Origin of the sequence: Kaistia terrae, from assembly GCF_026344005.1 — a bacterium.
Classification (GTDB): Bacteria; Pseudomonadota; Alphaproteobacteria; order Rhizobiales; family Kaistiaceae; genus Kaistia; species Kaistia terrae.
The window spans coordinates 115,083-163,088 of the sequence record NZ_JAPKNH010000009.1 but is presented as its reverse complement, the minus strand read 5'-3'; the positions used below and the strand labels follow the sequence as shown (position 1 = coordinate 163,088).

Here is a 48,006-nt window from a genome sequence, read left to right as displayed (position 1 = left end):
AGACCATGGCGAGGCCGGCCTCATCGGCGGCGGCGATCACTTCGTCATCGCGCATGGAGCCGCCCGGCTGGATGATCGCAGTCGCGCCCGCTTCGGCGGCGGCCAGCAGACCGTCAGCAAACGGGAAGAAGGCGTCGGAAGCGACGACCGAACCCTTGGCCAGTGTTTCCGGCAGACCGGCGGTGCGAGCCGCATCCGCAGCCTTCTTGGCGGCGATGGTCGATGAGTCGACGCGGCTCATCTGCCCGGCGCCGACGCCGACCGTGGCGCCGTCCTTGACATAGACGATGGCGTTCGACTTGACGTGCTTGGCAACGCGAAACGCGAAGACCAGATCGTCGAGTTCGGCATCGCTCGGCACCCGCTTGGTCACGACCTTGAGGTCCGACTTTTCGATCCGGCCGGCGTCGCGATCCTGCACTAGAAGGCCGCCCGCGACCGTCTTGACCGTCATGCCCTTGGCCGAGACATCCGGCAGGCCGCCGGTGACGAGTAGGCGGAGGTTCTTCTTGGCGGCGACAATGGCGATCGCCTCGTCGGTGGCGTCCGGGGCGATGATCACCTCGGTGAAGATTTCGACGATCTTCTTCGCCGCTTCGGCGTCGAGCGTGCGGTTCAGCGCGACGATGCCGCCAAAGGCCGAAACCGGGTCACAGCGCAGAGCCTTGTCATAGGCTTCGGCCAGCGTCGCGCCGGTGGCAACGCCGCAGGGATTGGCATGCTTGATGATCGCGACGGCGGCCGTCTCGGCCGGATCAAACTCGGCCACCAGTTCAAACGCCGCGTCGGTATCGTTGATGTTGTTGTAGGAGAGCTGCTTGCCCTGCAGCTGCTTCGCCGTCGAAACGCCGGGGCGCACTTCGCCGGTGGTGTAGAAGGCCGCCTGCTGATGCGGGTTTTCGCCGTAGCGCATGATTTCACGCAGCGAACCGCCAAAGCTGCGCCAGGCAGGCGTCGGCTCTTCGAGCACGCGGGCAAACCAGTTCGATACGGCCGCATCATAAGCCGCCGTGCGGGCAAAAGCCTTGGCGGCGAGGCGCTTGCGGAAGGCGAGCGGGGTGGCGCCGTCATTCGCGTCGAGCGCTTCCAGCACCGAGGCATAATCGGCGGGATCGACGACGATCGAGACAAAGCCGTGGTTCTTGGCGGCGGCGCGCGTCATCGCAGGGCCGCCAATGTCGATGTTCTCGACGGCGGTGGCGTAATCCTCGGTGGAAGCGATGGTCTTCTCGAACGGATAGAGGTTCACCGCGACGAGATCGAAGCCCTCGATGCCGTGCTCCTTCATCTCGGCCGCATGAACCGGATCGTTGCGGATGCCGAGCAAACCGCCATGGATCATCGGGTGCAGCGTCTTGACCCGGCCGCCGAGGATTTCGGGGAAGCCGATGACGTCGGCGACATTGGTAGCCGGCAGGCCGCCGTCGATCAGCGCCTTGCAGGTCGAACCCGTGGCGACGAGGGCGACGCCACGTTCATGCAGGGCGCGGGCAAAGTCGATCAGGCCGGTGGAATCCGACACCGAAAAGAGCGCGCGCTTCATCGGAACGAGTTCGGGAAGGGCGACCTTTGACGGCGGTACGGCCATGGAGTCCTCGCGGGGTTCGAAGGTGAGGCCCGCGCGATAGCACGATTTTCCGCCGGATGCAGCCCGTTTACGCGCCGAGCGGCAGATCGTCGTCGTGATCGTCGTGATTGCGGACGTGGCCGCCCGGCTCGACGACGCGATGCAGAACCCACGGAATCGAGGCCTGATGCAGCGCCCGGCCGTAGATCACCATCTGATCGGTGCGTCGGCTGCCGCGAATATCGGAAAGGCGGATGCTTTCCTCGAGCAGCACTTCCAGATCCGGCGTCTCGAACTCCCAGGCCGAGCCATCCGGCAGAGCCAGGAAAACGGCATTGCCGTTCTTGATGCGCGTCGCCTCGACGGCGGGATGGAGATGGAAGCGCAGCGCGAAGGCGTCTCGACCGCTGCGCGCAATGGGGGTGCCGCTGGCCGTGGTGAAGGAATCGATGCCGTCGATGCGGTCGCCATAGGTCGAAAGCACCAGCTTGCGCTCATGCCTGATGCCGAAGCGCACGACATAGCCGTCATGAGCGGCCGTCAGCACCGTCTCGCCGCGATTGTCCTGACGCGAAACCTCGACGCGGGTCGGGCCCGAGAGGATCGCCTCGCCCAGCTTGTCGGCGAGGTAGGTGCCATGCAGGAAGCGGCAGGAGGACGAATCGTTGAGCGATACGGTCGAATGCGCCGCCGTGGTGCGCGCCATCCGGCGCAGCGCCGGAGCGCCCGGTCCCGGCACGCCGCAATTGATGATCATCGGCTGGCGGCCGGAGCTCATCTCGAAAGAGAGACAGCCTGCATGCGCTTCGAGCGACAGGCCGGGGCGCGGCGGCGGGCCGGTATCGACCAGCAGCACCGTGTCGCCGGCATCGAGGCGCTGATAGCCGGCATAGGGGGCATTCTTGCCCGGAGCGCCGCGCGCGTCGTCATAGGCAAGCACCGTGGCCAGCAGGCCGAGCTGCGTTTCGCCCATGCCGTTGAACTTGGCGAAAGAGCCGTCGCCAAGCCGGAAGAAGCGCAGCATCGGCATCATGCGGTCGATCGCGCCGAGCAGTATCGGCGTAGGCTGCTGGCCACGCGCGGTAAACGCCTGGCGCAACGGCAGCAGGTCGACGAGGATTTCAAGCACGGTGCCCGGGTTGCGGCCGACATGACCGCCATCCGGCAAGATCTGCTTCGCCAGTTCCTGATCGAGCCAGCGCGAGGCCTGTCGAACCAAGCGCGGCTGGTCGGAGAGCGACAGCCCGGCGGCGGAAAGCGCCATCATCACGCGCAGGCGCGGCAGGCCGGGTCGCACATCGCGCGCCACGCGGCGCAGATGACGGACCTGCTTGGTCAAGGAGCGCATGAAGCGGCGGTAGAAGCCATGGTCGCAGCCTTCCAGCACCAGCGGCGTCTGCGCCAGCCAGGACAGGATGCGCCGCGCCATGACATCGGGGTCACGCGCGACGGGATCATGGCTGTTCTGGAACCGGATCCACTCGTCGAGCAGAGCGCGCGCATTGGATCGCGAGACAGCGAGATCCGAGGCGCGCAGATGGCGCAGCCAGCCAAAGCTGTGCAGCCGCTCGGCCCAGGCGCGCGACGGCGCCTCGATCTCGAAGACGGAGAAGCCGGCGACATCGACGACTTCTCCGGCAAAGACGAAGCGGCCGGCATAGATATCGTTGGCGATGGTGGGGTCGGCGGTCCTGAGATCGGTCGGCGCGATCAGCAGCCGGTCAGGCACCTGGCCCAGATATTTCCAGCGATAGAGCGAGCTCGCGTGAAACGCATAGCGCGCTCGGCGCCATGCGGACGCGAGTGCGAAGCGGACGAGCCGACCCCGACCGGATCCTGCTCCGAACGCCATACTCTCTCGCTCCCTCATTGGCTGCTGAATGCGTAATGCCGCACCGTCGACGACTCGAAACGAATCAGCCGACGGGCGATTCGAGCAATCTAATTGCGGATTCGGTCAAATTGAAACCGTTTCCCGGCGCCTAGAGGCGCCGGAAGCGGGCGGCGAAGAAGCCGTCCAGGCCGGTAAGCCGAGGTTCGTCATTCGGCAGGTCGGACGGCAGGGTGCGCAGGAAGCCCTCGCGGCAGATCGCTTCGAGGCCACCGACCTCTTCCGGCCGGATCGGCTCCAAAACCAGCGGTAGGCTGGCCAGGGCAAGCGCAACCTGATCCTCGCCCTCGGCCCGCTCCAGCGAGCAGGTGCAATAGACCAGCGTTCCGCCCGAGACGAGCATCGAGGTCGCCCGCGCGATCAGCGACGATTGCAGGTTCGCCAGCGACTTGATGTCGGACGGGCGCTTCAGCACGGCGACGTCGGGGTGGCGGCGCATCGTGCCGGTCGCCGAACAGGGCGCATCGAGCAGGATGGCGTCAAACAGCCGACCCGGATCCCAGGTTTCGACATCCGCCGCGATGGTGCCGATCTGCAGCTTGAGGCGCGAGAGATTTTCGCGCACGCGCTGAAGGCGCGGCTCGGAGATGTCGACGGCCATCACCTTGGCGCCGGCAGCGGCGAGCTGCGCCGTCTTGCCGCCAGGGGCAGCACAGAGATCGGCGACGTCCTTGCCTTCGACATTGCCGAGCAGCTTGGCCGGCAGCGCCGCGGCCGCGTCCTGCACCCACCACTGGCCCTCGGCGAAGCCCGGCAGTGCGTCAATCGGTCCGTGCGCAATCAGGCGCACGCTGCCGGTCGGCAGCACGATGCCGCCGAGCTTCTCGGCCCAACCCTCGGGATCGGACTTGACCGACAGGTCGAGCGACGGCTCCAGCAGATGAGCGGCCGCGATCTTTGCCGTGGTCTCGGCGCCGTAATCCTTGACCCAGCGCTCATAGAGCCAGTCGGGGATGTTGAGTCGAACTTCGTCCTGCGAGGCGAGGATGGCGTCGCGCTGCTCGGTCAGGCGGCGGAGCACGGCGTTGACGAGGCCCTTGAAATGGCGCGCGTCGCGGTCGGCTTCGGCGGTTTCGACGGCAATCGAGACAGCAGCGTGGTCGGGCACATCCATGAACAGGATCTGCGCCGCGGCAACATGCAGGATCGCCGGCAGCGGGCCGGACTTGCGCGGCAGCGCCTTGTCGAGGAAGCGGCTGAGCGCATCGTCGATCTGGCCGCGACGGCGCAGTGCGATGCCGAGAATGGCGCGGGCAAGGCCGCGTTCGCGCGGATCGAGGGTTTCGAACGGGCCGTCGGTGGCATCGATGGCGCTGTCGAGCGGACGATGGTCGACGAGGACCGCCATCAGCGCGGTGGTCGCGGCGAGGCGGGCGGCGACGCCCGGCGCAAGGCGCGGCGCACGCGGCGCGTTACGGTTCGGACGGGTGCCGGCTGGCGTTGTCTTCTTGCTCAACCCCACGGCCCCCGGCCGGAGGATCCGTTGCCCGGATTGTTATTGCCCCAGGGGCTACCCGAGGCGCCGCGCGGCGCGGCCCTCGGACGGCTGAAGCCGCCCGGCAGGTCGACGCGGGCGTCGGAACGCGCGCCCCCGCCGGAGCCGCTGGAGCCACCAAGCTCCGCCTCCATTGCCATCAGGGCCGCAATCCGGTTTTCGGTGTCCGGATGTGTCGAGAAAAGATTGTCCATGCGCTGCCCGGATAGGGGATTGATAATGAAGAGATGAGCCGACGCCGGATTGGCCTCCGCAGTCTCGTTGGGGATCTGATGCGCCCCGCGGGCGATCTTGGCAAGCGCCGACGCCAACGCGCGCGGCGAACCGCAGATCTCGGCACCCATCCGGTCGGCTGCATATTCGCGCGTCCGGCTCACCGCCATCTGCACCAGCATGGCCGCCATCGGCGCGACGACCATCATGACGATCGTGCCGAGGATACCGATTCCGCCGCCACCTTCGCGATTGCGATTGCCGCCAAACAGGAAGGCGAAATTGGCCAGCATCGAGATCGCGCCGGCCAGGGTCGCGGTGATCGTCATCGTCAGGGTGTCGTGGTTTTTCACATGCGCCAGCTCATGCGCCATCACGCCGGCGATCTCGTCGCGGGAGAGCACCTGCAACAGGCCTGTCGACGCGGCAACGGCAGCGTTCTGCGGATTGCGGCCGGTGGCAAAGGCATTGGGCTGGGCGGAATCGATCACATAGACTTTCGGCATGGGCAGGTTCGCGCGCTGCGCCAGCTGCCGAACGATGCCGTAGTACTCCGGCGCGCTGCGTTCGTCGACCTCATGGGCGCCGTACATCGACAGCACCATCTTGTCGGAATTCCAGTAGCTGAACACGTTCATGCCGGCGGCGATCACGAAAGCGATCAGCATGCCGCTCGATCCGCCGATCAGAAAGCCGATGCCCATGAAGAGGGCGGTAAGGCCTGCGATCAGCATCGCCGTGCGCATGATGTTCATCATTGGCTCCAAGCATTGTGCCGAAGACAGTCGCAGGTCGATGCGTTGCATCGACCGCAAGGTTCGACCTTGTCAGTTTCGACCTATATGATGGGTGGGTGCAGGCCTGCCTGCAAGCCGAGGCGCATGCCGAAGGCGCGGAAAGCCGTCCTTTTGCGCCCTTTCAGCGTCCAATACGCGAGAACACGATGCCCGACGAAACCGCAGCCGCCCCATCCGCCCGACCGCTGAGCGATGCCGCGCGCCGCGCGCTGGACGAAGCGAAGGCCCGCCGCGCCGAGATCGACGCCGCTTCCCGGCGTCCGCGCGAGATCCTCGGCCGATCCGGGCCCGAGCCGATCCGCTACGGAGACTGGGAGAACAAGGGCATCGCCAGCGACTTTTGAGCGCGCCGGATCGGGGTGGGTCTTTGGAACACCCTTCTTCACCTCTCCCTGAGGGAGAGGTCGACGGCCGCAGGCCGGCGGGTGAGGGTTTACGACCTCACCGGATGGTTCCCTAAACCCTCTCCCGGCTCTGCGAGCCGACCTCTCCCTCAGTGAGAGGTTAAGAGTGGGATTCGACCCAGATGGATCTGGCCTAGCCGCCCAAGGCCCGGATCAGGAAGATTTGGCGTTGTAGCCGCGATACCAGTCGACGAAGCGGTCGATGCCCTCGTCGATCGATGTCTTCGGCTCGAAGCCAAAGGTCTCTGCCGCCAGGTCGATATTGGCGAAGGTCGTCTCCACATCGGCCTTGCGCATCGGCGCGAAGTTGATCTCGGCCTTGCGACCCGTCGCCCGCTCGATCGTCGCGATGAAATCCATCAGCGCCACAGGCTTGTTGTTGCCGAGGTTGAAGAGGCGGCTTTCCGCCCTTTCCGGCATCCGGTCCACCGCGCCGAGCACGCCGGCGACGATGTCGTCGATGAAGGTGAAATCGCGCTGCATGGCGCCGTTGTTGAAGACCGTGATCGGCCGGCCTTCGAGGATGGCGCTGGTAAACAGCCAGGGCGCCATGTCCGGCCGGCCCCAGGGGCCATAGACCGTGAAGAAGCGCAGGCCCGTCGACGCGACGCCCTGCACATTGGCATAGGAATGGGCGATCAACTCGCCTGCCCGCTTGGTCGCGGCATAGAGCGAGGCGGGCCGGTCGACACGGTCGGTCTCGCGGAACGGCACATCCTCGTTCAGCCCGTAAACCGACGAGGACGAGGCGTAGACGACGTGGCGCAGGCGCGGCAACCGAAGCGCTGCCTCGAACATCACCACCTGTCCGGAAACATTGGCATCGGCATAGGCGAGCGGGTTTTCGATCGAATAGGCGACGCCGGCCTGGGCGGCCAGATGCACCACCGTCTCGATGTCGGCATGGGTGGTGACAAGGCGTTCCATCGCCGCCATGTCGCTGACGCTGGCCTCGACGAATTCGAAATGTCGATGCGCCGTCAGTCGATCAAGCCGGGCGTGCTTCAGCGCCGGGTCATAATAGGGGTTCAGGTTGTCGACCCCGATCACGGCATCGCCGCGCTCCAAGGCCGCCTTCGCAACCTGGGAGCCGATGAATCCCGCCGCACCGGTGATGAGCATTTTCATGGATACCGACTTAGCTGATTTTCGACCGCCAACAAAGGCTCCGGCCCGCTTTTCGCGCGCTTTCGTTTCCTTCCGCGCGGCGATCCGCTATGACACGAAGAGCGCCGCCCCGGCGCGCAAGGAATGCTGGACGTCGGATGATTTCGCAGAAGGCCAAATACGCATTCAAGGCGCTGATCCACCTCGCCAAGCAACCCTATGGCGAGACGACGCAGATCGACGACATCGCTCGCCAAGCCGGCGTGCCGCGCAAGTTTCTCGAGCACATCCTGCTCGATCTGAAGCATCGCGGCATCATCGCCAGCCGGCGCGGGCGCGCGGGCGGCTATGTCATGATCAAGCAGCCCGGCGAGGTGACGATCGGCCAGGTCCTGCGCGCCATCGACGGACCGATCGCGCCGCTATCCTGCATTTCCCGCACCGCCTACCAGCCCTGTGCCGATTGCCCGGATGAGGCGGCCTGCGCCGTGCGGCGGATGTTTGCCGGCCCGTATGAAACGCAGCTCCAGGCCTTCGAGGCGACGACGCTGGCGGACGCGCTGGGCGAAAAGGCCGATCCGGGGGATCTGGACATATCTCGCGACATCGTTTCTGCTGAGGGGCATATCTAGGAAGGATTTTCTAGTTACCCCCGCGCAGAAGGCGTTCCTTGGTTTGAAATTGTCGAGCGCCTATGTCGAGATAGTGGGGTCATCGACCAAGGAGCCCATGATGGTCCGCCCGATATCCGCGATAGCAAGCCGTATACGCCCCGCGCTCGCCGCCTTGGCCGTGGGTGTCGCCATGGTCGTGACGCCGGCGCTGGCCGACGTCTCGCTGCTGAATGTCAGCTACGATCCGACGCGCGAACTCTACAAGGCCTACAACGCCGCCTTCGCCGCACATTGGAAGGCCGAGGGAGGCGAGACCGTCACCGTCCAGCAGTCGCATGGCGGCTCCGGCAAGCAAGCCCGCTCGGTGATCGACGGCCTGGACGCGGATGTCGTGACGCTGGCGCTGCAAGCCGATATTGACGCCATCGCCAAGGAAAGCGGCAAGATCAACCCGGACTGGCGCGGTCGCCTGGCGCATAATTCCTCGCCCTACACCTCGACGATCGTCTTCCTCGTCCGCAAGGGCAATCCGAAGGCGATCAACGATTGGGGCGACCTGATCAAGGACGGCGTCGAGGTCATCACGCCGAACCCGAAGACCTCCGGCGGCGCGCGCTGGAATTATCTGGCCGCCTGGGCCTATGCCAACAAGGCGTTCGGCAACGATCCGGCCAAGACCAAGGAATTCGTGTCCGAGCTGTTCAAGCATGTTCCGGTCCTCGATACCGGCGCCCGCGGCTCGACCACGACCTTTGCCCAGCGCGGCATTGGCGACGTGCTGCTCGCCTGGGAAAACGAGGCCTTCCTGGCGCTCGAAGAACTCGGCCCCGACAAGTTCGACATCATCGTGCCGCCGCTCTCGATCCTGGCCGAACCGCCGGTAGCGCTTGTCGATGCCAATGTCGACGCCAAGGGCACCCGCAAGGTCGCCCAGGCCTATCTCGATTATCTCTATTCGGCCGAGGGCCAGACGATCGCGGCGAAGAACTACTACCGCCCGTCCGAGCCGACGCTGGTCGACGCCGCGCTGCTGACGCGCTTCCCGAAGATCGACCTCGTGACCATCGACGACCCGCAGTTCGGCGGGTGGGCCAAGGCCCAGCCGGAACACTTCGGCGACGGCGGCATTTTCGACCAGATCTACAAGCCGAACTGAACGGAAAAAGATGGCCGCCACGACCATCGCCACGGTCAGGAAGTCGAGCGTCATCCCGGGCTTCGGGTTGGCGCTCGGCGTCACTTTGACCTATCTCAGCCTCATCGTCCTGATCCCGCTCGCCCTGCTCTTCTGGCGCTCGGCCAGCGGCGGGCCGGAAGAATTCATCCGCATCTCGACCGATCCGCGCACGATCGCCGCGCTGCGCCTTTCCTTCACGACGTCCTTCATCGCGGCGCTGGTCAATCTCGTCTTCGGCATGATCCTCGCCTGGATCCTGGTGCGCTACGAGTTTCCCGGCCGTCGCCTGATCGACGCGGTGATCGACCTGCCCTTCGCGCTTCCGACCGCCGTCGCCGGCATCGCGCTGACGACGCTCTACGCGCCGAATGGCTGGATCGGCGCCTGGCTGCAGCCCTTCGGCATCCGCATCGCCTATTCGCAGACCGGCATCATCATCGCGCTGATCTTCATCGGCCTGCCCTTCGTGGTGCGCAGCGTGCAGCCGGTGCTGGAAGACCTCAACCGCGAGGTCGAGGAAGTCGCGGCGACGCTCGGCGCCAATCGCCGCCAGACGGTGCGCCGCGTCGTCATGCCGGCGCTGATGCCGGCGCTGCTCACCGGCTTCGCGCTCGCCTTCGCGCGCGCCGTCGGCGAATACGGCTCGGTGATCTTCATCGCCGGCAACAGCCCCTACAAAACCGAGATCGCGCCGCTGCTGATTGTCATCAAGCTGGAGGAATTTTCCTATTCCGGCGCGACGACGATCGCCGTGCTGATGCTGATCGCGTCATTTTTGGTCCTGCTCGCGATCCATCTGATCCAGAGCTGGAGCCGGCGGAGATATGGCGATGTCTGACGGTGCCTTCACCACCGCCCGCCTGCATGGCGCTTCCGGAATTCACTTCCGGCCGGTGACCATGGAGCGCAAGCGCGTCCGGCTCGCGCTGATCCTGATCTCGCTGGCGTTCCTCGCCCTGTTTCTGGTCATGCCGGTGCTCGCCGTCTTCGTCGAGGCGTTTCGCGGCGGCTGGCCCGCCTTCGCGGAGGCGATTTTTGAGCCGGACGCCGCCGCCGCCATCCGGCTGACGCTGCTGGTCGCCGCGATCTCGGTGCCGTGCAACCTCGTTTTCGGCGTGGCGGCCTCCTGGGCGATCGCCAAGTTCGACTTCAGGGGCAAGGCGCTGCTGAACACGCTGATCGACCTGCCCTTCTCCGTGTCGCCGGTGATCGCGGGCCTGATCTATGTGCTGATGTTCGGCTCGCAGAGCCTGCTCGGCCCCTGGCTGAAGAGCGAGGGCATCCAGGTCATCTTCGCCGTGCCGGGCATCGTGCTGGCGACGATCTTCGTCACCTTTCCCTTCGTGGCGCGCGAACTGATCCCGCTGATGGAAGAACAGGGTCGCGGCGACGAGGAGGCGGCGCTGTCGCTCGGCGCCTCCGGCTTCCAGGTTTTTTTTCGCGTCACGCTGCCGAATGTAAAATGGGCGCTGCTCTACGGCGTCCTGCTCTGCAACGCACGCGCGATGGGTGAATTCGGCGCGGTTTCCGTGGTTTCCGGCCATATTCGCGGCCTGACAAACACCATGCCGCTGCATGTCGAAATTCTCTACAACGAGTATCAATTCGCGGCCGCCTTCGCCGTCGCGTCGCTGCTCGCGGTGCTTGCCCTCTTTACACTGGTCGTCAAGTCGGTCTTGGAATGGCGTTATGCCGACGAGATCGCCGCGACGCGCCGCCACTAAGGTAACTGAAATGAACGCGATCACTCCGATCGAGGCGGGCGTGTCTGTCGCCCTCGGCGCCCCCATCGACGTGACCATCGAGAACGTGCAGAAGGCCTTTGGCGATACGCCGGCGCTGCACGGCGTTTCGCTCGACGTCAAGGCAGGCGAACTGGTGGCGCTGCTGGGCCCGTCCGGCTCCGGCAAGACGACGCTGCTGCGCATCCTCGCCGGCCTCGATGCCCCGACCGCCGGCCGCGTGCTGTTCGGCGGCGACGACGCGCTGGGCCTTTCGGTGCAGCAGCGCAATGTCGGCTTCGTGTTCCAGCATTACGCGCTGTTCCGCCACATGACGGTGTTCCAGAACATCGCCTTCGGCCTGACGGTCCGCCCGCGCGGCGAACGGCCGCCCAAGGCCGAGATCCGCAAGCGCGTGCTGCATCTGCTCGACCTCGTCCAGCTCACCGGCCTCGACAAGCGCTATCCCTCGCAGCTCTCGGGCGGCCAGCGCCAGCGCGTCGCGCTCGCCCGCGCGCTGGCGATCGAGCCGCGCGTGCTGCTGCTCGACGAACCCTTCGGCGCCCTCGATGCGCAGGTCCGCAAGGATCTTCGCCGCTGGCTGCGCGAGATCCACGACCGCACCGGCCACACCACCTTCTTCGTCACGCACGACCAGGAAGAAGCGCTCGAGCTTGCCGACCGCGTCGTCGTGATGTCGAAGGGCCGGATCGAGCAGGTCGGCACGCCGGATGAAATCTATGACGCGCCGGCAAGCCCGTTCGTGTTCGAGTTCATCGGCGAATCCTCGTTCCTCCCGGTCACCGTCGTCGACGGCGCCGTGCAGCTTGATGGCCAGTCGCTCGATCTCGCAGCGCTCGGCTCGCCGCATGGCGAGGCGACGCTGGGCTTCCGCCCGCATGACGTCTCGATCGTCGAAGATGGCGGCCCCGCCATCACCGGCACAATCGTCACCGAGCGCCGGCATGGTGGCGCCCGCCGGCTCGAGCTTGAAGTGGGGACGGAGAAGCACCGCGTCGAGATCGACATGCCCGTCGACCACAGCCGTGCCCCAGGTGGACAGGTCACCTTCCGGCCGCATCGCTGGCGGCTTTTTCCGCGCTAGTTCTTCTGGCTAGGCCCGTCACCCGATTCCCGGCTGTTATCGCCGGTTGCAACGCTGTCGCGTCTTCCGTCGGATCCGCCTTCCGCCTAGTCTTGCCGTTAGGGCAGGACCGCCACGGTGGAGGAGACCGGGATGAAGCGATCGCGGGTCAATGAAATCATGCTGCAGGGGGACGAGTTCATCCGCTCCTTCGGCTATGTGCTGCCGCCCTTCGCCTATTGGGCGCCGGAAGAGCTTCGCGCCCGCAAGGTGCAGGCCAAGGGCATCGTCAACGCCCGGCTCGGCTGGGACATCACCGATTTCGGCGCCGGCGATTTCGATACGCTCGGCCTGTTCCTGTTCACGGTCCGCAACGGCAATCCGGCCGATCTCGCCATCGGACGCGGCCTGCTCTACGCCGAAAAGATCATGATCGCGCGCCAGGATCAGGTGACGCCGATGCATCGCCACGTCATCAAGGGCGAGGACATCATCAATCGCGGCGGCGGCACGCTGACGCTCGAACTCTTCGCTTCCGACGAAAACGGCCAGTTGGACCGCAAGGCGGACGTGACGATGATGACCGACGGTGTCCAGCGCCATCTGCCCGCCGGCGGCAAGCTGAAGCTGGAACCAGGCGAAAGCATCACGCTGAGACCCGGCCTCTGGCATTCCTTCTGGGGCGAAGGCGCCGACGTTCTGATCGGCGAGGTCTCGACCGTCAATGACGATCGAACCGACAACATCTTTGCCGATCCGGTCGGCCGCTTCGCCGAGATCGAGGAAGACGCCGCGCCTCTGCACCTGCTGGTGGCGGATTACGACCGCTGGCTGAGCGACTAGGGACATAGACCCGAGAGGTCAGACCGGTTAGGCGCCGAAAGCCGACGCCGCTTGTAGCGCTTGCGAATCGCATAAGCATGCGCTTATGTATCAGCATGATTGAGACCGCCATCTTCAAGGCCCTGGCCGATCCGACCCGTTGCGCCATCTTCGAAAAGCTGGCGGCTGGCGGCATGAATGCCAGTGCCCTGCGGCAAGGCATGGCGATCAGCCAGCCGGCCATGTCCCAGCACCTTTCGGTTCTGCGTAATGCGAAACTGGTGCGGGAACAGCGGCAGGGCCGCTTCGTGAACTACGAGGTCGATCCCGAGGGCCTGGCGCTCATCGCCGGATGGCTTGCAAGATATCGCGCCTACTGGCCCGAGCGCATCGACGCCTTGAAGCTATTGCTGAAGGACATGGACCCATGAGCGACATCGAGGCCAAGGCGCAGATGAAGACTCTGGTGCTCGAATACGAACTCGATGCGCCACCGGAAAAAGTCTGGCGGGCGATCAGCATCCCCGAGTTTCGCGAAAAATGGCTACCGGAGGGTAGCCTGGCCGATGCGGAGCCGGTCTCTTCGACCCCGGGCGAGGAAGTTCGCTATGGAATGCGGGACGCCGAACCGCCCTTCCTCGAAAGCGTGGTGACGTTTCAACTCCGTCCCAATGAAATGGGCGGCACCCGGTTGAGAATTGTCCACGGGTTGTCAGACGCTCGGCTGGAGCGTCGCCCGCAACGGGCCGCGAACAGCAATCGGTCCAGTCGCATGCTCGCGGCCTGACGCACCGGACTATCCAAGCCAATTTCGGAAGAAAAGGAATTCGCCCATGCGCGAAGCGATGCAACTCGTCCCTATGGTGGTCGAACAATCCAGCCGCGGCGAACGGTCCTTCGATATCTATTCCCGCCTTCTGCGCGAGCGGATCATCTTTCTGAATGGCGAGGTGAACGACACCGTGTCCGCCCTCGTCTGCGCGCAGCTGCTGTTCCTTGAGGCCGAGAACCCCAAGCGACCCATTCAGCTCTATATCAATTCCCCCGGTGGCGTGGTTACCAGCGGCCTCGCGATGTACGACACCATGCGTTACATCAAGGCGCCCGTGCACACCCTCTGCATGGGAACGGCCCGGTCGATGGGATCATTCCTGCTGATGGCCGGCCAGCCCGGCGAGCGCGCCGCATTGGCCAATGCGAGCCTGCATATCCACCAGCCATTGGGCGGCTTCCAGGGGCAGGCGTCGGACATGCTGATCCATGCCGAGGAAATCAAGCGAACGAAGCATCGCCTGACGCGGCTCTACGCCGAGCATTGCGGCCGAAGCTATGAAGCGTTCGAGCACGCGATGGATCGCGACCGCTTCCTGACCGCCGAGGAGGCGCTGGAGTGGGGGCTGATCGACCGTATTCTTGTAGAACGGGAAGACTCGGTGGAGAGAGTGCCATCCGCATGACGACGCTCTCGCAGGGGCCATAGCGAAGGTCACGCACGACATCGATGCCGCGCCGTCTCACCGCCTTCGGGTAAAACGAGAATGCGGCGACTGCGGAGGGCCGCAGCCGCCGCGAGAACCTCAGACGTCGAGGATCGGCTGGAAGCCGCCGAAGATCATGCGCTGGCCGTCGAACGGCATGGTGAACTCCATGCGCGGGTCGGCCATGACCTTCTCCCAGCCCTTTACGCGGGCTTCCTTGGAGGGCCATTCGATCCACGAATAGACCACCTTCTCGTCGTCGGTCGCCTTCACTGCGCGGCGGAAATCCGTGACCTTGCCGTCCGGCACGTCATCGTCCCAGCTTTCCACCACTCGCGTCGCGCCGTGTTCCCGGAGGATCGGCGCCGTTTTCGCCGCCATGGCGCGATAGGCTTCCTTGTTGGCGCTCGGCACCGCGATCAGCGTGCCATCGATGTAGCCCGTGGGCTCGTCGCCGCCCTTGTCGATCAGGATCGTCTCGAAGCCGCCATAGATCATCCGCTGGCCGTCGAAGGGCATCGACGTGCCCATCTCCTTCATCCGGGGATCGCTCATCATCTTCTGGTTTGCGGCGTCCCGCGTCGCGCGGTCCGGATATTCGCACCAGGAAAAGACGACGACCTCATCCGGCTTCGCCTGCACGGCGCCCTTGAAATCCGTGACCTTGCCATCCGGCACGTCATCGCCCCAGTTTTCCACCAGGCGCGTCACGCCAAACTCGTGAAACAGCGTCGCGGCCTTGGCGGCCATTTCGCGATAGGCCTCCTTGTTGGCGGCCGGCACTGCCACCACGAATCCCTCGATATAGGCCATGCTATCTCTCCTCCTGCGTTGCCGGGCGGGTTCCTTCCGTGTCCGGACTGAGGTGCTTCTCCCGCGCAAACCACGCACGCGACACCGGTGGACAACGGCCGCCCCCGTCATTCGTTCACTTGACAATTTAGGTTGATATCAACATAAAGAAGACATGTCAAATATCGACGTTGTGCCGTTCTCTACGACCCTGCATGTCCGCGATCATTGCCTGTGCCTGGCGGCGCAGCGGGCAGCCCGGGCGCTGGCGCGGCGTTTTGACGAAGCGCTGCGACCGGCGGGCCTGACGAGCGGCCAGTTTTCGCTGCTGATGTCGCTCAATCGCCCGCACCCACCCTCCATGGGCTCGGTGGCGGCGTTGCTGGCCATGGATCGAACGACGCTGACGGCCAACCTAAAGCCGCTGGAGCGGCAGGGCTTCCTGGTGACATCCGTCGATCCGGCCGACCGGCGCAGCCGCCTGCTGACGCTGACCGATGCGGGCCGCGCCGTGCTGGCCGCCGCCGTGCCGATCTGGCAGCGGACGCATGAGGAGGTCGAGGCGCCGCTCGGCGACGGCGAGGCCGATCGATTGCGGAGGGGCCTGCTGGCGCTGGCGTGAGGGGGAGACGCTGACGACCGCCGGCGCTATTGCCGGGCGATCTCTTCCACGCCGGCCTTGCCGCGCTTTCGGGCCAATTTCTGGCGCTTGAAAGCGACATCGACCGAGCCGACATTCATGCCGAGCATGGAAATGACGCCCTTGTTGACGATGGAATCGCGACCGGAGCGCCGGATCGTATCCTCGAAGTGCAGCTGCAGCTTGCTGCCGTTCTTGCCGCGCGTAATCAGATCGTAGGACATGCGGATGGCGTCGTCATCGACCCGCACCTTCGCAAGGCCGACGACATCCTCGCGGGTGCCGACATAGGTCTTGGGCCCGGTCTTGCGAAAACGCCAGGTGCGGCGGTCGAGCGCGCCATTGTCGAAGCGGAAGACCTGCTCCAGCACGAACTGGCCGCCGGTGCCGCGCCCCTTGGTGGTGACCACGAAACCGCGATCGACGCCTGCCAGCGTGCTCTTGAAGCGACCGACACCGGTGGCCTGGCCGCGAAAAGCCTCTTCCAGCGTCTGCCCTGCCTCGGTGGCGCTGGCCGAGCCAAGCCCGGCCGACCCGGCAACCAGCAATGCCAGCAGGACAACGAGAGGATATGCGATCTTCATGGGAAGGCCCCCGGCACGCGCCCTAGTTCCGCGCCAAGGACAGTGTAGCCCGACTTTTCCGGTTTCGTCAGCCCGGTGTACCAACCTGGGCGGCAGCGGCGCTTTCGGTCAGCACGGCATAGAGCGCAGACTGGTCGCCGGAAGCACGAAGCTTGTTGGCGAGCCCCGGTTCGCGCAGGAGGCGCGCGATGCGGGCGAGCGCCTTCAAATGGTCTGCGCCGGCATTTTCGGGCGCCAGCAGCAGGAAGATCAGATCCACCGGCTGGTCATCGAGCGATTCGAAATCGATCGGCTTGGGCAGCCGGGCAAACACGCCATGGATGCGGGTCAGGGCCGAGAGCTTGCCATGCGGGATCGCGACGCCGTTGCCGACGCCGGTCGAGCCCAGGCGCTCGCGCTGAAGCAGGGTGTCGAAAATCTGCCGTTCATCGAGGCCGGTCAGCTTCGCGGCCTTTTCGGCCAGTTCCTGAAGAGCCTGCTTTTTGCCATTGGCTTTCAGGGCCGGGACGATGGCGTCCTGGCTTATGATATCGCTGAGATCCATGGCTTGGTTCAAAAATGCCTCGGTTCTAACCATCGTTCCAAGACCCGCCGTTTCGGCGCACTCCCCGAGCGCGCCGAAAGATCCATTCCGAGTGTACGCGGAATCAACCGTTGACGGAATCCCTATTGCCGGCCTGCGCCGGGTCGATCCATCCAATATTACCGTCGCGACGGCGATAGACGATGTTCACGCCGCCATGCCCCGCATGTCGGAACACGACGACCTGCGATTCGGCCAGGTCCATCGCCATGACGGCGCCGGATACGGACATCGTCCGCAGCGACTTCGTTTCCTCGGCGATCACCATCGGCTTGTAATCGGCTTCCAGCTCTTCGTCTTCGTCGGGCGTCGCCGCCAGAACCGTATAATTCGCATCCATATCCTGCGCACCATTGCGAGGATAGTGGTCCTTCAACTTACGCTTGTAGCGGCGCAGCTGCTTTTCAATCCGTTCTGCCGCCTGGTCAAAGGTCGGGTAGATCTCGTGCCCACGGCCCTCGGCATGCAGGTCTGCCCCGCTGTCGAGATGCAAGGCGCAATCGACGCGATAGCCGGTACCATCACGTTCCAAGACGACGCGGCCCGAAAAGCCGCCTGCAAAATACTTGCCGATCGCGTCGCCGACGCGGCCCTCCACATGAGTGCGGTAAGCGTCGCCGATTTCGATATTCTTGCCGGAGATGCGCAGAGACATGGATTTCTCGTACCCCTTGGTCGTCGTTGCGGACCGAGGCTCGCTTCGCGCCTTGGCGTGAAGCAGCCCCGTCGGGCACGTCGCTTTCCGGCGTCACCAAGGCCTGCCTACGTCGAGCCGAACTCCTCTCGGCTCAGAGGCATCGGACCGCCATTGGCGCCGCGCCCTTCTAGTGACCGCATGCCGGGAAGTCAACAAATAGGCCCCGGCAGCAGCCACCATGTCATCAAGCTGGCCCTCCTTAGAGCCTAAGGCAAGGGCTGCCGCCTAAACTTTAAGTCGCGAGCAGGGCTTGCTTTTCGCGACGGCGCTGGACCGACGAGGGAATCCGCAGCGCTTCGCGGTACTTGGCGACGGTACGCCGCGCGATGTCGATTCCCGAGTCTCGCAGCATTTTGACAAGCGTATCGTCGGAAAGAACATCCTGGGGCGTTTCGGCGTCGATCAGCGCCTTGATGCGGTGACGAACCGCCTCGGCCGAATGCGCCTCGCCGCCCTCGGACGAGGCAATCGAGGCGGTAAAGAAATATTTGAGCTCGAACACGCCGCGCGGCGTCGCCATGTACTTGTTCGAGGTAACCCGCGACACGGTCGACTCGTGCATCGAGATCGCCTCGGCGACGGTCTTCAGGTTCAGCGGCCGCAAATGCGCCACGCCATGCGCCAAAAAGGCGTCCTGCTGGCGGACGATCTCGGTCGCCACCTTCAGGATGGTCTTCGCCCGCTGGTCGAGGCTCTTCACCAGCCAGTTGGCGGTCTGCAGGCACTCGCTCAGATAGGTGCGATCCTCGCCCTTCGATTGCCGCGCGACGTTGGAATAATAGCTCTGGTTGACAAGCACGCGCGGCAGCGTGTCGGTGTTCAGCTCGATGCGCCAGCTGCCGTCCGGCGCGGCGCGCACGACGACATCCGGCACGACGGGATGGATCGGCACCGAGCCGAAGGCGCTGCCCGGCCTCGGATTTAGGGCGCGGATCTCGCGCAGCATCTCCGCCAGATCCTCGTCATCGACGCCGCAAAGCCGCTTCAGCGCCGCCATGTCGCGGCGCGCGACGAGATCGAGATGGGCAAGCAGCGTGGCCATGGCGGGGTCGTAGCGGCCACGCTCGCGCAACTGGATAGCCAGGCAATCGGCGAGATCGCGGGCACAGACGCCCGTCGGCTCGAACCCCTGCAGGATCCCCAGCACATGCTCGACCCGCGCCAGCGGTGCGCCCAGCCGCGCCGCGACGGCATCCAGGCTGCCGCGCATGTATCCGGCCTCGTCCACCTCGTCGATCAGCGCCTGGCCGATCAACCGCAAGACCGGATCGGTGACGGCCAGACCCAGCTGGTCGCCGAGCAGGCCGGCCAGCGACTTCTCCTCGGCCACGAAGGCTTCGAGATTGTAATCGTCGCTACTGACGGCATGGCGGTCGGAAGGCATCGCCCAGGGATCGACCGGCGGCATCGCCGCGCCCTCGCCCGCCGCGGCGCCGTGATCGTCGGGAAACACATTGGCAAGGTCGGTATCAAGCCGTTCGGCGATCGCGTCGGGCGAAACCTCCAGCCGCGTCTCCAGCCAGTCGGGCCGCTCCTCGGCGAGATCGCCGGCGACGTCGCGGTCCTCGGCCGCATCCGAGGCGCCCTCCGCCGGAAGCGCGATGCCGGCGGTATCGTCGCGCTCGTCGCGCTCGAGCAGCGGGTTGCGCTCAAGCTCGGCGTCGACATAGGCAACCAGATCGAGATTGGACAGCTGGAGCAGCTTGATGGCTTGCATCAGCTGCGGCGTCATCACCAGGGACTGGCTCTGCCGGAGCAGGAGTTTTTGAGAAAGAGCCATGCTTCGGCAGCGAATCCCGGCGTGTGGTCCAAGGCTTTTTTCGCCTCAGGCCCGCAAGGCTACCCGCCCGATGGCCCAAGACTTGCTTGGTTCGCCCCTTGGTATCGCAAGCGGCGTCGCCGTCAAAGCGTAAATTGCTCTCCGAGATAGAGACGCCGCACCTCGGGGCTGGCGACGATATCGTCCGGCCGGCCCTCCATCAGCACCTCACCGGCGTGAATGATATAGGCGCGGTCGATCAGACCGAGCGTTTCGCGCACATTATGGTCGGTGATCAGCACGCCGATGCCGCGCTGGGTCAGGTGGCGGACCAGCACCTGGATGTCGCCGACAGCGATCGGATCGATGCCGGCGAACGGCTCGTCGAGCAGCATGAAGGCGGGTCGGCTGGCGAGGGCGCGCGCGATTTCGCAGCGCCGCCGCTCGCCGCCGGAAAGCGCGATGGCCGGCGATTTGCGCAGATGGCTGATGTGGAACTCGGCCAGCAGCGAATCGAGCTCTTCCTCGCGCTTGTGGCGGTCGGGTTCGACGACTTCCAGCACGGCCTTGATGTTCTGCTCGACCGTCATGCCGCGAAAGATCGAGGTTTCCTGCGGCAGATAGCCGATGCCGAGACGGGCTCGGCGATACATCGGCATGTGGGTGACGTCATTGCCGTCCAGCTCGATGCGGCCGTGATCGGCCTGCACCAGTCCGGTGATCATGTAGAAGATCGTCGTCTTGCCGGCGCCGTTGGGTCCGAGCAGGCCGACCGCCTCGCCCCGCGCCACGGCAAGGCTTGCCGAATTGACGACGCGACGGCGGCGATAGCTCTTGCCGATGCCGTGCGCGACGAGCCAGCCGGGGCCGCCGGCATCCTTGGCATAACGGGTCACTTGCGGCTCGTCGGCTCGCGCTGCGGCGAGATCCGCCGCTACCGACCCCCGGCTCTTGAAAAGGCTCGACAAAATGACCGGCGCTCCGTTCGATGCCCCGGCGCTGCCGGCTGCGGTTATCATCGGGAATCCGGCGGAGGTTCCTTGCGGAAATCCGGATGGGTCCCAGGGGCGTCGGTTCGACGCCCCGTTGCTTGCCATGAGCGCCCGAGGACGCCGTTTTGGCTGGCTTAGGGCTTGCTGCCCGGCGCCGCGCCCGGCGTGAAGATACCGCGAATGCGGGCGCCCGGCTTCTGGTCGACGCGGGCGCGGCCCGTCGTCATGTCCCAGGTCAGCTTGTTGCCGGTGATGACGTTGGGGCCCTGGCTCAACACGACATTGCCCGAAAGCGTCACCAGCTTGCCGACCATGTCGACGACGGCGGTGTCGCCGGTCGCCGTCTGCTCGCCGGAATTGACATAGACCTTGCCGCTCGCCTCGATGCGCGTGAACGAGCCGGCGCCGGGCAGGCTGCCTTCCAGCGACGGATCGGCCGCGGCAGGCTTTGCAGCGGCGGGCTTGGCGTCCGCAGGCTTGGCATCCGCAGGCTTGGCATCCGCAGGCTTGGCGTCTTTCCCGTCGGCGCCGGCGGCCGGGGTCTTGGAGCCGGCCGAATAGATCGAGATCTTGCCGGCCTTCAGCACGCTGTCGCCGCGCGTGACGGTGACGTTGCCGGTGAAGGTCGAAATCCGCTGACCGTCCTTTTCCGCCACATCGAGCGAATCGGCCTCGACATTGACCGGGCCCTTCTGGCCGGTCTGGAAGCCCTTGAACAGATCAGCGGAGGATTGCGCGCGCACCTCGACGGCCCCGAGGACCATCGGCAGGAAGGCGAGCGCAACGAGCAGGCGGTGGGACAATCTTGTCATTCGATCACCGAAGGTGCGGCGGGCTGCGGGGAAGACGAGTCGGCTGGGGCAGAGTATGTCACCTTTACCCCATTCCTGAACATAACGCGCTTGCCGCGATCCAGCACTTCAACGCTGTTGGCCTGGATACGACTGCCCTGGGCCGTGAAATCGATCGGCTTGCCGGAGCGCATGGTGCCAGCCTTCATGTCGATATCGGCATCCTGCAGCGTTCCGGCGATGCCGGTCGAGGTCGAGAGCTGGATCGCCTTGTCAAGGAACAGGCGCTGCTTGTCGGCATAGTAGGTGCCGGTCGTCGCCACCACCTTGGCCGTGCCGCCACTATCGTCCATGCCGATCGTGGCGCCGATATCCTGCAGGGTAACGACCTTGGTGTCCTTCAGCGACTGCTCGGCCCGGTTGGCCTTCAACTCATAGGCGCGGCCATTGTTGGTGAAGCCCGAGACATGCGGGTTCTCCATCACCACGGCGTTGTTGGTCACGTCGATCGAACCGAAGGAAACGCCTTCCGGCAGCTGCGGCACAAAATAGGTGAAGACGAAGAAGAGGCCGGCCGCGAAAACGGCTACCGTGGGCAGGGCGAATTTGAGGAAGCGGACGAAGCGGCTGTGGCGCATGGCCGCGCGATAGCGCACATCGACGCCGCCACGCGTGTCGACATACTGGCGGCCAAGGCCCTGGGCTGACCCGATCGGGTCAGGCGACGCTCTCATGCGATCTCCGCTTGCTCATGTCTCTATTCCCGCCCACGCCATTCCGTCTCGCTTGTGACATCACATTGTCACATCAGTTGCGAGTGCGCTTCCAATATGGATATTCCGCGGCGCCCACCAAGGGGTGCGCGACGCAACGTCGCCACACGGTTCAGGCGTGCGCGAAGATATCCTGTTCCGGCCAGCCTGCAAGATCGAGCGCGGCGCGGGTCGGCAGGAAGCGGAAGCAGGCCTCGGCCAACTCGGTCCGGTTCTCGCGTGCCAGGCGCTCGTCCAAGCGTGTCTTCAGGCCATGCAGATAGAGCACGTCGGAGGCGGCATAGGCGAGCTGCGCCTCGGTCAGCTTCTCGGCCGCCCAATCGGAACTCTGCTGCTGCTTCGACAGATCGACGTCGAGCAGTTCCTTGACCAGATCCTTCAGGCCGTGCCGGTCGGTATAGGTGCGGGTCAGGCGCGAGGCGATCTTGGTGCAATAGACCGGATTGACCGTGACACCAAAGGCATGGCCGAGCACGGCGACGTCGAAGCGGGCGAAATGGAAAATCTTGGTCACGGCCGGGTCGGTCAAAAGCTTGACCAGGTTCGGCGCCTCGCGCTGGCCCGGTGCAATCTGCACGACATCGGCCGTGCCGTCGCCCGGAGACAGCTGGACGACGCAAAGCCGGTCGCGGTGCGGATTGAGACCCAGCGTCTCGGTATCGATCGCGACCGACGCGCCATAATTCGAAAGATCGGGCAGATCGCCGCGATGCAGGCGGATCGTCATAGGCTAAAATCCTCGGATGTCGGACGCGTTTGCGTTTTCCTAACGAAGCATGTCGACTTCTGCAATGACGCAGGTCACAGCCATAGGGCCGCGCGGACGGAGGAATACAACCATGACGACCCTCGAAGGCGAGCCCGCGACCGATCCGGTCCGCTGGGGCATTCTCAGCACGGCCCGCATCGCGCGCCAGCGCGTCGTGCCGGCGATGCTGAAAAGTCCGTCGACCCGCGTCGACGCCGTCGCCTCGCGCAGCCTCGACAATGCCCGCAATTTCGCCTCGGCCTTCGATATTCCCAAGGCCTATGGCTCCTATCAGGAACTGATCGACGATCCCGAGATCGATGCGATCTACAATGCCCTTCCCAACCATCTGCATGTCGAGACGACGCTCGCCGCCGCCGCGAAGGGCAAGCATGTGCTCTGCGAAAAGCCGATCGGCCTCGATCTGGCCGACGCGCTCCGACTGAAGGACGTCCCGGCCGGGGTGCTGATCGGCGAAGCCTTCATGATCCGCCATCACCCGCAATGGCACGAAGTCCGCAACATCATCGCTTCCGGCCGGATCGGCGATGTCCGCGCCGTCCAGACCTTCTTCGCCTTCCTGAATGTCGACCCGGCCAATATCCGCAACCGGCCCGAGACGGGCGGCGGCGCCATTCTCGACATCGGCTGCTATGCGATCGCCTCGGCGCGGTTGATCTTCGATGCCGAACCGCTGCGCGTCATGGCGCTGATCGATCGCGACCCGGTCATGCAGACCGACCGTTCCGCTTCGATAACAGCCGATTTCGGCGGCGGTCGGCAGTTTTCGGCAACCCTCTCGACCCAGGCGTTTCGCCATCAGCGCGTCGGCATCGTCGGCACCGAAGGCCGGATCGCGATGGAGACACCGTTCTCGGCGCCGACAGACGAAAAATCGAAGATCCTGCTCGACCTGCACGGCTCCGGCCAGGCGGCCGAGACAATCACCTTCCCGCCCGTCGACCAATACGCCCTGCAGGCCGAAGCGTTTTCGCGCGCGGTGCGTGGGACGGGGCCGTGGCACTACGGGCTCGACGACGCCTTTGCCAACATGGCCGTGCTCGACGCGCTCTTCCGCTCGGAGCGGTCCGGGACGTGGGAAGCCCCGTAGACCACGGGAAAGGCTTAGCAATTAGGCCCTATAAGCGATGTGTGAGGGATCGGCGGGCGGCTTCTTGAAGCGGCCGCCCCGCACGACCATATTGGGCTACGGGAATGATCCCGACGGACGCCTCTTGGAGGGTCCGGTTACAAGGTCGCTTAGTGAAAGGACTTTGTGGATGTCGCGCGTTTCTGCGTTCTCCAGTCCGCTGCTTCTTGGATTCGACGAGATCGAACGAGCACTCGATCGAGTCGCGAAAGCATCGGGCGACGGCTATCCGCCCTACAACATCGAGCGGGTCACCAAAAACGGTGCGCGCGACGAGTGCCTGCGGATCACGCTGGCCGTGGCCGGCTTCTGCCGCGAGGCACTCGAAGTAACCGTGGAAGAAAATCAACTCGTCATTCGCGGTCGCCAATCCGACGACCGTGAGCGGATCTACCTTCACCGCGGCATAGCGGCACGACAGTTTCAGAAGACATTCGTGCTGGCCGATGGGATCGAGATCATCTCGGCGGAGTTGAAAGATGGACTGCTTGCCATCGATCTCGCCCGGCCGACGCCGGAACGGGTCGTTCGCAAGATCGAGATCGGCGTTCGCGACTAAGGTCGCCGGTCTTTCTCGCTCGTCAATGAGGAGACATATCATGTCTGCACGTATCGCCATTTCGCCGGAGATCCTCGCGGGTCTCGGCAACGGTCAGATTGCCTTCGTCAAGGCAGTCAATTCCGAAGATATCCGCTCGCTGTTCCCGGACGCGCCCGAAATCGCAGCCGGCCAGAAGTTCTGGGCCCTGCTCGACGCACGCGGCACGCCGCTGATGATTGCCGACAGCCGCGACGCCGTCGTCATGAACGCGCACGAAAACGATCTGGAAGCGGTGAGCCTGCACTAGGCTTTTTGCCAGCCCCTGCCCCGTCGGCCTCCCCCGACGGGACCTCGGGCACCCCGGATTTGAGCGCGGATGCTGGGCATCGGATTCTTCCTGTGTGGGAACATCCGGTGCCTTTTGTGTTTTGGAGGGCAAGAGGTGGCCGGCTGCTGTGCCCCCGCTCATCATCCTGAGGTGCTTCGCGCAGCGAAGCCTCGAAGGAGGATCCAGCGGAGCCTCCAGTTTTCAGACGAGATCCATTTCTTTTTTTCCATCCGTGGCGTTCCCTGAACCCTCCTTCGAGGCCCGGCTTCGCCGGGCACCTCAGGATGATGATCGAGATTTTGGATTGCCGCCGGAGAGAACAGCCCCCAAACCCGAGGCCTACGCCAAGATATAAAAAAAGCCGCCCGGACTCACATCCGGGCGGCTTTTTGTTGAAAGCAGCAAGTTTACGAGCGCAGAACGCCCTGCGTCGCCTTGCCGACTTGGGCGACGATCTTCGCGGCGACCGCGTCGATCTCCTCGTCGGTCAGCGTCTTCTGCGTCGGGCGCAGCGTCACTTCGATGGCGATCGACTTCTTGTCGGCGCCAAGCGACGCGCCCTCGAAGACGTCGAACACCGAGACGTTCGAAATCAGGACCTTGTCGGCACCCTGCGCGGCCTTGACCAGCTTCGCGGCCTCGATCTTGCGATCGACAACGAAGGCGAAGTCGCGCGTCACCGGCTGGTAGGGCACCAGTTCCAACGGCGGCTTGGTCTTGGTCGGACGGGCGCGCGGCGCGGGAATCGCGTCGAGGATGATCTCGAAGCCGACCAGCGGGCCGGAAACGTCGAGCGCTTCCAGCACGGACGGGTGCAGTTCGCCGAACCAGCCGATGATGTTCTGAGGACCCAGCTGGATCGTGCCGGAACGACCCGGATGGAACCAGGCCGGCGCCCCGGCGACGATCTGGAACTTGTCCACCGGCGCGCCAAGCGCGTCGAGCAGCGCCAGCGCATCGGCCTTGGCGTCATAGACGGAAACCGCCGGCGCCTTGCCCTGCCAATGACGACCGGCGCCGTTCACCGTCGCGCTCAGGCGGCGGATGCCGGTGGCAGCGGTCAGCTGGTCGGAAGGCTTGGTGCCGCGAAAGATCTGGCCGACTTCGAACAGAGCGAGATCCGCGACGCCGCGATCGGCATTGCGCTGGGCCGCCTGAAGCAGGCCGGGCAGCAGGCTCGGCCGCATGTCGGACAGGTCGGCCGCGATCGGATTGGCCAGCGCCAGTTCCGGCTTGCCGCCGCCAAAGGCTTCCGCCACCGACTTCGCCACGAACGACCAGGTCACCGCCTCGACCAGGCCGCGCGCCGCCAGCGCCCGCTTGGAACGACGGGTGCGGGTCTGGGCCAGCGTCAGCACCGGCTTCGAAACATTGTCCGACTTCGGCAACGGCGTCGAAGGCACGCGGTCGACGCCGAGGATGCGCATGACTTCCTCGACCAGATCGGCCTTGCCGTCGACATCCGGGCGCCAGGACGGCACACCGACCGTCAGCGACGGAGCGTTGCCGGAGACCTGGAAGCCGAGCGCCGTGAGAACCTGGCGGATCTCATCCTCGGTCGGATCGATGCCAGCCAGGCGCTTCACTTCGGCGATCGGGAAGGCGATCGTCAGATGCGGCTCCGGCACGGTGCCGGTGACGACGATCTCGCTCGCCTCGCCGCCGCAGAGTTCCTGCACCAGACGGGTCGCAAGCTCCAGGCCGGGCAGCATGAAGGCCGGATCAACACCGCGCTCGAAGCGATAGCGCGCGTCCGAGTTGATGCCAAGCTTGCGGCCGGTCTGCGCGATGTTCAGCGGTTCCCAAAGAGCCGATTCGATCAGCACGTCGACCGTGTTCTCATCGCAGCCGGAAGCTTCACCGCCCATGATGCCGCCAAGCGACTCGATTCCCTTGTCATCGGAGATGACGACGATCGACGGGTCGAGCGCATACGTCTTGCCGTCGAGCGCCAACAGGCTTTCGCCTTCCTTGGCCCGGCGCACGGTCAGATCGCCAGTGACCTTGGCCGCGTCGAAGACGTGCAGAGGACGGTTGCGATCGATGGTCAGGAAGTTGGTGATGTCGACCAGCGCGTTGATCGGGCGCAGGCCGATGGCGCGCAGCTGACGCTGCATCCATTCCGACGACGGGCCGTTCTTGACGCCGCGCACAAGGCGCAGCGCGAAGGCGGGCGTCAGCGCCGGCGTATCGCCGAACTCGAATTTTACGTCGACCGGCGACGGGAACTTGCCTTCGACCGGAGCGACCGAACGATCCTTCAGCTGGCCGAGACCAGCGGCCGCCAGATCGCGCGCCACGCCGTGGATGCCAAGGCAATCCGGGCGGTTCGGCGTGATGGCGATGTCGATGACGGGATCGCCAAGGCCGGCATATTCGGCATAGGCCATGCCGACCGGCGCATCGGCCGGCAGTTCGATGATGCCGTCATGGTCTTCCGACAGCTCCAGCTCGGCGGCCGAACACAGCATGCCGTGGCTCTCGACGCCGCGGATGGTGCCGACCGTCAAGGTGATGTCCTTGCCGGGGATGTAGGTGCCGGCCGGCGAGAAGACGCTCTTCATGCCGGTGTGGGCATTCGGCGCGCCGCAGACGACCTGCACCGGGTCGCCCGAGCCGGTATCGACCATGCAGACGCGCAGGCGGTCGGCATTCGGATGCTGAACGGCCGAGACGACATAGGCGATGGTGAAGGGCGCGAGCAGCTTGGCCTTGTCCTCGACGCTCTCGACCTCGAGGCCGACACGGGTCAGCGCATCGGTGATCTCGTCGAGCGAAGCGGTGGTCTCAAGATGCTCCTTGAGCCAGGAAAGCGTGAATTTCATGGGTCTTTCCTTACGAGCTCAGGCCGCCGACGAGCGCCGGCAGGTCCAGCGGACGGAAGCCGTAATGATTCAGCCAGCGCTGATCGGCGTCGAAGAAGGCGCGCAAATCCGGCATGCCATATTTCAGCATGGCGATGCGGTCGATGCCCATGCCGAAGGCGAAGCCCTGGTAGACGTCGGGATCGAGGCCGGCGAAGCGGATGACGTTCGGATGAACCATGCCGCAGCCAAGGATTTCGAGCCAGTCGTCGCCCTCGCCGAAGCGCACTTCGTTGCCGACGCGCTTGCAGCGGATGTCGACTTCCATCGACGGCTCGGTGAACGGGAAGAAGGACGGGCGCATGCGCATCTCGACCTTCTCGACCTCGAAAAAGGCGCGGCAGAACTCTTCCAGCAGCCACTTCAGGTGACCGATATGGCTCGACGTGTCGATCACCAGGCCCTCGACCTGATGGAACATCGGCGTATGGGTCTGGTCGCTGTCGTTGCGATAGGTGCGGCCGGGCGCGATGATGCGGATCGGCGGCTTCTGCGTCTGCATGGTGCGCATCTGCACGGGTGAGGTGTGCGTGCGCAGCAGCAGGCGTTCGCCCTGCTCGTCAGGATTGAAGAAGAAGGTGTCGTGCATTTCGCGCGCCGGATGGCCGACGGGGAAATTCAGCGCCGTGAAATTATAGTCGTCGGTCTCGATATCCGGCCCCTCGGCGACGGCAAAGCCGAGATCACCGAAGATCGCCGTGATCTCGTCGATCACCTGGGAGATGGGATGGATGCGGCCCTGCTCGAGCGGGCTGGCGCGCAGCGGCAGCGTGACGTCGACCGCTTCCGACGCGAGGCGCGCGGCGAGACCGGCCTCCTTCAGCGTGGCGCGGCGGGCGAGAAGTGCTTCGGAAACACGATCGCGAAGTCCGTTCAGCGCCGGTCCCATGACCTTGCGCTCGTCCGGCGTCATGGCGCCGAGGCCCTTCAGCAGGTCGGAGACGGAGCCCTTCTTGCCAAGGGCGGCGACGCGGACTGTCTCGATGGCGGCTTCGTCGGAAGCGCCGTCAATGGCCGCGCGGATGTCGCGTTCGAGAAGTTCGAGATCGGACATGTCATTCCTCATGGGCGCCAGTGCAGCGCCGGATCATCGTCAGTTCGATCCGAAGAGGAATGCTCGCCGGATCACGCCAAACGCCGCAGCCGCGATAAAGCGGCGGCGGCGCGGTTGCGTTCCGGCCCCGGAAAGTCCGGTGGGTGGCCGCCCGAAGGCGGCCGCCCGACTCAGGCGGCCTGCTGCTGCAGAGCGCCCTGAGCCTGATCGACCAGCGCCTTGAAGGCGACCGGCTGGCTGATTGCCAGTTCGGCCAACACCTTGCGGTCGACTTCGATCCCGGCCTTTGCGAGGCCATCGATAAAGCGGCTGTAGGTGAGGTTCTCGGCGACTTCGCGGACGGCCGCGTTGATGCGCTGGATCCACAGAGCGCGGAAGTTGCGCTTCTTGGCCTTGCGATCGCGGTACGAATACTGGGCGGCCTTGTCGACCGCTGCCTTCGCTGTCCGGATGGTATTCTTGCGACGGCCGTAGAAGCCCTTGGCGCGCTTCAGGACCTTCTTATGCTTGGCGTGTGACGTTACGCCCCGCTTAACTCTCGACATGATTCAAACTCCAGGGAAAGGGGGACGGTTCAGCCGTTCAGGAACTGCTTGACGATCTTCGCATCCGCATCCGAAAGCACGGTGGTGCCGCGTGCATTACGGACAAACTTCGCGGTGCGCTTGATCATGCCGTGGCGCTTACCTGCCTGGCCTGCCTTCACGCGTCCGGTACCCGTGAGCTTGAAACGCTTCTTGGCGCCGCTCTTGGTCTTCAACTTGGGCATTTTGCTCATCCTTAATCATGCTGCCGAGATGAGAACCCCACCACCCGTCTTGCAACGGGCGTTCAAGGGTCGCTTCGGCATGGAAGCATTCGTGAGCCGACGCGGCATGCCCTGAGAAAATCGTCAACGAATTGACGTTCCTCGCGCCGGGCGGCTCGGAAACGGCGGATCTATAGCGGGAGAGGATGGATGTGGCAAGATCCCATATGAGGGAGGCGGGCCGAAGATTCCGGTCCGCCATTATACCAAGCCATCGAGGACATCCTGTCGGACGTCGGTCTCGGCCGCGTTTCGCTTAACGCGGAGCCAGGACCATGATCATCTGGCGGCCTTCAAGCTTCGGTTCCGCCTCGACCTTGGAGATCTCGGCCGTCTCGTCGCGCACGCGCTCGAGCAGCTTCATTCCAAGATGCTGGTGGGCCATTTCACGGCCACGGAAGCGAAGCGTCAGCTTGACCTTGTCGCCCTCTTCGAAGAAGCGCTTGATCGCCTTCATCTTGACCTCGTAATCGTGGTCATCGATGGCGGGGCGCATCTTGATCTCTTTGACCTCGACGACCTTCTGGTTCTTGCGAGCCTCGTTGGCCTTCTTCTGGGTCTGGTACTTGAAGCGGCCGAAGTCGAGGATCTTGCAAACCGGCGGCTCGGAGTTCGGCGAGATCTCGACGAGATCGAGGCCTGCTTCCTGGGCAGCGGCCAAGGCGTCCTGGATCAGGGTGACGCCAACATTCTGGCCGTCTTCACCGATCAACTGAACTTCACGGACACCACGAATATCGCGGTTGATACGCGGCCCATCCTTAGTGGGTTCCTGCGCTTTGAACGGACGGCGAATGGGGGCACTCTCCTCTAACGTTTATGAATCTGGCCAGATTGACTAAATGGGTACGGTCCACTTGTTTGTCGAGGCCCCAGCTAGGTGGCGAGACGAACAGCGGACACGCGGGGTCAAAGTTCCCGGACAGCCCTGCGAACCTCGGCCAAGCAGGCGGGAAAGTCAACAGAAAGCCGCCATTCCGCTCCGGCGCATGTCGGATCGGGGCATATTTCAGGTGGCGGATGAGGAATTGATGCAGCCAGAACACAGAACCATCCCCGTTGGCACGGGAAGCGACGCGCGCGACATCGCCATCCTGTCCCGCCCCGGCTCCGGCCCCGGCGTCATCTTCCTCGGCGGCTTCATGTCCGACATGATGGGCTCCAAGGCCGAGGCGCTGGATGAATGGGCGGCCGCGAAGGGTCGCGCGCTGACCCGCTTCGACTATTCCGGCCATGGCATCTCCGGCGGCGACTTCGTCGACGGCACGATCACGCGCTGGCTGGAGGAATCGCGCGCCGTGCTCGATACGACGAGCGGCCCGCAGATCCTCGTCGGCTCGTCGATGGGCGGCTGGATCGCGCTGCTTCTGGCGCTCGAAGTCGGCGCGAAAGAGCCCGGCCGTATCGCCGGCCTGGTGCTGTTGGCGCCCGCCATCGACATGACGCGTGACCTCATCTACGCCCGCATGACACCGGCCGAACGGCACGAGATGGAAACCACCGGCGCGCTGAAGCAGCCCAGCGCCTATTCCGACCAGCCCTATCTCATCACCAAGAAGCTGATCGACGACGGCGAGACCCATCTGCTGGCCCACAGGCCGGTTGCACTGCGCGCGCCCGTCCATATCATCCAGGGTGTCCTCGACGACGAAGTGCCGTGGCAGGTTTCCATCGACCTTGTCGCGCAACTGGCGGAGGACGATGTTGTGCTGACGATCATCAAGGATGCGGGCCACCGCCTGTCGCGGCCGCAAGATCTGAAAAAGCTGATCGACGCGGTCGAGGCGATCGCCTGAGCGCAAGACCGGCAGGCTCGAGTCGAATGGGAGCGGGACATGGCGACGCGTGGTTTCCTTGGCAGACGACCGACCGACGGCGAAGGCGAGCGGCTGCCGCCCGGCCAGTACAGGACCGATGATTTCCCCGTCCTCTCGGCCGGCCCGACGCCGCGCGTTGCGCTGAAGGACTGGAGCTTCACCCTCAAGGACGGCGTGCGGCCGGTGATGCGCTGGGACTGGGACGCCTTCAACCAGCTGCCGCAGTCGAAGCTGACCCGCGACATCCATTGCGTGACGAAATGGTCGAAGTTCAACACCGCCTGGTCCGGCGTGATGATCGACGACATCCTCGCCGAAGCCGGCATCGCCGCGCCGAGCGAGTTTACCCTCGCCCACTCCTATGACGGCTATTCGACCAACGTGCCGACGGACGACCTGATCAACGGCAAGGCGATGGTGGCGACCCACTTTGATGGCAAGCCGATCATCGCCGATCATGGCGGCCCGGCCCGGCTGCTGGTGCCGCATCTGTATTTCTGGAAATCGGCCAAATGGGTGAACGGCCTGCAATTCACCAACCGCGACGAAGCCGGCTTCTGGGAGCTGCGCGGCTATCACATGCGCGGCGACCCGTGGCGCGAGCAGCGCTTTACGGGAGATTGATACCGCCTTGAACAGCCTTTCCGATATCGCGCCGCAGCCGCAACGGCTGGTCTGGCAACAGGCAACCGTCGTCGCCATCACGCTCGAAACGCCGAGCGTGAAAGTCTTCCGGCTGAGGCCGGCCGAATGGCATGGCTTTACCGCCGGCCAGCATGTCGACATCCGGCTGACCGCGCCGGACGGCTATCAGGCCGAGCGCAGCTTTTCCATCGCCTCGGCGCCGGATGGCACCGGCATGATCGATCTCGCCATCGACAAGATCGATGATGGCGAGGTGTCGCCTTTCTTCCACGAGGTGGTCGAGATCGGCGACGAAATCGAGCTGCGCGGCCCGATCGGTGGCCATTTCATCTGGAGCGCCGGGGATGGTGGGCCGCTGCTGCTGATCGCCGGCGGGTCCGGGCTGGTGCCGCTGATGTCGATGCTGCGCTACCGCGCCCTCGCCGCGCCGGAAATCCCGGCGACGCTGATCTATTCCGCCCGCCGCAACGAAGACCTGATCTGGCGCGACGAACTGTTTCGGCGCGCCACGCAGGATCCGAATTTCACGCTGCTGGCGACGCTGAGCCGCGAGACGACCCCGATCGAAGGCGCTCGCCTTGGCCGCATCGACCGCGCCCTGCTCGACGCCGCGCTGGCGAGCCTGCCCGCGCCACCGGAAACCACCTTTGTCTGCGGCTCGAACCGGTTCGTCAGCGCGGCTTCGACCTTCGTCCTCGATGCCGGCGTGCCCTTCGCCAGCGTCAGGACGGAACGCTATGGCGGCTGATCAGCCGCGCCAGCTGCCGTCCTGCCAGAGCGCGGTGATCCCCTCGCGATAGGTCGGATAGGCAAGCGTCACGCCGAGATCGGCGGCGAGGCGCTGGTTCCCGACGCGCTTGTTCTCGCCATAGAAGGAGCGCGCCATCGGCGACAGATCGGCGGTGGCGAAATCGATCTCGGGTGGCGCTGGATAGCCGGCTAACTCGGCTGCGAAAGACACCACATCCTGCGGCGGCCCCGGCTCATTATCGGTGACGTTGAAGACGCCCGAGGCTTTTTGCGCAGCACCGGCGGCGACCGCCGTGGCAATATCGGCGACATGGATGCGGTTGAACACCTGCCCCGGCTTGACCAGACGGCGCGCGGTCCCTTCCGCGATCTGCACCAGCGCGTTGCGGCCGGGGCCATAAATGCCGGAAAGGCGGAACAGCGCCACCGGCACGCCGAGCTCTTCGCCAAGAAGCCGCCACTCCGTCTCGGCCCGCACGCGTTCAACCGAGCGGCCGGAGGTCGGGTTGGGCACCGTCGCCTCATCGACCCACGCGCCGCCGTGATCGCCATAGACGCCGACCGTCGAGAGATAGCCGATCCATTCCAGGTTCCTGGCCTCGACCAGCGCCGCGCGCAACAGGCCGAGAACCGGATCGCCGACCGTGCCGGGCGCGATCGACTGGACGATATGGGTCGCCCGCTTCGTCGCCGCGATCACCGCGTCGCTGGCGCTTTCGCCGTCGAACACCAGCGCGTCAATGCCCGCCTCGCGCAGACGCGCCGCCTTCTCCTCGGTGCGGACCGTACCGCCGATCGAGGCGTAGTCGCCCTTCACGCGCTGCGCCAAAGCCTGGCTGGAAAAGCCAAGCCCGAACAGGAAGAGGTGTTTTTCGGTCATGCTGATCTCCGCCGCGCCGGTTGGGGAGAGGCGATCTATCGCCGAAGTGGGCGGACGTACAAGTCCTAGATGTGCAGGGACTGCTTCACGCGCGTTCCGGCGTACGGACGGAAGCGAGCGCGTTGGTCAGCGCGGTCGCGAACGATTCACGGTCGTCCGGATTGAGGAAGCCGCCGATGGCGAGCCGCCTGCCATGCGAGGCGAGCGCCATGCGGATGATGCCCCAATCCGGCACGCGCTCGACTTCCAGCCGGGCCCAGTAGGGATTGAAATCAAACGCTTCCGAGCGGCCATTCGGCGCGATCCGGCGCACGGTGAGGTGCTCTTCCGTCATCTCGACGATCTCGCAGGCCCGCGCCGCGCGATAGTTCAGGTGAAAGGCGAGATGGATGGCGAGGATATCGAGGCCAAAAAAGGCGGCGATAGGCCAGGCTCCCATCGACCAGAACAGCAACGCACTGCCGAAGCAGGTAAGGACAATGACCATCATCAGCGCCGCGAAGCCGCGCGGCGTCAGCGAGCGATAGGGCTTCAGCGTCGCCCGGAACAACACATTGTCCGGCGCCGGTTGCGGCACGTTCTGCGTCATCTCGACGTTGCGGTCGGTCATGGCTCGTCAGTATAGAGGATGTATGTCGACTGCACAGCCTCTGCCGCCTTCCGCGCCGCCTCGCCGCGCTCCCCGTCCGCTCAAGCGCTTCAGCAAAGCCGAGGTGGCGGAGATGTTCGCCCGCTTCGAGGCGCGCGAGCCGGAGCCGAAGGGCGAGCTCGAATATGTCAACGTCTTCACCATGCTGGTCGCCGTCGTGCTGTCGGCGCAGGCGACAGATAGCGGTGTCAACAAGGCGACCCGCGCCCTGTTCGCCGTTGCCGACACGCCGGCCAGGATGCTGGCGCTCGGCGAGGATACGGTACGCGATTACATCAAGACGATCGGCCTGTTCCGCACCAAGGCGAAGAACGTCGTCGCGCTGTCAAAGATGCTGGTCGAATTGCATGGTGGCGAAGTCCCGGACGACCGCGCCGCCATGGAGGCGCTGCCAGGCGTTGGCCGCAAGACGGCGAACGTGGTGCTCAACATGGCGTTCGGTCATCCGACGATCGCCGTCGACACCCATATTTTCCGCATCGGCAACCGGACGGGCCTCGCCCCCGGCAAGACCGTAGATGCGGTGGAGAAGGAACTGAACCGGATCATCCCAGCAAAATACATGCTGCACGCGCATCACTGGCTGATCTTGCACGGCCGCTATGTCTGCAAGGCGCGCAAGCCCGATTGCGCGGTCTGCATCATCAATGACCTCTGCCGGTTTCCCGACAAGACGCTGGCGTAAGGAGCCTACATCCCGATCCCGCGCGCCATCATCGACGCGAAGATGACGACCAGCACCAGCGCCGCCGTCTCGGCATGCACGAGTTTCCGCACGCCGGAGATCTCGGCCGCGGTCGGCGAAAAACCCGGATCGGCCTTCGCCTGCTTGCGCCAGGCGAGGATGCGCGTGGTCGGCTGGATCGAGATCAGGCCAAGGGCCGCGAAGGCGATGATCTTCGCCCAGAACACCGGATTGCCGATGTAGAAGCCGGCTCCCTTGAGGCCCAGAAACACCCGGCCGAAGCCCGCCAGAACCAGGAGCATCGCCGCGCCACCATAGATCGCATCGATGCGGCCGAGCTTTTCCAGCGCCGCCCCCGAAAGCCCCGGCTTCAGCAGCATCAGTTCCATGGTCAGCACCGTGACGATGGCAAAGACGAGCAGGAAATGGGCGATGGCAAGCAGCAGATCGACGAGCATTTCGATGTCCCCATGGCGTGGAACCCTGAACCGGCGGGCTATCCTGCCGTGATTTCAGCGGGACGGGAACCCGTCACCCGCTTGTGGACATGCGTCATGAAGGCGGTGGCGAAGAGCGGCGTCAGCAGGTTCAAAATCGGGATCGCCAGGAAGCCGGCGATAACGAAGCCGGCGAACAATACGGTGACGGCATTCTGCCGCCGCAGCGCCCGCGCCTCGGCCACAGGCCGGAAGCGCGACGCCGCCGCCTCGAAGAATTCGCGGCCAAGCAGATAGCCATTGCCGAGGAAGAAGGCGACGAGGTTCACGCCCGGGATCAGCAACAGGAACAGGCAGATGATGTTGACGACGATCACCGTCGCGGTGAAGCCGAGCGTCGAGACAATCGCATCGACGAAGGAGAGACCCTTCCCGGGCGGATCCTGCGGGTAGTGCGTCGTCTCGACGACCTTGGCGATATCGTCGGAGAACAGCCCCGCCATCAGCGCCGAGATCGGCGCGATCAGGAAGCCAAGCCCGACAATCAGCCCGAAGCCGGTGACGATGGCGACCGAAGTGTTGATCCAGGGATAGCTCGGCCAATCGGCAAAATGGACGACCAGCGCCTGCAGGCCGAACCAGATGCCGATCAACAGCACCAAAGTCAGGCCCAGCGTCTTCCAGAGCACGGCGCGGAACGGCGGCGTCCAGATATCCGTGAGAGCAAGCCAGGCGGCCGACAGCATTTTTGGATCCCCCAATCAACGGTCGCAGATAGGATGGGGGCTTGCTCCTCGCAAGGCAATTGTCCGGCTCAAACTGACGGCTGCCGGGGTTCGCCGCTATGCGGCGCATGGCGCCAATCTTGACCCAGCAAAGCGGCAGCCGTCATGATGGTTGCACCGCGAACGACCGACTGTATAGTCCGCCTCCGTCTCTCCCCTTGGCCGGATGGCCGATTTTCAGGATTTTCTCATGACGGAAGCCCGCTACGACGTTCTCGGCATCGGCAACGCGATCGTCGACATTCTGGCGCGGGCGGAAGAGAGCTTCCTGGTCGAGCAGCAGCTTTCCAAGGGCTCGATGCGGCTCGTCGACATGACCGAGTCGAAGCGGCTCTACGCCGCCATGGGCCCGGCGATCGAAGCCTCGGGCGGCTCGGCCGGCAATACGGTTGCCGGCGTCGCCTCGCTGGGCGGCAAGACCGCTTTCGTCGGCAAGGTCGCCGATGACGAGTTGGGCGCCGTCTATGGCCACGACATGCGCTCGATCGGCGCCACCTTCGACGTCGCGCCGCTTGTCGATGGAGCGCCGACGGCCCGCTGCATGATCTTCGTCACGCCGGACGGCGAGCGGACGATGAACACCTATCTCGGCGCCTGCCACGCGCTGACGCCGGACGATATCGATCCCGCGCTTTTCTCCGACACCAAGATCACCTATTTCGAGGGCTTCCTCTGGGACGCGCCGACAGCGCGCGACGCCTTCTTCAAGGCCGCCGACATCGCCCATTCCGCCGGTCGCCAGGTGTCGCTGACACTGTCCGACGCCTTCTGCGTCGACCGCTTCCGCGGCGACTTCATGCGCCTGCTGCGCGACGGCACGATCGACATCCTGTTCGCCAATGAGGTCGAGCTAAAGTCGTTCTACGAGACGTCGAGCTTCAACACCGCGCTGAAGGCGCTGCGCGAGGATTGCCGTATCGCCACCGTGACGGTCGGCGCCGAGGGCTCCTATGTCGTGACGCCGGATGGCATCGAGCACGTGCCGGCGACGGTGGTTTCGAACGTCGTCGACACGACGGGCGCCGGCGACCTCTACGCCTCGGGCTTCCTCTATGCGGTGGCCAAGGGCCTTGATTTGAAGACGGCAGCGGCGCTCGGCTCGCTGGCAGCAGGCGAAGTGATCAACCATATGGGCCCACGCCCCGCGACCTCGCTGATCGATCTGGCGCGGCAATCCGGCTACGCGCTGTAGGCTTCTTTGAACAACCGGCCCGGCATTCGAAACGGGCCGATTGAGCCCTTGAGCTGATGGGCCCTCCCCTCCGCCGTCTACGAGCTGGCGAAGGGCTCAATTGCGGCTTGTTGTGCGGCAATCCAGATCCAGGAAGAACGCCGGCCAGAAGCCCTCGTCAGCCTGCGGGAGAGGGTAGTGCGCGGCGGTTGCCGCGCGCCGCCGTCACCGGCACTGAAACTCGACGGGCAAGACGGTGAGGCGAGGAAAGGGAGGCTTTGCGCAAGCCAGGCGCGACGGGCAGAGGGCGAAGCGCGCGATGGAGAAGGCGTGCGTTTGAGTCGGACGGCATAGGCGGCGCAGAAGTTTTCCCCAGCCTCGCATTATCCCGGGCGTTCGCACCGTCTCATGATTGACAAGGCACCGGGGTCCCCTTATTCATCCGTCCGCGCCCAGATGGCGGAATTGGTAGACGCGCACGGTTCAGGTCCGTGTGACGAAAGTCGTGGAGGTTCGAGTCCTCTTCTGGGCACCATTTCCCAACAGTACCGTTGAAGTCCCTGATGTTTTCGAGATATCAGGGACTTAGTCCACCCCGACTGTCATACAGGGGTGCCATACATGGTGCTGCAGATGGCCAGATCTACCAAACGGCCCGGGTCTCTAAACAATCAGTTCGTACGCCGTATTCCGGCTGATCTCCTGGACAGGCTCAAGGGCCGGACGTTCAGCTTCGCTCTTCCGAGCGGCGAGATCGACAAGCCGGATCTTCCGGTCCGCGCCAAGGCTGGCGTCCACATCGCCTTCTCCCTGCAGACTTCAGACAAATCGCTCACCACCGTGCGTCATGCCGCCGCGCTGGCTCAGGTCGAAGCGCTGTTCAAGGCGGAACGCGCGGGACCGCTCGATCTCTCGTTCAAGCAGATCCAAGCGCTCGCGGGCCTCGCCCGTCGACGACTCATCGCCGATAACGAAGACGACCCAGGACGCCCGAGTGACTGGGCGATGCTCCGATCCATCATCGCGGACGCGGCCGAGTATCTCGATCCGGATGCAGACGGAGAAACCCGCCCTCTCTATGAGCCGCGAGCGGCGGAGCGCGCCCTCGCTGCGGTGTTCGACATCGACGCATTCCTGACATCCGAAGGCGTGACGCTGGCCAGAACGAGCCGCGACGCCTTCATCCAGGCGCTCACCAGCGCCCTGTTCAAGGCCGCCTCGCTGCTCAGCGTGCGCGCAACGGGCGATTACAGCCCGGACCCGAATGACGCGCGTTATCCTGACTGGCAGCGTCCTGAACCGCCCGCTACACGCAGTTTCCCGGCTCCAAGTAAGCCAACTGTCCAGACAGGCAAGATCACGCTCACGGCGCTGGTTGAGGGATGGTGGACCGAGGCCAAGGCAACGGGACGCAAACCCAGCACGCATGAGAGCTACCGCAACACGATGCAGCGGCTCATCAAGCACCTCGGGCACGAAGATGCATCGCGCGTCACGCCGGAGGACGTCATCAGCTTCAAAGACGCCCGTCTCGCCGAGATCAACCCGAGGAACGGCAAGCCCATCTCGCCGAAGACCGTCAAGGGCAGCGACCTGGCAGGACTGAAGGTCGTGTTCGACTGGTCCGTCTCAAACCGGAAGCTCGGCTTCAATCCGGCCTCGGAGGTCACGCTGAAGCTCGGCAAGACCAAACGGACGCGCGGTCCGGGCTTCACCGACGAGGAGGCGCTCGTCATCCTCAAGCACGCAACTGCCTACCAGCGCGGCAGCGAACGTCCCGCGACGGCGGCGGCGAAGCGCTGGGTACCGTGGCTCTGCGCCTATACGGGCGGCCGTGTGGGCGAGCTGGCTCAGTTGCGCAAACAGGACATTCGGCAAGAGGCGGGGCGATGGATCCTTCACATCACTCCAGACGCCGGAACCGTGAAGACCGACGAGGCACGGGATGTCCCGCTCCATGCTCACCTCATCGAGCAGGGCTTCATTGATTTTGTCACGAAGGCAAAACCGGGCCCGCTCTTCCTCATTCCGGCCAAGGATGGCGATGTCCTGGGCCCGCTGCAGGGCGTGAAGAACCGCTTGGCCGAGTTCGTACGCGAAGTCTTCACCGACCCGCGCGTCGCGCCCAATCACGGCTGGCGTCACCGCTTCAAGACCGTCTGCCGCGACATGGGTATCGATGCCGGGGTGCGGGACGCCATCCAGGGCCACGCGGCGCGCAGCGTCGCCGAGGAGTACGGCGAGGTCTCGATCATCGCGAAGTCCAACGCCATCGACAAGCTGCCGAGATACCTAGTCGAGTGACCTCTCGACCGCGTGCGGATCTACCCATTTTTTATCGGTTGAGCAAGAATTTCGCGTCAATTCCGAGCTAAGTGCGTCCTAGCCAACAGGCGTCGCTTGATATTGACGAGCGGACTGGTTCAAGCTGCAAGCGCATGCTTCCGGGGGGATGATGACTAAGCCATTTTACGGGGAGCCGATCCTCAACTCGCCGTACCTTGTGCCGACGCGGCATCACTCGCTGGGCGAAGATGGCCAGCCGTTGGATCATCCGGCCATTCAGGGCCGCCGCCCATCCAAATACCTCGTGCCTGTGCCTCGTGGACGACGTGCCAAGGCCTCCAAACAAGAGACGCTCGATCTCGACAGCGCTGGCAACGATTCCGGCCGGTACACGCCCAATGCGCTGGTCAATGAGATCAGGCGACACCTCGAGTCCTGGCGATCTCTCCCAAATCCAAATGATTGGGGCGTAACTCCGACCACCCAGCGATTGCTGCAGCACTGGCGGTCCGATGCGTTCTCGGGGGCCCGTCCGTTCTTCTGCCAGGTTGAGGCAGCAGAAACGGTGATCTGGCTCACCGAGGTTGCGCGCGGGCGCCCTCGCTATGCCCAGCTATTCGGGCATCTGCAAAAGGCGAACCAGGATGCCAATCCTGAGCTCTTCCGGCTGGCGCTCAAGCTAGCCACGGGTGCCGGCAAGACCACGGTGATGGCGATGCTCATCGCTTGGCAGGCGATCAACGCCGCCAGGCAACCGAACTCCTCGCTGTTCTCAAAAGGCTTCCTCCTGGTCGCGCCCGGCATCACCATTCGCGACCGTCTCCGAGTCCTGTTGCCATCCGATCCGGACAGTTACTACAGAACGCGCGAACTCGTCCCTGCAGACATGATGGCTGATCTCGGCAAGGCCAAGATCGTCATCACCAATTATCACGCCTTCCAGCGCCGGAAGGCCCATGAGCTCAATCCTGTCGGTGAGCGCCTGATGCAGGGCCGCACTGGCGCGCCCCTCGAAAAGCAGGAGACTGAAGGAGAAATGCTGCAGCGTGCCTGCGGCGAGCTCCTGACGTTGAAGAATGTCGTCGTCATCAATGACGAAGCGCACCACTGCTATCGCGAGCGGCCCGGAACCGACGAGGAAGCCGAGGTCAAGGGCGAAGAGAAGGAAGAGGCCAAGAAGAACAATGATGCCGCCCGTCTCTGGATCTCCGGTTTGGAAGCCCTCAAGCGCAAGGTCGGCCTCCGTGCTCTATATGACCTCTCCGCAACGCCGTTCTTTCTGCGCGGATCCGGCTATGACGAGGGGACTCTGTTTCCCTGGGTGATTTCCGATTTTTCGCTGGTCGACGCCATCGAATGCGGCATCGTCAAGCTGCCGCGCGTACCCGTTGCCGACAATTCGGTGAACAACGAAGCGCCGGTCTATAGGAACCTGTGGGACCATATCGGCAAACAGATGCCGAAGAAGGGAGCCGCGAAGTCCGGCGACCTCGACCCGCTCTCCCTGCCACCAGAGCTGCAGACTGCACTGCTCTCCCTCTACAGCCACTACAAGCTCGAGTTCGAGGAGTGGGAGCGCGCGCGCATCAGCGTGCCACCCGTCTTCATCGTCGTCTGCAACAACACCGCCACCTCAAAACTCGTGTTCGAATGGATCTCTGGCTGGCAGCGTGAGCGAGAAGGCTCGTTGCAGATGATTCATCGTGGGCACCTTGAGAAGTTTCGAAACTTCGACGAGTACGGCAATCCCCTCCCTCGTATGAACACGCTGCTCATCGATTCCGAGCAGATCGAATCAGGCGACGCCCTGGATCCGAGCTTTCGGCAGATGGCCGCCACCGAGATCGATCTGTTCCGGCTCGAGAAGCAGGAGCGCGAGGGAGCCGCGGCCGGCAACATCTCCGATAGCGAGTTGCTGCGCGAAGTCATGAATACCGTCGGCCAGAAGGGCCGGCTCGGCGAGCAGATCCGCTGCGTGGTGTCCGTCTCGATGCTGACGGAAGGTTGGGATGCCAACACGGTCACGCACATCCTCGGCGTTCGCGCCTTCGGCACACAGCTTCTCTGCGAGCAGGTGATCGGCCGTGGCCTGCGCCGCCAATCCTACGAACTCAACGACAAGGGTCTGTTCAACACGGAATACGCCGACATCCTCGGCATTCCGTTCGACTTCGCTACAGAGCCACAGAAGGTCGTTCGAACGCCACCGAAGCCGATCACCAGGGTGCAGGCGGTTAAGGAACGTGAGCGCCTCGCCATCCGCTTCCCGCGTGTCGCAGGCTACCGCACAGAACTGCCGCCGGACCGAATTGCGGCCACCTTCAACGCTGATTCGACTCTGCGCGTGACGCCCGAACTGGTTGGCCCTTGCGTGACGCGCCTTGAGGGCCTCGTCGGCGAAGGCCACGATATCTCGCCGGATGCGCTGGACGAGATGCGCCCGAACACAGTCGGCTTCCATCTGACGAAGCGGCTCGTGGAACTCTATTTCCGCGAGGGCGACCAGGATCCGCCATACCATCTTTACAACCAGATTCAGCCCATCACGCGCCGCTGGCTCCGCGACCACGTCGTGACCACAGGCGGCACGAAGCTCGGCATGCTCACCTACGCAGAGATCGCCGAGCAGGCCGCCCAGTTGATCTACGCCGGCATCGTGCGTGAGGCGAGCGCGGATGGCGCACCCATCGTCAAGGCGATTCTCGACCCCTACAATCCTCGCGGAACGACAAACTTCGTCGTGTTCAACACGAGCAAGGCCAACCTCTGGACGACCGCGCCGGACAAATCGCACATCAACTACGTGGTATGCGACAGCGACTGGGAGGCCGAGTTCGCTCGTGTGGTTGAGGCGCATCCGGCGACGCTTGCCTACGTGAAGAACCAGGCGCTTGGCTTCGAGGTGCCCTATCTCGCAGGCTCGGTGTCGCGCCGCTACCTGCCGGACTTCATCGTCCAACTCGACGACGGTAACGGCCCGGACGATCCACTGAACCTCGTAGTCGAAATCAAGGGCTTCCGGGGACTCGACGCGCAGCTCAAGGCCCAAACGATGGAAACGCTCTGGGTGCCGGGCGTCAACAATCTAAAAACCTTCGGCCGATGGGCGTTTGCCGAGTTCCGGGACGCCTTCGCAATTGAAGAAGAGTACCAGAAAGTCGTGGCACGGCTTGCCAGAGGGTTGGTCAGTGCTTGACCTCAGCCTAGGCCTACCAGTTGCCGATGCGTTCCAGTTGGATCGGCTCAGGACCTTTCTGCATGCATGGCGGACGTCCCGAGGTAGCTCGCCCTCCAAAGCCGAGAGTTTGCGGCAGGCTTTGGCCCAGATAAGACCACGCTTGGAAGCGGCGCGACACGCTCCCATCGCGCACCACGTCGAAGCCATCACTCCCGCCCGTCTCACAACAGCTCTTGGCAATCTTGCGCCGATGCTGGGGCGTACGCGTCAACAGGGCGATGCCGTCGATATCTGGTCGGTGGCAGGCCTGGGGCACAATGAGGTGCGCAATTCCAGAGTGTTGACGTGGTTGCTCGATCCACATGGCTCCCATGGCGCTGGTGACGCCTATCTCGTTGAGCTCTGGGATCGTATTTCCGGCACGACCAAGGCAGGATTTCCCATGCGGGGCATCCAACGCGTAGTGCGCGAAAACTACCCTATCGGCAATGGCGAGCATCGCATCGACATCGAGATCACAGGCGCGGAATTTGTCATCTTCCTGGAGGTCAAGGTCAATGCCGGCGAAACCAAATCGGGTCAGATCGAGCAGTATGGCAAGCTGGCAAAGATCAAGGCGGACAGCCTGGGTAAGCAGCACCACGCTGTTATGTATCTTTCTGAAACACCACCTGCCGCTCCTTCAAAATGTATCCCACTTCGGTGGAAGGATGTCGCGCGGTCGATCCAGTCCGTGGCACGTCATCGGGAGCCGGACGCGCTCTCAACAAGGCTGGCGCTGCTGTTCGCTGCCCATGTTTCTCGTTTTCATTGAGGCGGCAAATGACCGATACATCCGAGCTCGACAAGCTGATCGTAGAGAACCTGCTGGACCTCGACCAAGCCGCCAAGCGCGTCGATGCCTTGGGAGACCAGATCTGGAAACAGATTTATGAAACCTTCGAAAATTGGGCCATGGGTCGCGGCTGGCGAGGATCCTCCGACGAGGACGATCCTTGGGTCGCGCCAAAAAATTGGGTCGCCGACAAAGAGCGTGAAGCGTGGTTCTATCCCGACAACGGCCCTGACGACACCGGAGAAGGCGTTGGGCAGGAGCCGTACCATGCATTGTCCCGCTATGTTGGCGTTGCTGGTGGCCAGCTTTGCTTATGGTTCGGTCAGAAGACCGGCGCCCGGAAATGGAAGCCGCTGGCAAGGGAGCATGCGCAAATCATGGTTACGCACGGCTTCCACCTGAGCGACGCGGGCAATTTCTATACGGTCTGCAGCCTGGATGCGCGAACAGTAGCGGCTGCGCTGGCGGATCAACAACTCGAAACGGCGATGGCACCCATCGAGGCAGCGCTGCAGCGCGCAGCCAACGCCGAGGCGGAATTCACGAAACTGCTCGCCAAGGTGAAACTGATATAATGGCCAAATCCCCTCGCGAGATCGATGCCCTCACGCATGAGGCGGCGCGGCGTCTCAACAATCCGACTGCCGAGATGGCCTCGCTCTACGAGCAGCAGGCGGAGATCCTGGGCGAGGACGAGCGCTCGATGCGGCTCGCGCGGCCCCGGCCGCTGGCGCATGGCCAGGTGCGCGACCGCGATGGCGATCTCGATCCGCAGATCGTCTGGAATGGGGTGAAGATCAAGATCACCAAGGCCCAGATGCGCCAACTGGCGGAGACGGGCGAGATCGAGATTGGCGATGCGCAGTTGGTCTGGCGCGGCAAGGATCAACAGGACTGGTCCGACCTCGTGGTCAATGTGCCACCGATCTATGTGCAGGAGAAGGTGCACCCGAAGGCGATCATCGACGATCTGAAGCGCCGCTCGGATGCGCGCCGCGAGGCGGACAGCGACGCGCCGGACCTGTTTGCCGATTTCAACGGTCTGGCCGACCCGGAGGCACGGGCCGAGTTCTACCAGCATTCGCAGCACTGGACGAACCGCTTCATCCTCGGCGACAGCCTGCAGGTGATGGCGAGCCTTGCGGAGCGCGAGGCGATGCGCGGCAAGGTGCAATGCATCTATTTCGACCCGCCCTACGGCATCAAGTTCAATTCGAACTGGCAGGTCTCGACACAATCGCGCGACGTAAAGGACGGAAAGAAGGAAGACGTTTCGCGCGAACCGGAACAGGTGAAGGCCTTTCGCGATACCTGGAAGGACGGCATTCACTCCTACCTCACCTATCTGCGCGACCGCTTGATGGTCGCCCGAGAACTGCTGACCGAAAGCGGCTCGATCTTCGTCCAGATCGGCGACGAGAATGTCCATCGGGTCAGGGCGCTGATGGATGAGGTGTTCGGACAGGAGAATTTTGTCAATGAGATCACCTTCCAAAAGACAGGTGGGCAAACGAGCGATCTATTGCCGGCAGTACAGGACTATGTACTCTGGTATGCTCGTGACGTCATCAGGGCGAAATTCAGGCGTCTATATTACACAAAGGAACTCGGAGTCGGCCACGGAAGTGGCGCACGGTATGATCAAACCAACGAGGACGGCCGAGCATTCCAATTGACAAGCCTGACCTCGAACCGACCGCCAGGATCTTTCTCGGTCGTTTATCAGGGCAAAGCGTTTGGCCCTAGCGGTGGATACTGGAAAACGGGCGAACGCGGTTTCGGGAAACTGCTCAAGGCCGACAGGATACGCAAAGCCGGAAAGACGCTTCGTTACGTCCGCTACGTAGATGACTTCGCCGCCTATCCTGTTACGAATATTTGGACTGATACCGCTGGAAGCTCTGACAAGACCTATGTTGTTCAGACCAGCCAGGCAGTCCTGCAACGCTGCATTCTGATGACCACCGATCCGGGTGACCTCGTGATCGACCCAACCTGCGGTTCCGGCACAACAGCAACGGCCGGCCGAGCAATGGGGTCGGCGCTGGATAACCATTGACACGTCGCGTGTAGCGCTGGCGCTCGCTCGCACGCGACTAATGGCTGCTCGGTATCCCTATTATCTGCTCGCCGATAGTCTCGACGGGCGCGCGCGGGAGCAGAAGGTCTCAGGAAAGATCCAGCCGCAGACGCCAACCGCCGGCGATATACGCCAAGGCTTTGTCTACGACCGCGCGCCGCACATCATGTTGAAAGACATCGCCAACAATGCCGAGATCGACGTGATCTGGGAGACGTGGCAGCAGACGCTGGAACCGCTGCGCGCGGCCTTGAATGAGCGCATGAACGCGCAATGGCAGGAGTGGGAAATCCCGCGCCTCCCCCGAACGCCATGGCCGAAAGCGGCTGCCGAAGAGCTGCCCAGAGCCCGAAATACATCTGCCTTGCCACAAACACGACAGAAGTCGCTTGGCATCATCAACCGTACCCTAGACCGCGTTCTGACGCTGGACGACCTGCCCGACGAACCGTTTGATCCGTGGACAGACGAGGAAGCGATCCGGCTTCACGCTGCCTGGTGGGATGCCCGCATCGCGCGGCAGAAAGAGATCGACGCCTCCATCGCCCGCGCCGCCGATGTCGAGATGCTCTACGACCGCCCTTATGAGGACAAGGGCCGCGTGCGCGTCGCCGGTCCCTTCACGGTCGAGAGCCTTTCGCCGCACCGCGTCGTCACCGCGCGCGACGACACACTTGGTCAGGAGCTCGCAGCCGCAACAGGCACCATGCAGCCTGCGCCGAAGAACATGCCGGAGATCGACTTCGGCCAGATGGTTCTCGAAAATCTGCGCACCACCGGCGTGCACCAGCAGGAGAAGCGCGACACGATCCGCTTCAACTCCGTCGAGCCCTGGCCGGGCAACTTCCTCGCCGCCGAGGGGCGCTACACGGATGGCGACGGCCGCGAGAAGCGCGCCGGCATCCTGATCGGCCCGGAATTCGGCACGCTGACGCGCAGCCAGATCACGGCTGCCGCCCGCGAGGCCTCCGATGCCCGTTTCGACGCGCTGATTGCCTGCGCCTTCAACTTCGAGGCCCAGGCGACCGACTTGAACAGACTGGGACCCTTGGCAATTTTGAAAGCACGCATGAACCCCGACCTGCACATGGCCGAGGACCTGAAGAACACCGGCAAGGGCAACCTTTTCGTCGTATTCGGCGAACCGGACGTCGACCTGATCGAGACGGCGGAAGGCGAGTTGCAGGTGAAGGTCAACGGTGTCGACATCTTCGACCCCTCGACAGGCGAAATCCGCTCCGACGACGTCAAGGGCATCGCCGCCTGGTTCATCGACACCGACTATAACGAAGAGAGCTTCTTCGTCCGCCACGCCTACTTCCTCGGTGCCAACGACCCCTACAAGTCCCTGAAGACAGCGCTGAAGGCCGAGATCGACGAGGAAGCCTGGGCAACGCTCTACTCCGATACCTCCCGCCCGTTCCCGAGGCCGAAGACGGGACGAATCGCGGTCAAGGTGATCAACCACTTCGGCGACGAAGTGCTGAAAGTGTTCGGGGTTTGAGTACAATGGCCAAGGCAACGAAGCCAATTGACCCGGCAGTAACCGATCTCACCTTCCGGTTTCGATCTCGTGACGCGCTGGCGAGTGGACGGGTGTTGCCCGACGGCAGATTTGCGGTGCTCGCGGGCTCTACCGCCATGAAAGATAGTTCAGCCAGCGATAAACGGGATCGAGAGGCGCGCGACTCCCTGATACGAGAAGGAATCCTGCTAGACACGACCCAGGCTAACCTCCTTCGTTTCGCGGACGACCACACGTTTAGCAGTCCTAGTCGGGCCGCTGGCGTAATCAGAGACGGTAACGTGAGTGGTCCTCAAAGCTGGATCGAGCGCCACTCCGGAATGTCCTTGAGGGATTTCCTTGAGGGCGAGCCAGACTTCGCACCACTTCGAGTGGACATTCCTGAGTATTTTAAACCGGATGGGTCTCGGGCTTCAGCTCCGTTCTCCAAGTCTTCGCACGACTTATTCAAAAGAGAAACGCTTGGCAGCGACGGCGCTGGTACCGGTCCCCGCACAGACTATTTCAAGCGCCATCTCGTTCGTATTTTTAGCGAAATCGGAGATGTCCCAGTGCCTTATAGGTTCCTTGATAGCAGCGGGGCGCGTCGTTCGATGGACGGTGGATGTCTGAAATTCGTCGGGCCAGACGGGCAGAATGTCGCTGATTTCGTCTACAACAGGGACGGCTTTATCGTTGCAGTGCGCCCAAAGCAGTCGCTCCTTGAGGCACTGAGGCCGTCAGAGAGTTCTATCTTCTCCGACATTGCGGCCGTTGAGGCGAACAACTCTATTTCCGTAACCCAGCGGGAGCAATTGGTCCTCGCACGA

At 64.0% G+C, this 48,006-nt stretch carries 49 protein-coding genes and 1 tRNA gene (1 of these 50 cut by a window edge); 27 read left to right on the top strand and 23 right to left on the bottom strand.

The features are described 5' to 3' along the window. The 4 genes from purH to htpX all read right to left on the bottom strand — a co-directional run. Positions 1-1,588: bifunctional phosphoribosylaminoimidazolecarboxamide formyltransferase/IMP cyclohydrolase (gene purH / locus OSH12_RS21320; protein ID WP_266345636.1), on the bottom strand; the 1,588-nt coding region annotated here is incomplete at its 3' end. A gap of 67 nt (positions 1,589-1,655) precedes the next feature. After that, on the bottom strand, positions 1,656-3,419 hold the full coding sequence (locus OSH12_RS21315; RefSeq protein WP_266345635.1) for a heparinase II/III family protein: 1,764 nt from the start codon (positions 3,417-3,419) through the stop codon (positions 1,656-1,658). A gap of 130 nt (positions 3,420-3,549) precedes the next feature. Next, entirely contained in the window at positions 3,550-4,914 is a 1,365-nt protein-coding gene (locus OSH12_RS21310; protein ID WP_266345634.1) for an RsmB/NOP family class I SAM-dependent RNA methyltransferase, read from the bottom strand. Continuing rightward, positions 4,911-5,921 carry a zinc metalloprotease HtpX gene (gene htpX, locus OSH12_RS21305; RefSeq protein ID WP_266345645.1) on the bottom strand — a complete coding sequence of 337 codons (1,011 nt, stop codon included), beginning with the start codon at positions 5,919-5,921 and terminating at the stop codon, positions 4,911-4,913. Before htpX ends, OSH12_RS21310 begins: the two co-directional genes overlap by 4 nt. 188 nt (positions 5,922-6,109) lie before the next feature. On the opposite strand from htpX, the gene OSH12_RS21300 reads away from it, so the two are divergent. Further along, the gene (locus tag OSH12_RS21300) at positions 6,110-6,307 is read left to right on the top strand and encodes a DUF1674 domain-containing protein (RefSeq protein ID WP_266345633.1); all 198 of its coding nucleotides are present in this window, start codon (positions 6,110-6,112) and stop codon (positions 6,305-6,307) included. 213 nt (positions 6,308-6,520) lie between these two features. On the opposite strand, the gene OSH12_RS21295 is transcribed toward OSH12_RS21300, so the two are convergent. Next, a complete protein-coding gene (locus tag OSH12_RS21295) occupies positions 6,521-7,495 on the bottom strand; it encodes an NAD-dependent epimerase/dehydratase family protein (protein WP_266345632.1) in 975 nt (324 codons plus the stop codon). Positions 7,496-7,632: 137 nt separating this feature from the next. Here OSH12_RS21295 and OSH12_RS21290 point away from each other — a divergent pair, with 137 nt between their 5' ends. The 9 genes from OSH12_RS21290 to OSH12_RS21250 all read left to right on the top strand — a co-directional run bounded on the left by OSH12_RS21290 (position 7,633) and on the right by OSH12_RS21250 (position 14,349). After that, complete coding sequence (locus OSH12_RS21290; protein ID WP_266345631.1) at positions 7,633-8,106, top strand: RrF2 family transcriptional regulator; 474 nt, start codon at positions 7,633-7,635, stop codon at positions 8,104-8,106. 100 nt (positions 8,107-8,206) lie between these two features. Next, complete coding sequence (locus OSH12_RS21285; RefSeq protein ID WP_266345644.1) at positions 8,207-9,244, top strand: sulfate ABC transporter substrate-binding protein; 1,038 nt, start codon at positions 8,207-8,209, stop codon at positions 9,242-9,244. A gap of 10 nt (positions 9,245-9,254) precedes the next feature. Further along, on the top strand, positions 9,255-10,103 hold the full coding sequence (cysT, locus tag OSH12_RS21280; protein ID WP_266345630.1) for a sulfate ABC transporter permease subunit CysT: 849 nt from the start codon (positions 9,255-9,257) through the stop codon (positions 10,101-10,103). 61 nt (positions 10,104-10,164) lie between these two features. Beyond that, entirely contained in the window at positions 10,165-10,989 is an 825-nt protein-coding gene (gene cysW, locus OSH12_RS21275; protein WP_266345643.1) for a sulfate ABC transporter permease subunit CysW, read from the top strand. Positions 10,990-11,053: 64 nt separating this feature from the next. Next, positions 11,054-12,091 (top strand): sulfate/molybdate ABC transporter ATP-binding protein, encoded by a 1,038-nt coding sequence (locus tag OSH12_RS21270; protein ID WP_266345642.1) that lies wholly within the window; start codon positions 11,054-11,056, stop codon positions 12,089-12,091. Positions 12,092-12,223: 132 nt separating this feature from the next. Continuing rightward, on the top strand, positions 12,224-12,913 hold the full coding sequence (locus OSH12_RS21265) for a D-lyxose/D-mannose family sugar isomerase (RefSeq protein ID WP_266345629.1): 690 nt from the start codon (positions 12,224-12,226) through the stop codon (positions 12,911-12,913). Positions 12,914-13,008: 95 nt separating this feature from the next. Next, a complete protein-coding gene (locus tag OSH12_RS21260; protein ID WP_266345628.1) occupies positions 13,009-13,323 on the top strand; it encodes an ArsR/SmtB family transcription factor in 315 nt (104 codons plus the stop codon). Beyond that, positions 13,320-13,679, top strand: coding sequence for an SRPBCC family protein (locus tag OSH12_RS21255; protein ID WP_266345627.1), 360 nt, complete (start codon positions 13,320-13,322; stop codon positions 13,677-13,679). The genes OSH12_RS21260 and OSH12_RS21255 overlap by 4 nt, the downstream gene beginning before the upstream one ends. A gap of 46 nt (positions 13,680-13,725) precedes the next feature. After that, positions 13,726-14,349 (top strand): ATP-dependent Clp protease proteolytic subunit, encoded by a 624-nt coding sequence (locus OSH12_RS21250; RefSeq protein ID WP_266345626.1) that lies wholly within the window; start codon positions 13,726-13,728, stop codon positions 14,347-14,349. 120 nt (positions 14,350-14,469) lie between these two features. Here OSH12_RS21250 and OSH12_RS21245 read toward each other — a convergent pair whose 3' ends face one another. After that, complete coding sequence (locus OSH12_RS21245; RefSeq protein WP_266345625.1) at positions 14,470-15,183, bottom strand: DUF1428 domain-containing protein; 714 nt, start codon at positions 15,181-15,183, stop codon at positions 14,470-14,472. 154 nt (positions 15,184-15,337) lie between these two features. Between OSH12_RS21245 and OSH12_RS21240 the strand changes: the two genes are divergently transcribed. Continuing rightward, on the top strand, positions 15,338-15,784 hold the full coding sequence (locus OSH12_RS21240) for a MarR family winged helix-turn-helix transcriptional regulator (RefSeq protein WP_266345624.1): 447 nt from the start codon (positions 15,338-15,340) through the stop codon (positions 15,782-15,784). A gap of 26 nt (positions 15,785-15,810) precedes the next feature. On the opposite strand, the gene OSH12_RS21235 is transcribed toward OSH12_RS21240, so the two are convergent. The 8 genes from OSH12_RS21235 to OSH12_RS21200 all read right to left on the bottom strand — a co-directional run bounded on the left by OSH12_RS21235 (position 15,811) and on the right by OSH12_RS21200 (position 22,708). Beyond that, positions 15,811-16,386, bottom strand: a complete 576-nt coding sequence (locus OSH12_RS21235; protein ID WP_266345623.1) for a DUF3833 family protein — start codon at positions 16,384-16,386, stop codon at positions 15,811-15,813. A gap of 67 nt (positions 16,387-16,453) precedes the next feature. Further along, the gene (gene ptsN, locus OSH12_RS21230) at positions 16,454-16,930 is read right to left on the bottom strand and encodes a PTS IIA-like nitrogen regulatory protein PtsN (protein WP_266345622.1); all 477 of its coding nucleotides are present in this window, start codon (positions 16,928-16,930) and stop codon (positions 16,454-16,456) included. 103 nt (positions 16,931-17,033) lie between these two features. Then, positions 17,034-17,624, bottom strand: a complete 591-nt coding sequence (gene hpf, locus OSH12_RS21225) for a ribosome hibernation-promoting factor, HPF/YfiA family (RefSeq protein ID WP_266345621.1) — start codon at positions 17,622-17,624, stop codon at positions 17,034-17,036. Between the two features lie 274 nt (positions 17,625-17,898). Then, on the bottom strand, positions 17,899-19,446 hold the full coding sequence (rpoN, locus tag OSH12_RS21220; protein WP_266345620.1) for an RNA polymerase factor sigma-54: 1,548 nt from the start codon (positions 19,444-19,446) through the stop codon (positions 17,899-17,901). Positions 19,447-19,568: 122 nt separating this feature from the next. Further along, positions 19,569-20,444 (bottom strand): LPS export ABC transporter ATP-binding protein, encoded by an 876-nt coding sequence (gene lptB / locus OSH12_RS21215; protein WP_266345619.1) that lies wholly within the window; start codon positions 20,442-20,444, stop codon positions 19,569-19,571. A 107-nt stretch (positions 20,445-20,551) separates the two neighbouring features. Next, on the bottom strand, positions 20,552-21,229 hold the full coding sequence (locus tag OSH12_RS21210) for an LptA/OstA family protein (RefSeq protein ID WP_266345618.1): 678 nt from the start codon (positions 21,227-21,229) through the stop codon (positions 20,552-20,554). After that, entirely contained in the window at positions 21,226-21,942 is a 717-nt protein-coding gene (gene lptC, locus OSH12_RS21205; protein ID WP_266345617.1) for an LPS export ABC transporter periplasmic protein LptC, read from the bottom strand. Before lptC ends, OSH12_RS21210 begins: the two co-directional genes overlap by 4 nt. A gap of 151 nt (positions 21,943-22,093) precedes the next feature. Then, a complete protein-coding gene (locus OSH12_RS21200) occupies positions 22,094-22,708 on the bottom strand; it encodes a ribonuclease D (RefSeq protein ID WP_266345616.1) in 615 nt (204 codons plus the stop codon). A 112-nt stretch (positions 22,709-22,820) separates the two neighbouring features. Here OSH12_RS21200 and OSH12_RS21195 point away from each other — a divergent pair, with 112 nt between their 5' ends. The 3 genes from OSH12_RS21195 to OSH12_RS21185 all read left to right on the top strand — a co-directional run bounded on the left by OSH12_RS21195 (position 22,821) and on the right by OSH12_RS21185 (position 24,727). Continuing rightward, complete coding sequence (locus OSH12_RS21195) at positions 22,821-23,840, top strand: Gfo/Idh/MocA family protein (protein ID WP_266345615.1); 1,020 nt, start codon at positions 22,821-22,823, stop codon at positions 23,838-23,840. Between the two features lie 169 nt (positions 23,841-24,009). After that, positions 24,010-24,438 (top strand): Hsp20 family protein, encoded by a 429-nt coding sequence (locus OSH12_RS21190; protein ID WP_266345614.1) that lies wholly within the window; start codon positions 24,010-24,012, stop codon positions 24,436-24,438. 40 nt (positions 24,439-24,478) lie between these two features. Beyond that, complete coding sequence (locus tag OSH12_RS21185; RefSeq protein WP_266345613.1) at positions 24,479-24,727, top strand: BQ00720 family protein; 249 nt, start codon at positions 24,479-24,481, stop codon at positions 24,725-24,727. A 428-nt stretch (positions 24,728-25,155) separates the two neighbouring features. Here the strand turns inward: OSH12_RS21185 and pheT are convergent, their stop codons facing one another. The 5 genes from pheT to infC all read right to left on the bottom strand — a co-directional run bounded on the left by pheT (position 25,156) and on the right by infC (position 30,270). Continuing rightward, positions 25,156-27,573 (bottom strand): phenylalanine--tRNA ligase subunit beta, encoded by a 2,418-nt coding sequence (pheT, locus tag OSH12_RS21180; protein WP_266345612.1) that lies wholly within the window; start codon positions 27,571-27,573, stop codon positions 25,156-25,158. Between the two features lie 10 nt (positions 27,574-27,583). Continuing rightward, positions 27,584-28,666, bottom strand: a complete 1,083-nt coding sequence (gene pheS / locus OSH12_RS21175; protein WP_266345611.1) for a phenylalanine--tRNA ligase subunit alpha — start codon at positions 28,664-28,666, stop codon at positions 27,584-27,586. Between the two features lie 170 nt (positions 28,667-28,836). After that, positions 28,837-29,211 (bottom strand): 50S ribosomal protein L20, encoded by a 375-nt coding sequence (gene rplT, locus OSH12_RS21170; RefSeq protein ID WP_266345610.1) that lies wholly within the window; start codon positions 29,209-29,211, stop codon positions 28,837-28,839. 29 nt (positions 29,212-29,240) lie between these two features. Further along, positions 29,241-29,435: a 50S ribosomal protein L35 gene (gene rpmI / locus OSH12_RS21165; protein WP_201401663.1), complete on the bottom strand. Its 195-nt coding sequence runs from the start codon at positions 29,433-29,435 to the stop codon at positions 29,241-29,243. Between the two features lie 295 nt (positions 29,436-29,730). Then, positions 29,731-30,270, bottom strand: coding sequence for a translation initiation factor IF-3 (gene infC, locus OSH12_RS21160; protein WP_266345641.1), 540 nt, complete (start codon positions 30,268-30,270; stop codon positions 29,731-29,733). A 235-nt stretch (positions 30,271-30,505) separates the two neighbouring features. On the opposite strand from infC, the gene OSH12_RS21155 reads away from it, so the two are divergent. The 3 genes from OSH12_RS21155 to OSH12_RS21145 are packed head-to-tail and all read left to right on the top strand — an operon-like array spanning position 30,506 to position 32,684. Continuing rightward, positions 30,506-31,270: an alpha/beta hydrolase gene (locus tag OSH12_RS21155; RefSeq protein WP_266345609.1), complete on the top strand. Its 765-nt coding sequence runs from the start codon at positions 30,506-30,508 to the stop codon at positions 31,268-31,270. 39 nt (positions 31,271-31,309) lie between these two features. After that, positions 31,310-31,915: a sulfite oxidase-like oxidoreductase gene (locus OSH12_RS21150; RefSeq protein ID WP_266345608.1), complete on the top strand. Its 606-nt coding sequence runs from the start codon at positions 31,310-31,312 to the stop codon at positions 31,913-31,915. A gap of 7 nt (positions 31,916-31,922) precedes the next feature. Then, entirely contained in the window at positions 31,923-32,684 is a 762-nt protein-coding gene (locus tag OSH12_RS21145) for a ferredoxin reductase (RefSeq protein ID WP_266345607.1), read from the top strand. Here OSH12_RS21145 and OSH12_RS21140 read toward each other — a convergent pair whose 3' ends face one another. Further along, positions 32,685-33,566 (bottom strand): SDR family oxidoreductase, encoded by an 882-nt coding sequence (locus OSH12_RS21140; RefSeq protein WP_266345606.1) that lies wholly within the window; start codon positions 33,564-33,566, stop codon positions 32,685-32,687. Between the two features lie 85 nt (positions 33,567-33,651). Continuing rightward, positions 33,652-34,176, bottom strand: coding sequence for a DUF2244 domain-containing protein (locus OSH12_RS21135; protein WP_266345605.1), 525 nt, complete (start codon positions 34,174-34,176; stop codon positions 33,652-33,654). A 22-nt stretch (positions 34,177-34,198) separates the two neighbouring features. Here OSH12_RS21135 and nth point away from each other — a divergent pair, with 22 nt between their 5' ends. Next, positions 34,199-34,900: an endonuclease III gene (gene nth / locus OSH12_RS21130; protein ID WP_266345604.1), complete on the top strand. Its 702-nt coding sequence runs from the start codon at positions 34,199-34,201 to the stop codon at positions 34,898-34,900. Between the two features lie 5 nt (positions 34,901-34,905). On the opposite strand, the gene OSH12_RS21125 is transcribed toward nth, so the two are convergent. After that, a complete protein-coding gene (locus tag OSH12_RS21125; protein WP_266345603.1) occupies positions 34,906-35,358 on the bottom strand; it encodes a DUF2214 family protein in 453 nt (150 codons plus the stop codon). A gap of 38 nt (positions 35,359-35,396) precedes the next feature. Then, positions 35,397-36,083: a sulfate transporter family protein gene (locus OSH12_RS21120; protein ID WP_266345602.1), complete on the bottom strand. Its 687-nt coding sequence runs from the start codon at positions 36,081-36,083 to the stop codon at positions 35,397-35,399. A gap of 229 nt (positions 36,084-36,312) precedes the next feature. Between OSH12_RS21120 and OSH12_RS21115 the strand changes: the two genes are divergently transcribed. The 9 genes from OSH12_RS21115 to OSH12_RS21075 all read left to right on the top strand — a co-directional run. Beyond that, positions 36,313-37,314, top strand: a complete 1,002-nt coding sequence (locus tag OSH12_RS21115) for an adenosine kinase (protein WP_266345601.1) — start codon at positions 36,313-36,315, stop codon at positions 37,312-37,314. Between the two features lie 429 nt (positions 37,315-37,743). After that, positions 37,744-37,828: transfer RNA gene (locus tag OSH12_RS21110), tRNA-Leu, on the top strand. Between the two features lie 86 nt (positions 37,829-37,914). Then, positions 37,915-39,597 carry a site-specific integrase gene (locus OSH12_RS21105; RefSeq protein ID WP_266345600.1) on the top strand — a complete coding sequence of 561 codons (1,683 nt, stop codon included), beginning with the start codon at positions 37,915-37,917 and terminating at the stop codon, positions 39,595-39,597. Between the two features lie 151 nt (positions 39,598-39,748). Further along, on the top strand, positions 39,749-42,775 hold the full coding sequence (locus tag OSH12_RS21100) for a BPTD_3080 family restriction endonuclease (protein WP_380224706.1): 3,027 nt from the start codon (positions 39,749-39,751) through the stop codon (positions 42,773-42,775). A gap of 142 nt (positions 42,776-42,917) precedes the next feature. Then, complete coding sequence (locus OSH12_RS21095; protein ID WP_266345598.1) at positions 42,918-43,571, top strand: PD-(D/E)XK nuclease family protein; 654 nt, start codon at positions 42,918-42,920, stop codon at positions 43,569-43,571. An 8-nt stretch (positions 43,572-43,579) separates the two neighbouring features. Beyond that, positions 43,580-44,167, top strand: a complete 588-nt coding sequence (locus OSH12_RS21090) for a hypothetical protein (protein ID WP_266345597.1) — start codon at positions 43,580-43,582, stop codon at positions 44,165-44,167. Continuing rightward, positions 44,167-45,651, top strand: a complete 1,485-nt coding sequence (locus OSH12_RS21085) for a site-specific DNA-methyltransferase (protein ID WP_266345596.1) — start codon at positions 44,167-44,169, stop codon at positions 45,649-45,651. The genes OSH12_RS21090 and OSH12_RS21085 overlap by 1 nt, the downstream gene beginning before the upstream one ends. A gap of 40 nt (positions 45,652-45,691) precedes the next feature. After that, complete coding sequence (locus tag OSH12_RS21080) at positions 45,692-47,176, top strand: hypothetical protein (protein ID WP_266345595.1); 1,485 nt, start codon at positions 45,692-45,694, stop codon at positions 47,174-47,176. Between the two features lie 5 nt (positions 47,177-47,181). Beyond that, positions 47,182-48,006 carry the 5' portion of a DUF4357 domain-containing protein gene (locus OSH12_RS21075; protein WP_266345594.1) on the top strand. The gene runs 354 nt beyond the window's last position, so the window shows 825 of its 1,179 coding nt (coding positions 1-825); it begins with the start codon at positions 47,182-47,184; its stop codon lies off the right edge, out of view.

Excerpts from the sequence above, each read along its gene's own strand:
- OSH12_RS21315 (WP_266345635.1), bottom strand. The coding sequence starts at position 3,419 with ATGGCGTTCGGAGCAGGATCCGGTCGGGGTCGGCTCGTCCGCTTCGCA.
- htpX (WP_266345645.1), bottom strand. The coding sequence starts at position 5,921 with ATGAACATCATGCGCACGGCGATGCTGATCGCAGGCCTTACCGCCCTC.
- OSH12_RS21300 (WP_266345633.1), top strand. The coding sequence starts at position 6,110 with ATGCCCGACGAAACCGCAGCCGCCCCATCCGCCCGACCGCTGAGCGAT.
- OSH12_RS21295 (WP_266345632.1), bottom strand. The coding sequence starts at position 7,495 with ATGAAAATGCTCATCACCGGTGCGGCGGGATTCATCGGCTCCCAGGTT.
- OSH12_RS21290 (WP_266345631.1), top strand. The coding sequence starts at position 7,633 with ATGATTTCGCAGAAGGCCAAATACGCATTCAAGGCGCTGATCCACCTC.
- OSH12_RS21285 (WP_266345644.1), top strand. The coding sequence starts at position 8,207 with ATGGTCCGCCCGATATCCGCGATAGCAAGCCGTATACGCCCCGCGCTC.
- cysT (WP_266345630.1), top strand. The coding sequence starts at position 9,255 with ATGGCCGCCACGACCATCGCCACGGTCAGGAAGTCGAGCGTCATCCCG.
- cysW (WP_266345643.1), top strand. The coding sequence starts at position 10,165 with ATGGAGCGCAAGCGCGTCCGGCTCGCGCTGATCCTGATCTCGCTGGCG.
- OSH12_RS21265 (WP_266345629.1), top strand. The coding sequence starts at position 12,224 with ATGAAGCGATCGCGGGTCAATGAAATCATGCTGCAGGGGGACGAGTTC.
- OSH12_RS21260 (WP_266345628.1), top strand. The coding sequence starts at position 13,009 with ATGATTGAGACCGCCATCTTCAAGGCCCTGGCCGATCCGACCCGTTGC.
- OSH12_RS21255 (WP_266345627.1), top strand. The coding sequence starts at position 13,320 with ATGAGCGACATCGAGGCCAAGGCGCAGATGAAGACTCTGGTGCTCGAA.
- OSH12_RS21250 (WP_266345626.1), top strand. The coding sequence starts at position 13,726 with ATGCGCGAAGCGATGCAACTCGTCCCTATGGTGGTCGAACAATCCAGC.
- OSH12_RS21245 (WP_266345625.1), bottom strand. The coding sequence starts at position 15,183 with ATGGCCTATATCGAGGGATTCGTGGTGGCAGTGCCGGCCGCCAACAAG.
- OSH12_RS21240 (WP_266345624.1), top strand. The coding sequence starts at position 15,338 with ATGTCAAATATCGACGTTGTGCCGTTCTCTACGACCCTGCATGTCCGC.
- OSH12_RS21235 (WP_266345623.1), bottom strand. The coding sequence starts at position 16,386 with ATGAAGATCGCATATCCTCTCGTTGTCCTGCTGGCATTGCTGGTTGCC.
- ptsN (WP_266345622.1), bottom strand. The coding sequence starts at position 16,930 with ATGGATCTCAGCGATATCATAAGCCAGGACGCCATCGTCCCGGCCCTG.
- hpf (WP_266345621.1), bottom strand. The coding sequence starts at position 17,624 with ATGTCTCTGCGCATCTCCGGCAAGAATATCGAAATCGGCGACGCTTAC.
- rpoN (WP_266345620.1), bottom strand. The coding sequence starts at position 19,446 with ATGGCTCTTTCTCAAAAACTCCTGCTCCGGCAGAGCCAGTCCCTGGTG.
- lptB (WP_266345619.1), bottom strand. The coding sequence starts at position 20,444 with ATGATAACCGCAGCCGGCAGCGCCGGGGCATCGAACGGAGCGCCGGTC.
- OSH12_RS21210 (WP_266345618.1), bottom strand. The coding sequence starts at position 21,229 with ATGACAAGATTGTCCCACCGCCTGCTCGTTGCGCTCGCCTTCCTGCCG.
- lptC (WP_266345617.1), bottom strand. The coding sequence starts at position 21,942 with ATGAGAGCGTCGCCTGACCCGATCGGGTCAGCCCAGGGCCTTGGCCGC.
- OSH12_RS21200 (WP_266345616.1), bottom strand. The coding sequence starts at position 22,708 with ATGACGATCCGCCTGCATCGCGGCGATCTGCCCGATCTTTCGAATTAT.
- OSH12_RS21195 (WP_266345615.1), top strand. The coding sequence starts at position 22,821 with ATGACGACCCTCGAAGGCGAGCCCGCGACCGATCCGGTCCGCTGGGGC.
- OSH12_RS21190 (WP_266345614.1), top strand. The coding sequence starts at position 24,010 with ATGTCGCGCGTTTCTGCGTTCTCCAGTCCGCTGCTTCTTGGATTCGAC.
- OSH12_RS21185 (WP_266345613.1), top strand. The coding sequence starts at position 24,479 with ATGTCTGCACGTATCGCCATTTCGCCGGAGATCCTCGCGGGTCTCGGC.
- pheT (WP_266345612.1), bottom strand. The coding sequence starts at position 27,573 with ATGAAATTCACGCTTTCCTGGCTCAAGGAGCATCTTGAGACCACCGCT.
- pheS (WP_266345611.1), bottom strand. The coding sequence starts at position 28,666 with ATGTCCGATCTCGAACTTCTCGAACGCGACATCCGCGCGGCCATTGAC.
- rplT (WP_266345610.1), bottom strand. The coding sequence starts at position 29,211 with ATGTCGAGAGTTAAGCGGGGCGTAACGTCACACGCCAAGCATAAGAAG.
- rpmI (WP_201401663.1), bottom strand. The coding sequence starts at position 29,435 with ATGCCCAAGTTGAAGACCAAGAGCGGCGCCAAGAAGCGTTTCAAGCTC.
- OSH12_RS21155 (WP_266345609.1), top strand. The coding sequence starts at position 30,506 with ATGCAGCCAGAACACAGAACCATCCCCGTTGGCACGGGAAGCGACGCG.
- OSH12_RS21150 (WP_266345608.1), top strand. The coding sequence starts at position 31,310 with ATGGCGACGCGTGGTTTCCTTGGCAGACGACCGACCGACGGCGAAGGC.
- OSH12_RS21140 (WP_266345606.1), bottom strand. The coding sequence starts at position 33,566 with ATGACCGAAAAACACCTCTTCCTGTTCGGGCTTGGCTTTTCCAGCCAG.
- OSH12_RS21135 (WP_266345605.1), bottom strand. The coding sequence starts at position 34,176 with ATGACCGACCGCAACGTCGAGATGACGCAGAACGTGCCGCAACCGGCG.
- nth (WP_266345604.1), top strand. The coding sequence starts at position 34,199 with ATGTCGACTGCACAGCCTCTGCCGCCTTCCGCGCCGCCTCGCCGCGCT.
- OSH12_RS21125 (WP_266345603.1), bottom strand. The coding sequence starts at position 35,358 with ATGCTCGTCGATCTGCTGCTTGCCATCGCCCATTTCCTGCTCGTCTTT.
- OSH12_RS21120 (WP_266345602.1), bottom strand. The coding sequence starts at position 36,083 with ATGCTGTCGGCCGCCTGGCTTGCTCTCACGGATATCTGGACGCCGCCG.
- OSH12_RS21115 (WP_266345601.1), top strand. The coding sequence starts at position 36,313 with ATGACGGAAGCCCGCTACGACGTTCTCGGCATCGGCAACGCGATCGTC.
- OSH12_RS21105 (WP_266345600.1), top strand. The coding sequence starts at position 37,915 with ATGGTGCTGCAGATGGCCAGATCTACCAAACGGCCCGGGTCTCTAAAC.
- OSH12_RS21100 (WP_380224706.1), top strand. The coding sequence starts at position 39,749 with ATGACTAAGCCATTTTACGGGGAGCCGATCCTCAACTCGCCGTACCTT.
- OSH12_RS21090 (WP_266345597.1), top strand. The coding sequence starts at position 43,580 with ATGACCGATACATCCGAGCTCGACAAGCTGATCGTAGAGAACCTGCTG.
- OSH12_RS21085 (WP_266345596.1), top strand. The coding sequence starts at position 44,167 with ATGGCCAAATCCCCTCGCGAGATCGATGCCCTCACGCATGAGGCGGCG.
- OSH12_RS21080 (WP_266345595.1), top strand. The coding sequence starts at position 45,692 with ATGGCTGCTCGGTATCCCTATTATCTGCTCGCCGATAGTCTCGACGGG.